This is a genomic window from Metabacillus idriensis, from assembly GCF_009674765.1.
Lineage (GTDB): Bacteria > Bacillota > Bacilli > Bacillales > Bacillaceae > Bacillus_P > Bacillus_P idriensis.
Map to the genome: position 1 here is coordinate 57,672 of NZ_WKKF01000007.1, position 57,671 is coordinate 115,342.

The window sequence follows — 57,671 nt, forward strand, 5'->3', positions numbered from 1 at the left end:
TGGGCTTGATCTGCAAAAGGAGAAAACACAGCGTGAGATTGCGAAGGAGCTTGGAATCTCAAGGAGCTATGTTTCAAGAATTGAAAAAAGGGCCTTAATGAAGATGTTTCATGAATTTTACCGGGCAGAAAAAGAAAAGAAAAACCAGCAAAAAAGCAAAGGATAAAAAAGCGAAGAACCTGTGAGGTTTCTTCGCTTTTTTCTTTTGAAAATGAAAGATGCGGCAGCCGTATGGATGGTTCGCCTATGCAGTATCCTTCTCCACATTGAGGTGCATTCTTAAAACCATTTGAATCATCATTTTAACTCTCTCCTTTCTAATTATGGTTGTGGTGAAAAAATAGATTAGTTGCCGTTGTACATTTGAAAGCATTTGTTCATCATGGCTTCATAAGATTGGTAAACTTGTTCTTCATGCAGCACTTGATCGATTGATTTTTGCTTTCGTTTGATGGTTAAAGTAACAAACAATAAGTGGATGGTCATACTATCACCTCCTTTAACTGATTTCCATAAAAAAACGCCACAGGACATACCTGTGGCGTGAAACGTTCTTATGAAAATGAGCATAAAAACGCCACAGGCAGATACTACTCAACCTGTGGCGGTATGGACAATACTAAATTAAGATTGTACACCAGTTCGGCCGAATAGAGACATATTTAATTGATTCATTTTTAATTGATTGATCAACATTTGATTCGACCTCCCTTTTCATAAATTTGATTACAATGGTAATTATATCCACGATAGATGATATTGTAAACCCTTTTTTCACAAATTAGGCACATTTTTTTCAAAAAAAGGTAATTGTACATATTAACAACCCGGATGGCCGGCACCTGCCTATACAAAGGAGGTGCGTGACACATATTTTATCAGTACAGTCAGATAAAGGAGGTCTCTCAAAATGCGATCGTGTGCACCGTTTTATGGACCGCCTGCTCCATATCCGTACCCATACCCTTATGCACCATACGCCGGCTTTGGCTACTGGTATGCCTTTATTGTAGTTCTGCTCATTCTTCTCCTTGTTCTTGGAGGAGGCTATTACTACAATAATTACTGCAAGTAGCCATAAAAAAACACCTCATTCCATGAGGTGTTTTTTACATTTTTCGTATTTTGAATGATGCGATCATACAGAATGATAAAATCATCATCAAAAAAATGTAATTATATGCAGGCATAAAATCTTTCCAAAGATAGCTTAAAGTCAGAATACAGCCAGCTGCAGTAATTGGAAGACCATTAAAGAAACCGCAGTTGTCAGAGATATTAAACCTTGCCAGTCTGAAAGCGCCGCATCCAATATATAAAACCGTGAAAAATGCGCCCGGGGCACCTAATTCAAAAAGAATTCCTTTATAAAGAAGTAGTGCAGGGGCTACTCCAAATGATATAATATCACTCATTGAATCCAATTGTTTTCCTAGTTCTGATTCAATATTAAACTTCCTGGCAACCATTCCATCGAACCTGTCAGCAAGGGCTGCGAGAAATATAAGCAATAGGCTTAGTTTTAAGACATCATTTATTGTATATAGAATTGCAAAACCGCCCAGGCCGAGATTAACGAGCGTCAGCAGGTTAGCTGTATTTGCTTTTATTTTTTTTACTGTTGCATCTACGTAACTTATTAAAAACATAATTGCACTTCCTTATAATTGCATAAATGACCAAATAGGCCTACTTTCATTCTATGCATGAAAATCAATGTAGTAAAGTAATTTTTTTTGGAGGATCAAATTGAGAAAAAAACTGTACCAAAATCTAATTGAACTAACAAATTCTCTTCCTGTTTCAAAGTATATCATGAAATTTGCCAAATCTTCACGAAGCCGTTTTATTATTCCGTCCTATGCGAAGATTTATCAAGTCAACGTTAATGAAACAGAAAAGCAGATCGATGCCTATCCGTCTCTGCATGATTTTTTTATTCGCGAATTAAAAAAAGATGCCAGAACGTTTGATGGTAACCCAAATCATATTATAAGTCCAGTTGATGCTGTCATAGAACAATTTGGCACTATTTCTTCAGGTGATGCCATTATTGTCAAAAATCAGCCTTATTCCATTAATGATATGCTTGGAGATTCTGCTTTAGCAGAGAAATATATAAATGGTTCGTTTATTGTTCTGTATTTAAGTCCAAGTCATTACCACCGCATCCACAGCCCGGCTTCAGGAACGGTTGCCAGACAGTATGAGCTTGGGAACACATCCTATCCTGTTAACAGCTGGGGCTTAATGTACGGAAAATCACCGCTGTCAAAGAATTTCCGGACGATAACAGAAATTAAAGAAGAAGATCAAAATCATATTGCAGTTGTAAAAGTTGGTGCGATGTTTATAAATACCATCCAATTAACTCATGCTAATGAAAAGGTTCGAAAAGGGGAAGAACTGGCTTATTTTTCTTTTGGGTCTACAGTTGTTCTGCTGTTTGAGAAACAAAAGACTGATTTTGCAGATTCAGTCGTTCTGCAGAAGGAAGTGAAAGCAGGAGAGGTATTGACAGTGAAAAAATGAAAAGAGAGGACATCACGCTTTAAAAGCTAACTGGATGCTTTTAAAACGTGAGTCAGAGATCGGCGTTTAATTTCCTTTTCGATCAATTCAATAAAATCTTCGCTTAAATTCATCTCTGTTGCTTTAAAATACGATTCAATCAATAGTTCATCAGATAGTTTTCGCATCTCTTTTCGCCGAAATTTCCGGCTTGCACCTCCAATTATGGATAAGGTAAAGGTTCTATATATCAACACCATGCATATACTAATATGTTATTTTCTGCTAGTAAATTAAATCTAACACGAATTAAAAAATAGAACAATCGTTCTCTTATCCACAGAAGATGGTGGATAAGCTGTTAATATCTTGTTTATAATTTCTAAATCAGAGGAATTTATATGAGTGTATAATGTGCATAAGCTTATCCACAGGTGTTGATTTTTTACAAATTTTGTCGAAAAATATATTGAATACTTGCAGTTGCTTTCCGCAGATGTCAAGTTTCTTTTGAAAGAACGTGCAAAATCAGATATGATGTAATTTGGCCAAAAAATGTTCGATGAGGTGTTTATATATGTTAAATCTATTTCTGCCCGGTGAATATGTAAAAAATATCTTTGAAATTTCTCCTATGGTTCTCAAAGAGCGGGGAGTAAAGGGGATTATTACTGACCTGGATAATACCCTTGTAGAGTGGGACCGTCCAAGCGCTACACCAAAGCTGATTGAATGGTTTAAAGATGTAAAAGATCATGGAATCGCCGTGACCATTGTTTCTAATAATGTAGAAAAACGGGTGAAATCATTTTCAGATCCGCTTAACATTCCATTTATCTATAAAGCAAGAAAGCCTATGGGAAAAGCATTCAGACGGGCTGTAAAGAATATGAACCTTGAAAAAAAGGACGTAGTTGTCATTGGTGATCAGCTTTTAACAGACGTACTCGGAGGAAACCGCAATGGTTTTCATACCATTTTAGTTGTGCCTGTTGCTTCTACAGACGGTCTTGTAACAAGACTGAACCGTAAAATTGAACGCAGAATTTTAGCTGCTCTTAAAAGAAAAGGCTTAATTCAATGGGAGGATTAATCTAGTGATAGAAGAACAATTTGTCTGCATTGGCTGCGGCGTAAAGATTCAAACGGAAAATCCGGACGAGCTTGGTTATGCGCCTGAGAGTGCACTGCAAAAAGAAGTGATTATTTGCCAAAGGTGCTTCCGCTTAAAAAACTACAATGAAATACAAGATGTGTCCTTAACTGATGAAGATTTCTTGAAAATCCTTCATGGGATCGGCGATACAAATGCTCTTGTTGTGAAAATCGTTGATATTTTTGATTTCAACGGAAGCTGGCTGAATGGTCTTCAGCGTTTTGTTGGAGGAAATCCGATATTGCTTGTCGGAAATAAAGCGGATATACTGCCAAAATCCGTTAAGAAACAAAAATTAATCAACTGGATGAAGCGTGAAGCGAAGGAATTTGGATTGAATCCTGTTGATGTTTTTCTGATCAGTTCTGCAAGAGGTCAGGGCATTCCTGAAGTAACGGATGCGATTGAGCAATACCGCGATGGTCAGGATGTTTATGTAGTGGGCTGCACGAATGTTGGAAAGTCTACTTTTATTAACCGGATTATTAAAGAGGTATCGGGAGAAAAAGACGTTATTACGACTTCCCACTTCCCTGGTACGACTCTTGATCTAATTGAGATTCCCCTTGATGACGGATCATCATTGTATGATACACCAGGAATCATTAATCATCATCAAATGGCCCATTTCGTAGATAAAAACGACCTCAAGCTCTTGTCTCCAAAGAAGGAAGTCAAGCCAAAGGTTTTTCAATTAAATGAAATGCAGACCTTATTCTTCGGCGGCCTTGCGCGCCTGGATTATTTAAGCGGCGGAAGAACTTCTCTGACTTGCTACGTTCCTTCCGAACTGAATATCCACCGGACAAAACAGGAAAACGCAGATGAACTGTACAAAAGACACGCAGGTGATATGCTTACGCCTCCGCGCATGGAGCAATTGGAAGAATTCCCTGAACTTACTGCGCATGAATTTACAATCAAAGAAGATAAAACAGATATTGTTTTCTCAGGACTTGGATGGGTTACTGTAAACGAAGGAAATAAGAAAGTAACAGCATATGCCCCAAAAGGTGTAAATGTTACATTGAGACCATCATTAATCTGATTGGGAGAGACTTTCATGAATAGAGTATATGGACTGATTGGCTGTCCTGTCGGGCATTCCATGTCACCGCTTATACACAATGATGCTTTTTTGCAAAAAGAGCTAAAAGCTTCCTATCATGCATTTCATGTTGAAAAAGATGATTTGCAGACTGCGATAGCAGGAATGAAGGCTTTAGGAATAGCCGGCTTTAATGTGACCATTCCGCATAAGGTTTCCATAATCCCGTATTTAGACAAGCTTGATAAAAGTGCTGAATTGCTGGGAGCGGTTAATACGGTCCTTAATAAAGATGGCTGTCTTATTGGGTATAATACAGATGGGCAGGGTTATCTGCAGTCTTTAAAACATCTTTTGAACAAACCTCTGCACGAGCAGAGGTATTTAATTATTGGCGCCGGAGGGGCTGCAAGAGCGATTTATTTCACTCTTGCTGCAGAAGGCTGCGAAAGAATCGATCTTGCCAATAGGACACTTGCCAAAGCAGAACAGCTTATGAATGTATGTCCTGCACCAAGTGCCGGTAGGGTTCTCTCACTGAGCGAGTCAGAACAGAGACTTTCAGACTATGATGTCATCATTCAGACAACTGCGATCGGGATGCACCCGAATACTGAACAGAAGCCATTTGAGCTGACAAATCTAAAAAAAGGCTCGATTGTGAGTGACATCGTCTACAATCCGGTGAAGACAGCTCTATTAAAGGAAGCGGAAATGGCCGGAGCCCAAACCTTGAATGGAGTTGGAATGTTTGTCCATCAGGCAGCTCTTTCCTTTGAAATATGGACCGGTGAAAAGCCGAATACAGCAAGAATGAGTAAATTAGTTTACGAACAATTAGGAGGATTTACATGTTAACTGGTAAACAAAAACGTTTTTTACGTTCAGAAGCACATCATTTAAACCCGATTTTCCAAGTGGGCAAAGGCGGGGTAAATGAAAATATGATCCAGCAGATTGCTGATGTACTTGAAGTCAGAGAATTGATCAAGGTCAGTATTCTTCAGAACTGTGAAGAGGATCGCGATTCAGTAGCAGCAGCACTGTCAAAAGGAGCAAAAGCCGAGCTTGTTCAAGTAATCGGCAACACGATCGTGTTATATAAAGAATCAAAAGAAAATAAACAGCTTAAACTGCCTAGATAAATGGAGAGGTTGCGAAGATGAGGAAAATCGGAATATTTGGAGGCACATTTGATCCTCCTCATTTTGGACATTTATTAATGGCAAGTGAAGTATTGCATTCTCTTCATCTTCATGAAATTTGGTTTATGCCAAACCAAAATCCGCCCCATAAGGACAGCGATGACACAACGGACAGCATACACAGGCTACACATGCTTCAGCTATGTACAGAAAAGCGGCCAGGATTTAAGGTTCAGAGCATTGAATTTGAGAGAAATGGCCCTTCGTACACCTACGATACAATTATTTTGCTGAAAAACCAATTTCCAGACTGCACGTTTTACTTTATTATTGGAGCAGACATGATTGAATTTCTGCCTAAATGGCATAAAATTGATCAGCTGATTGAACTAGTTCAATTTGTAGGCGTTAAACGTGCAGGCTTTGAATCAGATACAGAATATCCAGTCATTGAAGTCGATGCGCCACTTTTTGAAGTATCTTCTACTATGCTTAGAGAACGGATAAGACTTGGCCGTTCAACAGATTATTTACTGCCGGATGAAGTGAGAGGCTATATTGAGGAGAATCACTTATATGGAACGTGAAAAAGCATTAGCTTTAGTGAAGGATCATTTAACAGATCACAGATATGAGCATACAATCGGGGTAATGGAAACGGCAATTGCACTTGCAAAACAATATGGAGCAGATGTGAAAAAAGCTGAGACAGCAGCCATTTTTCACGATTATGCAAAGTTCCGCAGCAACGATGAGATGAAACAAATCATTATCGAGCAGAATATGACTAAGGAATTGTTAATTCACAGTCCGGAATTATGGCATGCTCCAGTAGGTGCTTATCTTGTTGAAAAAGAAGCAGGCATAAATGATGCAGAGGTTTTGGATGCAATCCGGTACCATACATCTGGAAGAGAAAATATGACTTTGCTTGATAAAGTTATTTATGTTGCAGATTATATTGAACCTGGAAGAATCTTTCCGGGTGCAGATGAAGTAAGAGAGCTTGCAAAGAATGATTTAAATAAAGCACTGATTGTGTCGATGAAAAATACGATTTTATTTTTGCTGAAAAAAAATCAGGCAATCTATCCAGAGACTCTGCAATCTTACAATTTTTTGGTTTTTGAAGAAAAAGGAGGAACATTATATTGACTGGTAAAGAAACGTTGGCAATTGTAGCAAAAGCAGCAGATGACAAAAGAGGAGAAGATATCGTAGCTCTGAAAATGGAAGGAATCTCATTAATCGCAGATTACTTCTTAATTTGTCACGGAAATTCAGATAAACAAGTACAGGCAATTGCAAGAGAGATGAAAGATCAGGCGGGACAAAACGGCATTGAGGTAAAGCGCCTGGAAGGATTTGATGAAGCACGCTGGGTGCTGATTGACATGGGTGATGTTGTTGCACACGTCTTCCATAAAGATGAGCGAAACTATTACAAGCTTGAAAAACTTTGGGGAGATGCTCCATCTGAAAATCTGGAGAAAGTCCTTTCACAATGATTTATAAAGGGTTTGCCGAGATTTATGATGAACTGATGAAAGAGGCTCCTTATACCCTCTGGACAGAGTTCCTTCATGAAAGGATGGCCAAGTTTGGAAATGGCGGAACCAATGTCCTTGATTTAGGCTGCGGCACTGGAGAAATTTCCATCAGGCTGAAACAAAAAGGATATCAAGTTACAGGGATGGACATCAGCGAAGAAATGCTGTCTATTGCCTTTCAGAAAACGGCAGCCGAAGGATTAAGCATTCCATTTTTTCAGCATGATATGAGATTGCCGAGTGAGCTTGGCCAATTGTTTGACGGCATTTTTATCTGCTGTGATTCTCTTAATTACCTGGACACAGAAGAAGATGTTCATGCGGCATTAAATGCTGCATTTGACCAGCTTGCTCCGGGGGGGATCCTTGTTTTTGATGTGCATTCCTTATATAAAATACATGAAATATTCAATGAAGCTACATTTGCAGATAATAACGATGAAGTTAGTTATATTTGGAACAGCTTTATTGGAGATGCACCGGACAGCATTGAACACGATTTGTCCTTCTTTGTAAAGCGGGGTTCAATGTATGAGAGATTTGATGAATATCATACCCAAAGAACTTACTCTGTAAATCAATATGAAGAGATGATTAAACAAGCAGGTTTTTCTTTACTCGAGATAACGGCAGATTTTAAAAATCAGCCTCCTGAATCTCATTCTGAGAGAATCTTTTTTGTCGCTGCAAAGAAATAAAAACCATCGAATATATTTTTCGATGGTTTTTTTTTATAGGCCGGAAGGAAAATAGAAATGGATGGAGAAATCCTACTATATCACTCATATCTTTCGAATTGTTCTTTTACCTCTCTTAGGTCCTCATTGTATTTCCTGTGAGTTCTCTGAAATAAGTGCTCAAACACCTCCCCGATTTCTGCTTCCATTACACTTATGCCTTCGCCAGTTACGCCGCCTTTTACGCACACCTTCTCCTGCAATGTTGGAAGTGTATACAGTTCGCTCTCCAGCAGCTTTCCAAGACCGATGACCATTTCACTCGTCAATTGAACCGCCTGATGTTTTGTAATTTCTGTCTCTCTGACTGCGGCATCAATAAATCTTTGAAGAAGATAGCTGAAAAATGCCGGACCGCAGCTCACGATATCGGATGAAACTCTTGTGATGTGATCGTCGATTGTAAAAGGATTTGAAATGGCCTGAAATAATTCTTCAATTGACTTCCGCATAGATGGGCTGCAGTTTCCATAAGTAAGCAGCGACACACCTGATAGGGCCCGGTTTGTTATGCTTGGAATGGCACGGGCGACCTGGCAATTAACTATAGATTGAAGCTGCTCAACATTAATTGGGCTTGTTATAGAGATGATGCACTGATCTTTTCGTAAATAGGGTGATAATTTTACTAAAAGGGGGTGAATGTCAAGCGGCTTCACACATATAAAAATAAGCTCAGTTTGCCGAGCGATTTCTTCAGGTGTTAAATACAAGTTTATTTTTGGATACTCTTTTTTAAGATTTGCCGCTTTCTCAAACGTTCGATTTGTAATATGAATGGCTGAGGGCTTAAGTGCATTCGATTCAATAAACGCTTCAATTAATATTTTCCCCATATTCCCTGTTCCAATAAAGCCTGCGTTCAATGTTTCATCCCCTCCTTTAACATACTTTCTCCTACACTTTATGAAAAAAGATGAAAAAATATGAATCACATGAAGGAGCAATGCATGGAATTTCTAAAAAAATATAAATATTTAGTTGGTGTGATTGGAATTGCGGCAGCTATTTTTCTGCATCAAACGTACCAAAATTCAATACCGGCAGAACAAAACCCTCAAATGAACGAAGATGAAGCTGCTTTATTAACCGGAGAGCAGGTTTTAAAAGAAGAGCGTGATTCAGAAGTGATTGAAGCAGAACAGACAGTCATTGTTGATGTGAAAGGCGAAGTTCAAAAGCCTGGTGTATATGAAATGAAGACCGGAGAAAGGTTACATCATGTGATAGAAAAAGCAGGAGGCTTAACGAATGCCGCGGATGCCATTCAAATCAATCTTGCAGCGCTCCTTGAGGATGGAATGGTTGTCTATATTCCAAAACAGGGTGAGACCGCAGAAGATCTAGTTCAGCAGCCTGCAGCAGCAGCTGATGCTGGAGAGCAGAAAGTCAATCTTAATAAAGCAACAGCAGAGGATCTTCAGACGCTTACAGGGATAGGCCCTGCAAAGGCAGAAGCAATTCTTTCATACCGGGAAGAAGCGGGCGGTTTCAAAACGATAGAGGATCTTATGAACGTTTCAGGAATTGGGGAAAAATCGTTCGAAAAATTAAAAGACAGTATTTCAGTAAAATGAATTGACGGGCTTTTCCTACTATCGATACACTAAAGGAAGAGCTACAGCTACTTCAACAAATGGGGGATAACATGAACAGAATTTCCTGGAATCAGTATTTTATGGCGCAAAGTCATCTGCTTGCTTTAAGAAGCACATGTACTCGCCTTGCAGTAGGAGCTACAATTGTCAGGGACAAGCGCATTATTGCCGGAGGATATAACGGTTCAATTGCAGGAGGCGTTCATTGCATTGATGAGGGATGCTATGTCATCGATAATCACTGTGTCAGGACCATTCATGCAGAAATGAATGCTCTGCTGCAATGTGCTAAATTTGGCGTGCCGACCGCAGGCGCAGAAATATATGTGACACATTTTCCTTGTCTGCAATGCTGCAAAGCCCTTATTCAAAGCGGCATCAAAAAGGTCTATTTTGCGGAAAGCTACAAAAATCATCCGTATGCAGCGGAGTTATTTGAACAAGCTGGCGTTCATGTAGAGCAGGTTGAGGCGAATGCAGACCCTTTTGCTTTTGAACAGAGAAAATTCATCGACGAACTGCTTGAAAAGATAAATGATGACGAAGAACGCAACTTGCTTTTAGAAAAAGCAAATAAGCTGTTCAAAAGCAACGTATAATTTCAGCATGTCTAAAATAAGCTATCAAGGAAAGCTCATCTATTTTGCGGCAGCAGCCGGTTTAGCCGTTGCTGCTGCAAAATTTCCATTCCATCCGATATCCTCCTTCACCTTTCTTCTTTTTTGCGCCTATCTTCTTTTTCGCAAAAAATCGACTTTGCTGATTGGCTGTATGGCCATTTTTATTCTCTTCATATTTCATTTCTATGCAGTAGAAAAAAGCAATGCATCAAGGTTTAATAAGGGCAAAATAACCATTCAGGGCGAATTCGCTGAGTTTCCTCAAATAGACGGCAATCAAATGAAGGGTGTTATAAATGTTAATCAAGAAAAAATAAGTGCCGTATACTATTTCAGTTCAGAGGAAGAGAAAAACAGGTACAGGCTATTGCAGCTCAGCACAATTTGTACTTTTAAAGGGGAATTAAAGCCTCCTAAACATGCAACCAACCCAAATGCATTTGATTACGCGGATTACCTTAAAAACAATCGGATTCATTGGATTCTTAAGGCCGATTCAATTGACCAATGCAGGAAAGAAAATCAAACGCTGTCTGAAAAACTGAAAGAATTCAGACAAGATGGCATTCTGTTTATTTCTAAGGTATTTCCGGAGGAATCCCGGGGAATTGTGCAAGCACTTCTTTACGGGGAGCGTACTAATATTTCCGAAGATATAAATAAGGCATATCAGGAGCTTGGCATCGTTCATTTACTTGCGATCTCTGGTCTTCATGTCGGTATTTTAGTTTCCGGGCTCTACTTTATCTTGATCAGGTCAGGAATGACTCATGAAAAAACGAAACTTCTTTTAATCCTCTCATTGCCGGTTTATTGCATAATTGCTGGAGGGGCGCCTTCCGTCCTCAGGGCTGCAGGGATGAGCATGCTTTATCTTGCATCAAAACAATTGAAGCTGCAGCTCTCCACAATTGATGTTATTTCCGTTGCGTTTCTTTTTTTGCTTTTTGCAGATCCATATTATTTATTTAATGTCGGCTTTCAATTATCCTTTTCAGTGAGTATGGCCCTTATTCTGTCAGCCAGGGCATTTTCAAAAATGCCTTACCGCTTTTATCAGCTGGTTGCGGTATCATCAGTTGCCCAGCTCGCATCCCTTCCGGTCATTTTGTACAATTTTTATCAAATCTCCCTGTTAAGTCTGCCGATGAATCTTCTGTTTGTGCCTTTTTACTCCGTAGTGATTCTTCCTTTATCACTTATCTCAGTGCTTGCGATGATTATTTTTCCCCCATTAGGATCATTTCTGATCGTTTTCACGGATCTTGTGCTGCAAATCAGCAATGATTTTGTGCTGTTTATTAACAGATTTCCTTCATTTATGCTTCTATTTGGCAAACCATCTTTTTTCTTTTTGTTTCTATTTACATTGTTTTTATGTCAGGCATTTATTGCATATGAGAAATCCCATCGATTGAAAGAAATGAGGCTTTTCGTTTCATTTCTGGTGCTTCTGCTTTTTTATCAGCACGAATCGGAGTATTTTGTTCAAACGGGTGAGATCGTGATGCTTGATGTTGGACAGGGTGATTCTATTTACCTCTCTGCACCGCATAATCAAGGGACATACTTAATCGATACTGGCGGTATGCTGACATTTAATCAGGAAAAATGGAAAGAAAAAAGCAGCTCTTATTCAATTGCTGAAGATACACTTATTCCTTTTTTAAAATCAAAAGGCAAAAGAACCCTGGATAAACTGATACTGACTCATGGAGATGCAGACCACGCCGGGGAGGTCATCGATCTTCTTAATGAAATACGTGTCTTAGAGCTGATCGTGCCATATGGTTTTTTAAGAGGGAAATTTGAGCAGGAAATTATCGATAAAGCGAAAAGTACAGGGACGGAGGTTTCCGTTTTGAAAAGCGGTGACGCTGTATCTGACCATTTTTTCAAATTGCACATTTTATCTCCAATCGCGTTATCAGAGAGTGAAAATGACGATTCACTAGTTATATTTGCAAAGATTGGAGGATTGAAGTGGCTGTTTACGGGTGATTTAGAACACGAAGGAGAAAAGCGTATCCTTGAAAAATATAAAGGACTAAAAACCGACGTATTAAAGGTTGGTCATCATGGAAGCAAAGGTTCTACATCCGAATCGTTTTTAAAGCAGCTTCAGCCGGAGTTTGCTTTCATTTCAGCAGGTGAGAACAACCGGTATAACCATCCTCATGATGAAGTCCTTCAGCTATTGAAGAAATATGATGTATCAGATCTTCAAACAAAAAGGGATGGTTCGATTACGTATAAATTTCACGGTGACAGTGGAACGTTTTCCGTGCAGCCTCCATACGATAGCGTATCAGATAAATGATTGATGAAAATAAAAAAGAGACTGCTCTGCAGTCTCTATGTAAGGGTTGTCATGAACCGATTAACTTAATAACTGTCGCTAATACGAAAATAGTGGCAAAAAAGCCAAATGAAACGATAAATCCTACTCCCGAGTCTACTGCATCGTTGCGTTTGCTTTGAACATTCTTTTCAAATTCATTCACAATTTACCCCTCCTATATGCCTTATAGTATAAGCCAAATCATACAAAAAATCTATCATTTTCCAATATGGGTTTTGACAACACTTTACACCTATAGAAACCCATCCGCGTGTGAAAAATAATTACAACATATCGATCGCTTACCTGCACATGTATCCTGGGGCATGGGCGGTGGCGTTTATATATAGGGGAACCGGCTTAGCCTGTTCCCTGTTCATTTTGCCCATTTACAAAATCCGTACTTGCTAAACAGGCAGGGGACCGATAGGATTAGAAAAGAATGATTGAAACTGGGTGATAAAATGATATCAAACGTCTGGAAAGATTTAAAAAATAAACAGCTGAAGCCTGCTTACCTGCTTCTTGGAAAGGAATCTTATCTTATTCAGGAAACCGTGCAGCTGATTATTGAAGCTGCTTTGGATCCGTCTGAAATGGATTTTAATCTTGCTCAGTATGACCTGTCTGAGACAGCATTGGAATCTGCCATAGAAGATGCAGAAACACTTCCTTTCTTAGGTGAAAAAAGAGTGGTTATTCTTAAGAATCCTCACTTTTTAACAAGTGAAAAGAAGAAAGAAAAGATAGAACACCGCATTGAAAAATTAGAGGAGTATTTGAAAAGTCCTGCTCCCTACACCATTTTGGTTATTGTAGCACCTTACGAAAAGCTGGATGAACGAAAAAAAATCACTAAAGCTGTAAAAAAAATGACTGAAGCTGTTGAAATGAATGGATTTTCTGAGCATGAAACAAAAAAGTGGATGAAGGAACTGGCAGATGCAAATGCCATTGCACTTCAAGACTCAGCAAGAGATCAGCTATATTTGCTGACAGCCGGAAATTTAATGGCCATTTCACAAGAAATAAAAAAGCTGAGTACATATGCGGGTGAAGGCGGAATAATAACGGAAGACATTGTTTCTTCTCTTGTTTCAAGAACACTTGAGCAAAATATTTTTGAGTTGATTGAAAAGGTTATCCGCAAAGACCGGACTCGTGCCATGCAGATTTTTTATGATCTGCTGAAAGCAAACGAGGAACCAATAAAGATTTTATCCTTGCTGATTAATCAATTCAGATTGCTTCTTCAAGTGAAAGAGCTGTCTGTTCTGGGATACGGACAGCAGCAAATGGCAGGGAATCTTAAGGTGCATCCATTCCGGGTTAAACTTGCCATGCAGCAGGCGCAGCTTTTTCAAACTCAGGAACTTACATCGATTATGAATCAGCTGGGTGACGCAGATTATGACATGAAAACCGGCAAAATGGATAAAAGACTCGCCGTTGAACTATTTTTGCTCCGATTGTTCAAATAAAGCCCATAAAAAAAATCCTCTTCTCGGGAAGAGGATTTTTTTATTATGCTGAAAGACCGTTTACAGATTTCGTTAAACGAGATTTGTAACGAGCAGCAGCATTTTTGTGGATTAGACCACTTTGAGCAGCTTTGTCAATTCTTTTAGAAGCTACAGCTAGTGCAGCTTTTGCATTGTCAGCATCGTTGTTAACAACTAGAGCTTCTACTCTTTTAATAGCAGTACGCATAGCAGATTTGATTGTTACATTGTGTGCATTGCGCTCAGCGTTAGTTTTTGTGCGTTTGATTGCAGATTTGATGTTTGGCATTCGTTTCACCTCCTAAAAAGCATTCGAGATCTATTATACTCGACATTTTCATCAATAATAAGAACAAGTGATATTTTATCAAACGGGCATATAGATTGCAATATAATTGTAAAGGAAATTATCACGGCTTATGACTGTCAAGAATGAAAGCTGGAAATTAAGGCAAAAATACAGATTAAGAAAGACTATGCAGCCAGGAGGTTATGACATTGAAAGAACCTTTAGATTTAAGTATGTATTCAGTCCGAACAGATTTAGCCATTGAAGCACGTGATTTGGCAGCTGAAACAAAAACGCCTGAGCCCGAAAAGAAATCACCCGAGATTGAAGGCGTAATTGTTAAAGAGCGGGATGATAATGGAGTGAAAATAACATCTCTTCAAATTACCGAGAAGGGAGCAGAGCTTACCGGAAAGAAGCCGGGAAATTACTTGACCCTTGAAGTACAGGGAATTCGCCAAAAAGATACAGCCTTGCAAAATCAGGTTGTTGACGTTTTCGCAAAAGAATTCAGCAGTTTTATGGATGGATTGAAGATTCCAAAGGATGCAAGCTGTCTTGTAGTGGGGCTGGGCAACTGGAATGTGACACCAGATTCGCTTGGCCCCCGCGTTGTAGAAAACCTTCTTGTTACACGTCATTTATTTCAGCTTCAGCCTGAAAATGTTCAGGAAGGCTTTAGACCAGTAAGCGCGATATCACCTGGGGTAATGGGGATTACAGGAATTGAAACAAGCGATATTATTACCGGCATTATTGAAAAAAGCAATCCGGATTTTGTCATTGCTATTGATGCTCTGGCTGCAAGATCGATTGAGCGTGTAAATACAACGATTCAAATTTCAGACACAGGAATTCATCCTGGATCTGGCGTAGGAAATAAACGCAAAGAGTTAAGCATGGACACACTAGGCATTCCTGTTATTGCACTAGGCATTCCGACAGTGGTCGATGCTGTTTCAATCACAAGCGATACGATTGATTTTATCTTAAAGCACTTCGGAAGAGAGATGAAGGAAGGAGACCGTCCTTCTAAGTCGCTCACTCCGGCAGGGATGTCATTTGGAGAAAAGAGAGTGCTCTCCGATGAAGATCTTCCTTCAGATGAACATAGACAGCAATTCCTTGGAATCATTGGAACTCTTGAAGATGAAGAAAAAAGAAGACTGATACACGAAGTCCTCTCTCCGCTTGGACATAATCTGATGGTGACTCCAAAGGAAGTTGACACCTTTATTGAAGACATGGCAACAGTTGTAGCGAATGGGCTGAACGAGGCACTTCATCAGCAGGTGGACAGCAGCAACGCGAGGTCATATACCCATTAAAAATCAGTCTACTTTCTCCGGCTTGTGCATATAGTTAAGCAGGCAAGCTTTGAAGGAGGAAGAAGATGAAGCATTCTCGAACTAATCGCGGAATAATAGTAACTTTGAATGGGACAAGCTTGAAAAAAGGATTTGCACTCGGCTTTATCGGGTTTATGCTCGTATTTTTACTTTCAGGCGCGCTGACTTCCCTAAAGCCTGAGTATAGAATCACTTCAAAATCAATTAATGAATTAACAAATAACATAACAGGCAATTCTTTTATTCATCTGCTTGGTTTTGAAAATCGTTATTTTGTTCAGGATCTGCCTGAAGAGGCTAAACCGCCAAGTGTTTCATCTCTATTTTTCAAAGCGGCAACAAGCATCAATCCGGAAGATCCCCGCAGTCTGCTGGGAAGGGAGCTCCCTGGATTTACCCTTTTTGACAGCGAAATTGTAGTTGCGGGAGAAGGAACAGATTATACAACAATGCCAATTGAATCCCCGCCGCCGACAGAGGTGCTTTTAGAGGAGCGGGAAGCATCAATCGCTGACTTGGAAGGTGCGGATGATCAGCCGGATCAGTCAAAAACACCGCCGATTGCTACAACGGGAGAACGGAAAGTGGTTTACATTTACCATACACATACAACAGAATCCTATTTGCCTATGCTAAAGAATGTAAAAAATGCAAACAGCGCTTATCATTCCGAAGCAAACGTAACACTCGTAGGAGACAGACTCGGAAAAGCACTAGAAGATAAAGGGATCGGAACAAACGTAGATAAAACCAATTTCATGAAGAAACTGAATGAAAAAGGATGGTCTTTTACAAAAGCCTATACCATGTCCCGGCCGACAGTTGAAACAGCAATGGCGGGAAATAAAGAGATTCAGTATGTGATTGATATACACCGTGATTCACAGCCTTATAAAATAACAACCGCAGATATTAACGGGAAGAAATATGCAAAGGTTGCATTTGTCATAGGGGGGAAGAATCCTCTTCATGATAAAAATAAACAACTGGCATCCGAGCTTCATAAAAAAATTGAAGCAAAATACCCGGGGCTGAGCAGAGGTGTGTTCCTTAAAGATTCTCCAGGTTCAAACAGCCTGTATAATCAGGATCTTACAGAAAATGCGATGTTGATTGAATTCGGCGGCATCGATAACAACCTTGAGGAACTTAATCGCACAGCAGATGCAGTTGCAGATATTTTCAGTGAGTATTACTGGCAGGCTGAAAAAGTAAATGCTGCAGCTCCTGAGAAAAAATAAGATAAATTCAGATTAGAGGGAAGTATGATGATGAAATTCATGCTAAAGTGCTTTGTCCTATGCTCGATATTGCTGCTTGGTGTTCTGTTTGGCATGCAGCAGGCCAATCAGGGTCTTGTAAAAATGAAAGGATACGATGACCCGAATTTGAGCAGCGCTTTTGAAGTGAAAAATGATTCATCAGGAGAACTGGAAGCTTCCGTATTAGGCGTCAGCCATAGTCTCGAAGAAAAACAGGAAAAGCTTGAGGAAATGGAGGCATTCAATTTCTTTTCACAGCTGGGAAAAAAATTTGCCTCGCTGGCAAGTGCAGTCATAACTGGCTTTATTACTTTTTTGGCAGGGCTGGTTGAAAGCCTGTTTCAATAAACCGAAGATTGAATAGGATGGAGGGAAGCGGATTGGAGGCTTTCCTCTTTTTGTTCTGCTTTGACCGTATGGAAGGCATTTTACTTACTTTGTAAACCGCCAACTATCTCAGCCAGAACGGCTCCGCTTTTCGTGATGTCCAGCTCCACCGCCTAGTCCCTCGGCCAGAACAAATTCCCCCAAAAAGGCGGGACCCGGACTTTTCGGGTGAATTCTTATCTGTCTGTCGGGCCTGAACAGTCGGTTCCGCTTTTCGGTGATGTCCAGCTCCACCGCCCAACTCTTCGGCCAGAACGGCTCATCCAGCAAAGGCAAAAAGCGCCTTTACTGGCTGATCCTTATCTGTCTGTCAGAGCTAAACGGGCAGTTCCGCTTTTCGGTGATGTCCAGCTCCACCGCCCAACTCTTCGGCCAGAACGGCTCATCCAGCAAAGGCAAAAAGCGCCTTTACTGGCTGATCCTTATCTGTCTGTCAGAGCTAAACGGCCGGTTCCGCTTTTCGGTGTTGAATGTTACTTCCCCTATTGATATAATCAAATTTAGTGCATTGGCCAGTTTAGTAGGAGTGATAGAACGATTATGAAGAATAAAGAAGATAAATTAAATAGACAATCCAAGATACGCAATTTCTCGATTATTGCCCATATTGATCATGGGAAGTCAACGCTTGCGGACAGAATTCTGGAAAAAACGTCAGCGTTAACACAAAGAGAAATGAAAAATCAGCTTCTTGACTCAATGGATCTTGAGAGAGAACGCGGAATAACGATTAAATTAAATGCCGTTCAATTAAGATATAAAGCAAAAGATGGAGAAGAATATATTTTCCATTTGATTGATACACCGGGACATGTCGATTTTACATACGAGGTTTCCCGCAGTCTGGCTGCATGTGAAGGAGCTGTACTGGTTGTTGATGCTGCTCAGGGAATTGAAGCTCAAACCCTTGCGAATGTTTACTTGGCTCTTGATAATGATCTGGAAATTCTTCCGATTATCAACAAGATAGACCTTCCAAGCGCTGATCCTGAACGTGTCCGCCAGGAAATTGAAGATGTAATCGGTCTTGATGCTTCAGAAGCTGTCCTTGCTTCAGCTAAAGCTGGCATCGGAATTGAAGAAATATTGGAACAGGTTGTTGAAAAAGTGCCTGCTCCTCAAGGTGATCCTGATGCACCGCTTAAAGCGCTTATCTTTGACTCCTTATATGACGCATACCGCGGTGTTGTAGCATACATTCGAGTGGTAGAGGGAACGGTTAAAGTCGGACAAAAAATCAAGATGATGGCAACGGGCAAGGAATTTGAAGTAACAGAGGTCGGTGTATTTACACCTAAAGCTCTATTGCTTGATGAATTAAATGTAGGTGATGTAGGATTCTTAACAGCTGCCATTAAAAATGTTGGCGATACAAGAGTAGGTGATACGATTACGGACGCTAAAAATGGTGCAACCGAGGCGCTTCCTGGCTACCGTAAATTAAATCCGATGGTGTATTGCGGCCTGTATCCAATTGATACGGCAAGATACAATGATCTGCGCGAGGCTTTAGAAAGATTGGAGCTGAATGATTCGGCGCTTCAATATGAACCGGAAACGTCTCAGGCTCTTGGCTTTGGTTTCCGCTGCGGATTCCTTGGACTTCTGCATATGGAAATTATCCAGGAACGGATTGAACGTGAATTTAAAATTGATTTAATTACAACTGCACCTAGTGTAATTTATAATGTCTTTTTGACAGATGGCAGCGAAGTCCGGATTGATAACCCATCCAATCTTCCTGACCCTCAAAAGATTGACCGGATTGAAGAGCCATATGTGAAAGCGACCGTAATGGTTCCAAACGATTATGTCGGTGCTGTCATGGAGCTTTGCCAGAATAAACGCGGCAACTTTGTCGATATGCAATATTTGGACGAAAACAGAGTCAGCATTGTTTACGAACTTCCATTATCGGAAATCGTTTATGATTTCTTTGACCAATTAAAATCAAACACAAAAGGGTATGCGTCATTTGACTACGAGCTGATCGGCTATAAAACGTCCCAGCTTGTGAAAATGGATATCCTGCTCAACAATGAGAAAATTGATGCCCTGTCATTTATCGTTCACAGAGATTCAGCCTATGACCGCGGTAAAATCATTGTAGAGAAATTAAAAGAACTGATTCCGCGCCAGCAATTCGAAGTGCCGATTCAGGCGGCAATAGGACAAAAAGTGGTTGCGCGTTCGACAATCAAAGCAATGCGCAAAAACGTCCTTGCCAAATGCTACGGAGGAGACATCTCCCGTAAACGGAAACTTCTTGAGAAGCAAAAAGAAGGTAAGAAACGAATGAAAACGGTTGGTTCTGTAGAAGTTCCTCAGGAAGCCTTCATGGCTGTTCTGAAAATGGATGATAATTAATTCCAATCATTTTCATTCAAACACAAATTATGATAACGTAAGAAAAAACATTTGCCGCAGTCAACGCACTGCGGCTTCTTTATTAGAAGGTGAGAAAAATGGTCAAAGCTGCATATCTTCACATTCCTTTTTGCGAGCAGATCTGTCATTATTGCGACTTTAACAAGGTCTTTTTAAAAAATCAGCCAGTTGATGAGTACCTTGACAGCATGCAAATGGAAATGAAAAACACTCTTATAAAATACCCGTCAGATTCTCTTGAAACAATTTTTATAGGCGGAGGCACACCCACTGCTTTAAATGAAAAACAAATGGAAAAGCTCCTGATAGCAATAAATGAGGAGTTTAAGCCATCTCCTTCTTTACATGAATTTGCAGTAGAAGCGAATCCTGGTGACCTTTCATATGAAAAGTTAAAGGTGATGAAAGACCTTGGAGTAAACCGCCTGAGTTTTGGCGTGCAGACATTTAACGATAGTCTGCTTGAAAAAATCGGGCGCACTCACCGTTCGGCTGATGTCATGAAAAGCATTGAGCTTGCCAAAAAAGCAGGCTTTGACAATATAAGCATAGACTTGATGTACGGGCTGCCCGGGCAGACAATCCATGATTTCAGAGATTCCCTGAAGATTGCGTTTGGCCTTGATGTTCAGCATTATTCTTCGTATTCTCTCATTGTTGAACCCAAAACGGTTTTTTATAATTTAATGTCTAAAGGCAGACTGATTCTTCCGCCTCAGGAAGATGAAGCCGTCATGTATGAATATCTCATGGAAGAGATGGAACAGCATGGTTTTCATCAATATGAAATCAGCAATTTTGCCCTTCCGGGTTATGAAAGCAGACATAATCTTACGTATTGGAATAATGAGGAGTACTACGGAATCGGAGCGGGAGCGCACAGTTACACAGGCAATATCCGACGGGCAAATGCAGGTCCGCTGAAAAAATATATGCAGCTGATTGAAGAAACTGGATTTCCCTATCTGAATGAGCATCAAGTAACAGAAGCTGAAAAGATGGAAGAAGAACTTTTCCTTGGTTTACGTAAATCTGCCGGAGTCAGTAAAAAGAGATTTGCCGATAAGTTCGGCGTACCTATTGCAAATGTTTTTGGATTGCAGATCCGGGAACAAACTGAAAAAGGCCTGTTAAATGATGGACAGGATTCCATTTCACTCACGCACCAGGGGAAATTGCTGGGAAATGAAGTTTTTCAGGCGTTTTTAGGTGTTGTGCCTGCTGAATAGGGTAAACATAAAAGACGGCGTTTTTGCGCGTGTCTTTTTGTTTTTCTTTTCTCAAATCATTTACCTAAAACTCATGGGGAATTTAATCTAAATAATTGACAATTAACGTTTGATTTGATACTTTTTATTATAGATTTAGCACTCACGCATACAGAGTGCTAACAGAGGTGATGATAATGTTAACAGATCGTCAGCTTTTAATACTTCAGGTCATTGTTGATGATTTTATTCAATCTGCTCAGCCGGTCGGCTCGAGAACTCTTTCTAAGAAGGAATCGATCACATTCAGTTCTGCAACAATCAGAAATGAAATGGCAGACCTTGAAGAAATGGGTTTTATTGAAAAGACCCACAGTTCATCGGGCAGAGTTCCGTCGGAGAAAGGGTACCGCTATTATGTGGATCACTTGCTTGCTCCGCAGAAACTGACTAATATGGATGTTGTTACGATTAAGTCTGTCTTTGCAGAGCGTATATTCGAACTTGAAAAAGTAGTGCAGAAATCTGCTCAGATTCTTTCGGACTTAACGAATTACACGTCAATTATTTTAGGTCCTAAAGTAAACGAAAATCGGCTGAAACGAATTCAGATTGTTCCAATCAGTGAAGATACAGCTGTTGCAATTATTGTTACAAATACGGGCCATGTTGAAAACAGAACCATTTCTTTTCCGGGAACAATTGATCCCCAGGATATTGAGAAAATGGTTAACATATTAAATGAGCGATTATTTAACGTCCCGATTGTCGAATTGCATGACAAAATATACAAAGAAATAGTAAACTTGCTGAGGAATCATATTCAAAACTATGACTCCATCATGAAAGTTCTTTCTGGAACATTCACGATGAACGCAAATGAAAAGATATACTTCGGCGGGAAAACAAATATGTTAAGCCAGCCGGAATTCAATGATATCACGCGTGTCAGAACACTTTTGACAATGATTGAGGAAGAGCAGGAATTATATAACATTCTGCAGGCCTATGATTCAGGAATTACGATTAAAATCGGCAAAGAAAATCAGAACATTGCAATGGAAAACTGCAGTCTGATTACAGCAACCTACTCTGTTGATAATAAACAAATAGGGCGGATTGCCGTTCTTGGACCGACACGCATGGAATATTCCCGAGTAATCAGTCTGCTGCAGAGAGTCACAAAAGATATGTCCAAAGCATTAACAAATCTGTATCACTCATAAAAACATTGTCCATATTGTAAGAGAGTGGAAAATTGTTTTCCGCTCCCTTTCCATGGCTTTGCACTTTAAGGGAGGTGAAAGAAATTGACTAACGACGCAAAAGAAAGCTTAAAAGAAAATGAAACAGCTTCAAAACAAGAAGAAATGTTGATAAACCAAGAGGGCGAATCAACGGATTCTGATACACAAGCTGAACAAGCGCAGGAATCTGATGAGTTAACAGCAGCCAAAGCTAAGATTGATGAACTTGAAGCCAAGCTTAGTGAAACTGAAAACCGCATGTACCGCGTACAGGCAGATCTAGATAACTTCAGAAGAAGAGCACGTCTTGATCTTGAGGCTGCCCAAAAATATCGTTCTCAAAATCTGATAACCGAAATACTGCCAGCTCTTGATAACTTTGAAAGAGCGTTAAAAATAGATACGGATGACGAAAAAACACAATCCTTACTACAGGGAATGGATATGGTTTATCGCCAGCTGGTTCAGGCGCTGCAAAATGAAGGCATTGAAGCCATTCAAGCAGAAGGGCAGCCGTTTGACCCGCATCTTCATCAGGCAGTTATGCAGGTGGAAGATGATCAATATGAATCCAATGTTGTCATTGAAGAATTCCAAAAAGGCTACAAATTGAAAGACCGCATTATCAGACCAGCAATGGTTAAAGTGAATCAATAACTTACATATTAGGAGGTTTCTACGATGGGGAAAATTATCGGCATCGATTTAGGTACAACAAACTCATGTGTTGCAGTATTAGAAGGCGGAGAACCTAAGGTTATTCCAAATGCAGAAGGCAACCGCACAACTCCTTCAGTAGTAGCATTTAAAAATGGCGAGCGCCAGGTTGGTGAAGTAGCAAAACGCCAGGCTATTACAAACCCAAACACTATTATGTCCATCAAACGACATATGGGAACGGACTATAAAGTAGAGGTAGAAGGCAAGGAGAATACTCCTCAGCAAATCTCTGCAATTATCCTTCAGCACTTAAAAGCATATGCAGAAGACTATTTAGGCGAGCCTGTTACAAAAGCTGTTATTACAGTACCGGCATACTTCAATGATGCTGAGCGTCAGGCAACTAAAGATGCAGGTAAAATTGCAGGACTTGAAGTTGAGCGTATTATCAACGAACCAACTGCAGCAGCACTTGCTTACGGTTTAGATAAAACAGACCAAGATCAGACAATTCTTGTTTACGATTTAGGCGGCGGTACATTTGACGTGTCCGTTTTAGAACTTGGAGACGGAGTATTTGAAGTTCGTTCAACAGCTGGAGACAACCGTCTTGGCGGAGATGATTTTGACCAAGTAATCATTGATTATCTTGTTTCAGAATTCAAAAAAGAAAACGGCATCGACCTTTCAAAAGACAAAATGGCTCTTCAGCGCTTGAAAGATGCTGCTGAAAAAGCTAAGAAAGATCTTTCTGGTGTATCTTCAACACAGATTTCATTGCCATTCATCACAGCTGGAGAAGCTGGACCTCTTCACTTGGAAGTAACATTGTCACGTGCTAAATTCGAAGAACTTTCTTCTGAATTAGTTGAAAGAACAATGGGTCCTGTTCGCCAGGCACTTAAAGATGCAGGTCTTACTAAAAATGAAATTGATAAAGTAATCCTTGTCGGCGGATCTACTCGTATTCCTGCTGTTGTAGAAACAATCAAAAAAGAGCTTGGCCAAGAGCCATCAAAAGGTGTTAACCCGGACGAAGTTGTAGCACTTGGTGCAGCAATTCAAGGCGGCGTTATCACTGGTGATGTGAAAGACGTTGTATTACTTGACGTAACACCACTTTCACTTGGAATTGAAACAATGGGCGGCGTATTCACAAAGTTAATCGAACGCAACACGACGATTCCAACAAGCAAATCACAAGTATTCTCAACGGCTGCTGACAGCCAAACAGCTGTAGACATTCATGTTCTTCAAGGTGAGCGTCCAATGTCTGCAGATAATAAAACATTAGGCCGTTTCCAATTAACGGATATTCCTCCGGCTCCGCGCGGAGTTCCGCAAATTGAAGTATCATTCGATATTGATAAAAACGGTATCGTAAATGTTCGTGCAAAAGATTTAGGCACAAACAAAGAACAAACAATCACAATTAAATCTTCAACAGGTTTAAGTGATGAAGAAATCGAACGCATGGTAAAAGAAGCAGAAGAAAATGCAGATGCGGATAAAGCGCGCAAAGAAGAAGTTGAACTTCGCAATGAAGCAGATCAGCTGGTTTTCACAACTGAAAAGACTCTGAAAGATCTTGAAGGTAAAGTTGACGAAGCTGACGTTGCAAAAGCGAACGAAGCAAAAGATGCTTTAAAAGCTGCTATTGAGAAAAATGAGCTTGAAGAAATCAGAACAAAAAAAGATGAGCTTCAAGAAATCGTTCAGCAATTATCAATGAAATTGTATGAAGAAGCTGCAAAACAGCAGCAAGGTGCTGAAGGTGCAGCAGGCGCGAAACAAGATGACAACGTAGTTGATGCTGAATATGAAGAAGTAAACGACGACAAAAAATAATACTGAGCGGTAATGAGTGACTTCATCCCGCATAAGGAAAGTCAAAGTCAGGCTTGTCTTGACTTTGACTTTTTTTCATGAAGAAAGAAAAGACTTTTCAGAAAAGAATGAATAGATTATGGGTATGAAAACACCTTCTATACGTAAACAATATCTTGCAATCAGGTTAAAACGAGTGATACAATTTACTTTATGTGAGAATTCGGGAGTGAGAAATTATGAGCAAGCGTGATTACTATGAAGTGCTTGGAGTAAGTAAGAGCGCGACAAAGGATGAAATGAAAAAAGCGTACCGCAAGCTTTCTAAACAATATCATCCTGATATCAACAAAGATGCGGATGCAACCGATAAATTCAAAGAAATTTCAGAGGCTTATGAGGTTCTGACTGATGATCAGAAGCGTGCGCAATATGACCAATTTGGACATACTGATCCTAACCAGGGCTTCGGAGGATCTGACTTTGGCGGAGGATTCGGATTTGACGATATTTTCAGTTCAATCTTTGGCGGCGGAAGAAGACGTGACCCAAATGCGCCAAGACAAGGTGCTGACCTTCAGTATACAATGACTCTGTCCTTTGAAGATGCCGTATTCGGCAAGGATACAACCATTGAAATTCCGCGTGAAGAAACATGTGATACATGTGACGGTTCTGGAGCAAAGCCTGGAACTAAACCGGAAACATGTAAACATTGTAACGGATCAGGACAACTGAATGTTGAGCAGAACACGCCATTCGGCAGAATTGTCAACCGCCGCGTATGTCATCATTGCAGCGGAACAGGCAAAATGATCAAGCATAAATGTTCAACGTGCGGAGGAGCAGGCAAAGTTCAAAAACGCAAAAAGATTTCCGTTAAAATTCCAGCTGGAGTCGATGATGGCCAGCAGCTTAGAGTTTCCGGACAAGGGGAGCCAGGATTTAATGGAGGGCCAAGCGGTGATTTATATGTAGTATTCCAAGTTAGATCTCATGAGTTCTTTGAGAGAGACGGAGACGATATCTACTGTGAAATGCCGCTTACATTTGCACAGGCCGCTTTAGGCGATGAAATTGAAGTGCCTACTCTGCACGGCAAAGTGAAGCTGAAGGTACCGGCCGGAACACAAACGGGCACAAAATTCCGCATGAAGGGAAAAGGTGTCGCCAATGTGAGAGGGTACGGACAGGGCGATCAGCACATTATCGTTCGTGTATTAACGCCTACTAATGTTACAGAAAAACAAAAAGAGCTTCTTCGCGAATTCGCTGAAATGAGCGGGGGAAGACCAGATGAGCACGAAGAAAGCTTTTTTGATAAAGTGAAGCGTGCATTCAAGGGTGAATAAACAGAAGTGGAGCTGGTAGAATGAAATGGTCCGAGTTAAGTATTCATACAACACAAGAAGCGGTAGAACCAATTTCGAATATATTGCATGAGGCCGGAGCGAGCGGTGTCGTCATAGAAGATCAAATGGATCTATTAAAAGAGCGCGAAAGTGTTTATGGAGAAATCTACCACCTCAATTCTGATGATTATCCTGATGAAGGTGTTATTATTAAGGCATACCTGCCGGTAAACAGTTTCCTTGGCGAAACCGTAGAGGAGATTAAAGAAGCTGTAAATAACCTGATTATTCATGATATCGATTTAGGGAAAAATGATATCTCAATAAGTGAAGTAAATGATGAAGAGTGGGCAACTGCGTGGAAGAAATATTATCATCCCGTAAAGATTTCTGAGCGATTTACGATTGTGCCGACATGGGAAACTTATACACCGGTCCATTCTGATGAACTCATTATTGAGCTTGATCCTGGGATGGCTTTTGGCACAGGGACTCATCCTACAACGGTTCTTTGTATTCAGGCGCTTGAACGGTCTGTAAAAGAACACGATTTAGTAGTAGATGTCGGCACAGGATCGGGAGTTTTAAGCATTGCTTCTGCAATGCTTGGTGCAAAGCAGGTTCAGGCACTGGACTTAGATCCTGTTGCTGTTGAAAGCGCACGTTTAAATACGAAATTAAATAAAGTGCACCAGGCCGTCACAGTATCTCAAAATAATTTGCTGAACGGTATTCAAGGTCCTGTAGACGTAGTCGTTGCAAATATTTTGGCTGAAGTCATTCTGCGATTTGTCCACGATGCAAATCAGTTACTGAAACAAGGCGGTTTGTTCATCACTTCTGGAATCATTCTCAATAAAAAGGCAGAGGTTAAAAACGGTTTAATCGAGGCTGGATTTGAGATTGAAGAAACAGTTGTTATGGAAGACTGGGTGGCCTTTATCGCAAGAAAGAAATAAGAGGTGCTCATCTGTGCAGCGTTATTTTATAAGTGAGAAAAAAGAAAATTTAACGACCGGAATTACAATCACGGGAGACGATGTTCATCACATCTCCCGTGTTATGCGTATGAAACCCGGCAGCAAACTGATTTGCTGTACGTCAGATGGACAGGCAGCGCTTTGTGAGATTGAAGAGGTAAATGATGAGACAGCAGTATGCATGATCATCGAATGGCAGACTGCTGATCATGAACTCCCTGTATCAGTCACGATAGCGAGCGGGCTGCCTAAAGGGGATAAGCTGGAATGGATTCTTCAAAAGGGCACAGAACTTGGTGCCGCTTCGTTTATCCCTTTTAATGCTGCTCGTTCCGTTGTAAAGCTTGATGCAAAAAAAGCAGTCAAAAAAGTGGAGCGCTGGAGAAAGATTGTAAAAGAAGCATCTGAACAATCCTATCGCAACAGAATTCCTGAGGTTGCTGAACCATACAGCTGGAAGGAACTCATTAATACTTCTGCTTCATATGATGTGAAAATCGTTGCATATGAAGAATCCGCTAAAAATGGGGAACTCGCAAATCTTGCAAAAGCATTAAATGAAAGTCATTCAGGTCAGTCCATTCTTGTAGTTTTTGGACCAGAAGGCGGACTAACGGAAGAAGAAATAAAACAGCTGACGAGTGCAGGTTTTATAGCCTGCGGGCTCGGGCCGAGAATTTTACGGACGGAAACGGCTCCGCTGTATGTTTTATCTGCTGTTTCTTATTATTTTGAATTATCGAGGTGATTACCATGCCAACCGTGGCATTTCATACACTTGGCTGTAAAGTAAACCATTATGAAACAGAAGCTATCTGGCAGTTATTCAAGGATGCAGGCTATGGCCGATCTGAATTTGAAAGCAAAGCTGATGTTTATGTCATAAATACATGTACAGTAACGAATACTGGCGATAAAAAAAGCCGGCAGGTCATTCGCCGTGCAATCAGAAAAAATCCGGATGGCGTTATTTGTGTTACCGGCTGTTATGCTCAAACGTCTCCTGCTGAAATTATGGCGATTCCGGGTGTAGATATCGTAGTAGGCACATCTGACCGTGTTAAAATGCTTGACTATATTGAGCAATTTAAGAATGAAAGACAGCCTATTAACGGCGTCAGCAACATTATGAAGGCTCGGGTATATGAGGAACTTGATGTACCTGCTTTTACAGACCGCACTCGTGCATCATTGAAGATCCAGGAAGGCTGCAACAACTTCTGTACATTCTGTATTATTCCATGGGCACGCGGCTTAATGCGCTCCCGTGATCCTAAAGAAGTGATTAAACAGGCTCAGCAGTTAGTTGACGCAGGCTACAAAGAAATCGTATTAACAGGTATTCATACTGGAGGATACGGCGAAGACATGAAGGATTACAACTTCGCTATGCTGCTTCGTGATCTGGACACTCAGGTTCACGGCTTAAAGCGCATCAGAATCTCATCTATTGAGGCAAGTCAAATTACAGATGAAGTCATAGAAGTGCTTGATCAGTCAGATAAAATTGTCCGCCATTTGCATATTCCTATTCAATCAGCCTCAAATACTGTATTAAAAAGAATGCGTCGCAAATACACAATGGAATTCTTTGCTGAACGTTTAATGCGCCTGAAACAAGCTTTGCCGGGACTTGCTGTAACTTCTGACGTAATCGTCGGATTCCCTGGTGAAACGGATGAAGAATTTATGGAAACATATAACTTTATTAAAGAACATAAATTCTCAGAGCTTCATGTTTTCCCTTATTCAAAACGGACTGGCACGCCTGCTGCAAGAATGGAAGATCAAGTAGATGAGGACGTCAAAAATGAACGTGTTCATCAGCTGATCGCCCTTTCTGATCAGCTTGCGAAAGAATACGCATCTGTATATGAAGATGAAGTTCTGGAGGTTATTCCAGAAGAACTCTACAAAGAAGATCCTGAAAGCGGACTTTATGTCGGTTATACGGATAATTACCTGAAAGTTGTTTTCCCTGCAACAGAAGAAATGGTCGGGAAAATTGTGAAAGTGAAAATTACTAAAGCTGGCTATCCATATTCAGAAGGACAGTTTGTACGTGTGATGGAAGAAGAACCTGCAGCAGAAAGCATGCGAAACATCTCTTAACCTGGTCGATCAGACCGGGTTTTTTATTTTTCTTAAAAAATCAGGAACCTCCCTTTCTTTAAAAAAGATGTTTAAAATTATTTTGCTTGCGTAAATTAAGTTTATACTCGTATTTTTTTTGAAAAAATGTTAAGATGTAAGAGGTCAGACGACTAATTAAATGGAAAAGGGGTACTTACATATGTCAGTAAATATTGGCAGTATGATTGACCATACAGCATTAAAGCCTGAAACAACAAAGGCTCAAATCGAAACATTATGTGCAGAAGCAAAAGAATATAAATTCGCATCTGTCTGTGTAAATCCAACTTGGATTGAAACAGCGGCTGCTTTACTAAAAGGAACAGATGTGAAAGTTTGTACTGTAATCGGTTTCCCTCTTGGTGCGACTACAGTTGAAACAAAAGCATTTGAAACAAAAGATGCAATCGCAAAAGGTGCAACAGAAGTTGATATGGTAATCAACATCGCCGCATTAAAAGATAAAAATGATGAGCTTGTTGAGCGCGATATCCGTGCTGTTGTAGATGCAGCTAAAGGAAAAGCGCTTACTAAAGTAATCATTGAATCATGTCTTTTAACTGATGAAGAAAAAGTAAGAGCCTGCGAATTATCAGTTAAAGCTGGAGCGGATTTTGTTAAAACTTCTACTGGTTTTTCAACTGGGGGAGCAACTGTAGAGGATATCGCTCTTATGCGCAAAACAGTAGGACCTGATGTTGGAGTGAAAGCTTCAGGCGGTGTCCGTGACCGCGCAGGAGCGCTCGCAATGGTTGAAGCTGGTGCAACACGCATCGGTGCAAGTGCTGGAATTTCAATCGTCAAAGGTGAAGTTTCAAACTCTGATTATTAATACCAGACTATAAAGACTGCTGAAATTTTTTCGGCAGTCTTTTTTTAAAGATAAGAAAGTATAAAATTTTGCGCTTCGATGGCGAGCGGAATCGCCAAACTCCTCGGCCAGAACGGATCCGCCATTAAAGGCAAAAAGCGCCTTTAGTGGCGGATCCTTATCTGTCTGCCTGCGCTAAACTGGTGCTTTTCTTATTTCCCGCTAAAAAATGTTGAAAATGAAACAACGAAACTGCCGAATGCATTTGCAAAGGGAAGCAATGCAAGTGAACTGATGACATTAAAAATCAAACTGAAATGAGCAAGCTGCAAGTCCGGCTGCGAAGATAGATTTTGAACAGCTGCACTGCAGACTGAAATGAAAGGGTAAAATGCGGCTGCACCTATAACATTTACCCATATATGTGCATAGGCTGTCAGCTTTGCTTCTTGATTTGCGGCGGCGGCTGCCATCCATCCTGTAATACATGTGCCGATATTTGCTCCAAGAACATAAGCAATGCCTGCACTGAGCGTAAGGATATCTGCATTTAAAAAACTCATAATGATGCCTACAGTCGCTGCACTCGAATGAATAATTGCCGTTAGAAGCGTCCCGCTGATGACTCCTGCAAAAGAGTGTTCATTTGTATACAGCAATAACTCGTTTACAAGCCCCAATTGGGATAGAGGATAAGCAAGCCGGCCAAACCCAGACATCGCTGAAAAAAGTGCCCCGAGTCCCATAAAAGCTGCACACATTCGAATCAGCGCTTCCTTTTTTAACACAACTCCCATAAAAAAACATAGAAACCCAATAATGAAAAGCGGAAGAATCAATGATCCAATATCCAATGTGATTAGCTGGGTCGTAAAAGTAGATCCGATATTCGTTCCAAGAATAATTCCAATCGTTTGTTTAAACGAGATGACTCCTGCTGAAACTAGACCAATAACGATGACCATCACAGCTGAACTGCTTTGCAGGATCCCCGTAAAAATGATTCCCGCCATAAAAGCTTTGACGGGATGATTAATACAAGCATAAATCCAGTTTCTCATCGCATGTCCGGATAGAATAGACAGGCCTTTTTTCAGTAAATGCATACCCGCTAAAAAGACAATCAAGTAAAGCAAGAAAAAGCCTGCAGCACCCATCAAATCACCTCTTATTTTAAAAATATATGGACAAGCGCACGGCAGCATGACAAAAATCTACCGGTCAAATGAACGAATTTAAGAACTTTTTCTTATATAAGTTGACCTCTGAGAAACGTTATATTATAATTGCAAAGTACATGTTTACTTTAAACATGTTTATTAAACAGATGATGTCGATTGGTTGTATTCGGAGGGAGGGAATAAGAATGTCAAAAACGGTCGTTCGTAAAAACGAGTCGCTTGAGGACGCTCTTCGTCGCTTCAAACGTACAGTATCAAAAAGCGGTACTATACAAGAAGCTAGAAAGCGCGAATTCTATGAAAAACCTAGCGTAAAACGTAAGAAAAAGTCTGAAGCTGCTAGAAAACGCAAATTCTAAAGAGGGTGGATTTATGAGTCTTCTTGAGCGTTTGAATCAAGATATGAAACAAGCGATGAAGAACAAAGAGAAGGACAAACTGGCTGTTATCCGCATGGTGAAAGCCTCATTACAAAATGAAGGCATCAAGCTGGGTAAACAGGAGTTGTCTGCTGAAGAGGAACTGACTGTGTTTTCTCGCGAATTAAAGCAACGTAAAGACTCCCTCCAGGAATTCAGTAAAGCTGATCGCTTAGATTTAGTTGAAAAGACACAGGCTGAACTTGATATTTTAACTGTATACATGCCAAAACAGCTTTCAGAAGAAGAACTTCAAGCTATTGTGAAAGAAACAATCGCAGAAGTAAACGCAACTTCTAAAGCAGACATGGGTAAAGTTATGGCTGCGATCATGCCTAAAGTTAAAGGTAAGGCTGATGGCGCGCTTGTCAATAAAACTGTAGCTGGACAGCTATCATAAAAAGACGGAAAACACCTTGTTCATTTGAACAAGGTGTTTTTTAATGTCTTAATGGAAAAATCATAAGTTAGCTTTAACAATTATTTTGGAGTGAATTCTTATCTATTATGTCAGATCTGGCTGGTATTCTGCTTCACACATTGTCCAGCTACACCTCCTAACTCCTCGGTCAGAACGTCTCAGCCTGAAAAGTCAAACCCGGACTTTCCAGTCTGAGCCTTTTCTGCCTGTCGGAGCTAAACGGGCGGTTCCGCTTTTCTTTTAAGAATTTTTCATAAAAACGAAACCTATACTTAAGTTGAAACGTATTACTGTTAAAGCTTACGATTGAAAGGGGGCTTGCGATTCAATTGATGGGAAATCATAACCGGTTATTTCACATATTATTTGGGTGTGTTTTGTTTCTTTCTTTGTTCGGCAGCGCGTATATGCCCGCTGCAGATAATCATTCTGAAAAGGTGGCGGTCATCCCAATTGAAGAAACCGTTGAAAAAGGATTGTCACAATTTATTAAAAGATCTTTTAAGGAAGCAAGAGCTGAAAATGCTGACCACATTATTCTCGATATAAATACTCCGGGCGGAGCGGTTGATGCAGCACTTGAAATCGCGGACACAATAAGAGCATCAGAAATCCCTGTAACCGCTTTTATTGACAGACGGGCATTATCGGCTGGAGCTTATATTGCCTTAAATGCTGACCAGATTTACATGGTCCCTGGAGCCAAGATGGGTTCTGCGGCAATTATTGATCTCGAGGGCAATACGGCTGATAAAAAAGCGGAATCTCTCTGGCTGGCTGAAATGAAAGAATCAGCGGAACAGAATAACAGAGATTCAAAATATGCACTTGCGATGGCTGACCCTGATGTTGACCTTCCTGAGTTTGGGGCAGGCAAGGGTGATTTATTGACATTGACTGCAGAGCAGGCAGTTGAGGTAAACTATGCAGAAGGTATTGCCGAAAATCTGGACAGTTTGTTAAAAGAACTGAACTTAAGTTCTGCTGAAGTGATTGATATTGAAGTAAGCTTCGCTGAAAAAGTAGCAAGATTTGTGACAAATCCTATTGTGATTCCGATTCTGCTTTCGATTGGAAGTCTGGGACTTATCGTTGAATTATACAGTCCTGGCTTTGGGCTGCCGGGCTTCATGGGCCTATCCGCGCTGTTCCTGTTCTTTTACGGGCATTATATTGCGGGGCTGGCTGGGCTTGAAACTGTGATTTTGTTCATAGTTGGATTAATTCTGGTGGCCGCTGAGTTTTTTGTTCCCGGCGGAATAATAGGCTTTATTGGGTTTGGAGCGATCCTATTAAGCTTTTTCATCGCAACTGATGATATTGCATATATGGCATTTTCATTAGGTGTGGCACTACTCGTTGCCGTAACGGCAGCCATCATATTTGTAAAGGTGTTTGGAAAACGTATGAATATATTTAAAAAACTGATCTTGCGTGATTCTACAAATACTGAAAGCGGGTATGTTTCAAACCGGAACCGTCTTGAGCTGATCGGAAAAACTGGCATTGCCCTCACGTCAATGAGGCCATCTGGAACAGCACTCATCGACGATGAACGAATCGATGTTGTGACAGAAGGCACGTATATTACTAAAGATCAAAAAATAAAAGTTGTTAAAGTTGAAGGCTCTCGTGTTGTTGTGAGAGAAATCCTTTAATACAAGGAGGAGTACAATGGATCCGTCATTGCTATTAACATTGGGCTTAATTGTTATTGGAGTTATATTAATAGGTGTTTTATTTACATTTGTACCGATTACGCTGTGGATCTCAGCACTTGCTGCAGGTGTTCGAATCAGCATCTTCACCCTTATTGGAATGAGGCTTCGACGCGTAAGCCCAAACCGAATCATTAATCCATTAATTAAAGCGCATAAAGCTGGACTTGGTGTAACGATTAATCAGCTTGAGAGTCATTATTTAGCAGGAGGAAATGTTGACCGCGTAGTTAATGCCTTAATTGCTGCAGAACGCGCGAATATCGAGCTGTCTTTTGAACGATGCGCAGCCATTGACCTTGCTGGCCGGGATGTTTTAGAGGCCGTTCAAATGAGTGTAAATCCTAAGGTTATTGAAACGCCATTTATCGCCGGTGTAGCGATGGACGGAATTGAAGTGAAGGCTAAAGCCCGCATCACGGTCCGTGCAAATATCGAACGGTTAGTCGGTGGCGCAGGTGAAGAAACGATTATTGCCCGTGTAGGTGAAGGAATCGTCAGTACAATCGGTTCTTCCGGCAATCACAAAAAAGTCCTTGAGAATCCTGATATGATTTCTCAAACGGTGTTAAATAAAGGGTTAGATTCTGGAACTGCTTTTGAAATTCTGTCGATTGACATAGCGGACGTTGATATCGGCAAAAATATCGGAGCCATCTTACAGACCGATCAGGCTGAGGCAGATAAGAAGATTGCCCAGGCTAAAGCTGAAGAACGCCGTGCCATGGCGGTCGCTCTTGAGCAGGAAATGAATGCAAAAACGCAGGAAATGAGAGCGAAAGTAGTGGAAGCGGAAGCAACGGTTCCGCTTGCAATGGCTGAAGCATTGCGAAATGGAAAAATTGGTGTAATGGACTACATGAATTTTGAGAATATAAATGCCGATACAGATATGAGAGATTCAATCGGAAAGTTATCAAAAGATCAGCCGGATCATGATAATAAATAGTAAAAGCTCGAAAAGGAGGTGCTGAAGAATGGAATTTGTAGATTTTATTCTTAGCAATCCATTAGTCATTGCGGGCCTGATCTTTGTATTATCATCCTTATTCGGCAAAAAAAAGAAGGAAAGACAAAAACAGCGGAGGCAAAAAGAAAAACCTGCACCCGCTGCGCCTGTCCCTTCAATTGATCAGACCGCAGATCAGCAGCCGGCTAAAGAACGCATGAAGGAAGCGATTCAAACAATTGAATCCAGATACCAGGCAGCAAAAACGGATTCGAGCGAGCTTGGAAATGAAATTGGCTCAGCATCTGATGAAATTAAATCGGAAATTGTGACTGTTTCTAAAATCAGTCAGCCAGAGCGCACGAAAGCAAACCATGTCATCAATAAGGATAATGTCGTTCAAGGTTTTATCTGGAGTGAAATTCTTGGTTCGCCCAGATCTAAAAAGCCTCATCCTTCTACAAAAAAGCCGAGTTTAAAAAAGAAGTGTTAGAACCCCCTTTCTGCTCATACATATGAGATGAGAGGGGGTTCTTTTTTATGGCGAAAAAATGGCGACAGCAAGTAGCGAAATGGATCTCACGAACAGTAGAAATACCCCAGGATGTCATGATGGATCTTCCCCGTATCACGATGATCGGCCAAATACATATTTATATTGAAAATCATAGAGGGCTGCTCACTTTTACAGATAATGAACTGCGGCTTCTGCTTAAACAGGGACAGCTTCAGATTAAAGGCGAGGCCTTTGTTATAAAAGCGATTTTGCCCGAAGAAATCCTTCTGCAGGGGAAAATCGATCAAGTTAATTACTTAGAGCAATCATGAATATAGGAGGATCACAATGAAAAACCAATGGATGCATTTCTTTTACGGTGTCATAAAAGTCACAATAACAGGGAGAGGAACGGAAAGGTTTATTAATGACTGCATCAGGAAGGACGTCCCTGTGTGGAATGTAAGAAGAGAAGGAGAGGCGGTCTCTTTTTTTATTCGGCTGAAAGATGTACATGCCATCCGGGCAGCAGCTCGCAAAAATGAATGCAAATGCTCTTTGAAGAAAGTGTCGGGCCTGCCTTTTCTAGTTCAGAAATCCTTAAAAAACAGCGGTTTTGTCATTGGATTCGCATTGTTTTTTACCGTTATTCTCCTTTTATCCAACATGATCTGGGGAATCGATATTAAGGGAGCTAAGCCCAGCACGGAGCATCTTATTAGAAAAGAGCTTGATGCTATGGGCGTGAAGACAGGGAAATTGCAGTTCCTTACGTTAGATCCGGACTCCATTCAAAAAAATCTGACAAACAATATTAAAGAGCTCACTTGGGTTGGAGTTGAACTGAAGGGCACAAATTATCATTTTGAAGTCGTAGAGAAAAATGAACCGGAAAAAATAACGTATTCAAGTCCTCAGCATATCGTTGCAAAGAAAAAAGCGATCATTACTAAAATGTATGTTGAAAAAGGACAGCCTGCGGTCACTATAAACGAGCATGTAAAAAAAGGACAGATGCTTGTTTCCGGATTAATTGGCAATGAGAACAATCAGCAGAAGGTGGCAGCGAAAGCGGAGATACTGGGAGAAACCTGGTATCAAGCTGAAGTGGATGTACCTATTAACACAACGTTTAATGTTTTCTCCGGTGATGAAAAACGGAAGTATTATTTGGAACTTGGTTCATGGCAGGTTCAGGTATGGGGGTTTAAACAGGACATGTTTAAAGACTCTGAAGTGGAGGAAGACATTAGATCCATTAAATTTCTGAAGTGGAATCTGCCAATTGGATACGGCAAAAAAATATACCGTGAAAAAGAAATTGTTACACGCAGTTACAATAAAGAAGAAGCGCGAAAAGCCGGGCTTGAGCTGGGCAAGAAAAAATTAATGAATGATTTGGGAGAAGAAGCAGAAATAAAGGGTCAAAAAGTTTTGCACGAGACGAACGACAATGGTAAAGTAAAACTAACAGTGCTCTACCAAGTTATAGAAAATATCGTAAAAACAACACCAATTGTTCAGGGAGATTAAATCATGCCAGAAGAACTAGTTACGATAAATCAGCAATTAGAAAATCCAAATGAAGCGGTTGCGCTGTTTGGAAATAATGATGCACATTTAAAGCGTATGGAAGAGGAGCTAAACGTCTCTATTGTTACAAGAGGCGAAGCAGTGTATGTATCCGGGGACCCTGACAGTGTTCAGACAGTGAATGATGTTTTAAAATCGCTGCTGGTCCTGATCCGAAAAGGAATCAATATTAGTGAACGCGACGTTCTATACGGAATTGAAATGGCAAAACGATTAAAACTTGATGAATTTGAAGCATTATATGTAGATGAGATCAGCAAAGATGCTCGGGGTAAATCAATCAGAGTTAAAACTCTTGGACAAAGACATTATATTTCTTCTATCAGAAATAAAGATCTTGTCTTTGGCATTGGACCTGCAGGAACAGGGAAAACCTATCTGGCCGTTGTCATGGCAGTCAGCGCCTTAAAAAATAACGGGGTAAAAAAAATTATTTTAACAAGACCTGCAGTAGAAGCCGGTGAAAGCCTTGGCTTCCTTCCAGGGGATCTTAAGGAAAAAGTTGATCCTTATCTTCGTCCTCTTTATGATGCTTTGCATGATGTTCTTGGAATGGAGCACACACAAAGATTAATTGAAAGAGGAACGATTGAAATTGCCCCTCTTGCTTACATGAGGGGCAGAACGCTTGATGATGCCTTTGTCATTTTAGATGAAGCCCAGAATACGACACCTGCTCAAATGAAGATGTTTTTGACGCGCCTTGGTTTTGGTTCGAAAATGGTCATTACCGGGGATATTACACAGGTAGACTTGCCAAAAGGCGTAAAATCAGGACTTGCTGCCGCTAAAGAAACATTAAGTGCTGTCAGCGGCATTGCTTTTAACGAACTGCAGCAATCAGATGTTGTTCGCCACCCGCTGGTTGCGAAAATCATCGAAGCATATGATCAGACAAAGTGACCCGACAGCCCGTTTTCGGGTCACTTTTTTCACGATTGCAAAGGGGAGCAGGGGGTGATGTTATGAAATTGAAGCAAAAGCCAAAACTTAATCAGCTGATCGATAAAATAAAGAATTATAAATTTATACATATTTCGATGTACATTATGCTTGCCGCGGTAATTTTTGTTTCTCTTTACAGCAATGTAAAGCCTGAAACGATTGATGTTGAACTTTTCACTTATTCAGATCAAACGATCATTGCTCCTACGCAGGCTGATGATACTTATGAAACGGAAAACAAGCGCCAGGAAGCCTATGATGCAGTGGAAGATGAATATGTTCTAAGAAAAGACTATGTCGTAAATAGAGTAGAAGTCATAACATCCATTTTTGATTTTGCAAAAGAAACAAATAAAGAGGCAGCAGACGAAATAAAAATGCAGAATGAAAATGTTACTGAAGGGGAAGAAGTGTATTCTATTTCTGCAGATGAAAAGCTTAAACGTTTAAAGGACAAGCTAACAGTGGACATTAGAGAAAAAATTCCTGATGAAGCTTTTAGAGCGTTGCTGGACTCTTCAGACAATGAATTGGCTATTGCAAGAGATGCCATCATAACTGCCGTTAATCGCGTAATGAGCGATGAAATTCCCCTTCAGAAACAGGATGAAGCAAAGGACCTGGTAGAAGAGGATCTTAAGTCTTCTACACTTCGGGCTGAATTATCAAATGCAGCTGTACAGCTTGGAAGATATGCTGTAATAGCAAACTATGTTTTTGATCTCGATGCAACGGAAGAGAAAAAGCAGCAGGCATATGATGATGTGAAAGAAGTACAGATAAAACAAGGCCAGATTCTTGTTGAAGAAGGCGGTTACATCAGCCGGGACATCTACCGAAAGCTTGATCTTGTCGGGCTTCTCGATAATCAGCTTGCACTAAAGCCATTTGCAGGCCTTATGCTGATTATTCTTCTAATTATTGCCACACTCATATACTATTTTGAAGCACCTGATAAGCCATCGGAGAGAAAGAATCATTCTCTTATTCTTTACGTGTTAATTTTCAGCATTACAATTCTGGTCATAAAAATCATCAGCTTCTTTCAGGAGATTGATTATTCTAATGTAGGATATTTGGTCCCGGTTGCAATGGGTGCGATGCTTATTAAACTTCTTCTGCACGAAAGGCTCGCTATTTTAACGAGCATTATTTTTGCCGTCTGCGGGAGCATTATCTTTAATGAAGGTGTCACGGGCACTTTCAATTTTACTATCGGTGTGTATTTCTTATTTGGAAGTATTGCAGGAGTCTTATTTCTGAATGAACAAAATGTCCGTTCAAGAATTCTTCAGACAGGATTATTTGTAGCCTTGATCAATATCCTGATCATAACTTCTATTCTGTTAATGCAGAATGGAAGCTACTCAAACATTGAACTCGGTTCTTACTTTATCATGGCGCTTGCTTCGGGTCTTGTATCGTCCGTTTTGACGATCGGATTTATGCCGTTTTTTGAAACGGGATTTGGTATTCTGTCTACAATGAAATTAATTGAATTATCGAATCCAAATCATCCGCTGCTCCGCAAAATATTAACGGAAACACCGGGGACATACCATCACAGTGTAATGGTGGCAAACTTGTCTGAGGCAGCTTGTGAAGCAATTGGAGCGAATGGTCTTCTTGCGCGTGTGGGAGCCTATTACCATGATATTGGCAAAACAAAACGGCCTCAATATTTTATCGAAAATCAAATGAATATTGAAAATCCGCATGATAAATTGTCGCCGCAATTAAGCAAAAATGTGATTATTTCTCATGCTTCAGATGGTGCAGAACTGCTCCGCAGGCACAAAATGCCAAAGGAATTTGTAGATATAGCAGAACAGCATCATGGAACAACTTTATTGAAGTTTTTCTATCATAAAGCAAAACAAAATCATCCTGATATTTATGAAGAGGAGTTTCGTTATCCGGGACCAAAACCTCAAACTAAAGAAATAGCTATTATTTCTATTGCTGACAGTGTTGAAGCCGCAGTTAGATCCATGTCAAGTCCAACTCCGGACAAAATCGAAAAGCTTATTCGGGGCATCATAACAGAAAGGCTTCAGGATCATCAGCTGAACGAATGCGATTTAACGCTCAGAGAGCTTGATATTATTGCAAAATCATTCAGCGAAACATTAAAAGGGATTTTCCATTCCAGAATTGAATATCCGGAAATTTCAAAACAGAAGGTGAAACAAGCATGAATAAAATGATCATCGATATGGCAGATGAAACAGAATTGCTGACAGAAGAGCAGCTGGAAATGGTTGAAACGCTGCTTCAGTTTGCAGCGGATGCAGAAAGCATTGCACAGGATGCCGAGCTGTCTGTTACATTTGTAGACAATGAAAAAATAAAAGAAATCAATCGGGATTACCGAAGCAAAGACCAGGTTACAGATGTAATTTCTTTTGCCATGGAAGAGCAGGGGGAAGGGGAAGTTTCAATTGTAGGGGTGGACATGCCTCCGGTTTTAGGAGATATTATAATATCTGTCCCGCGTGCAGCAGAACAGGCAGAGGAATATGGTCATTCCTTTACAAGAGAGCTTGGCTTTCTGGCTGTTCACGGCCTGCTCCATCTGCTTGGCTATGATCATATGACAGAGGAAGATGAGAAAAAAATGTTTGGAAAACAAAAAGAAATCCTGGATGCATATGGGCTTAAAAGAGAGATCTGAGCGGGAACGATTTATTAGAAGTTTTTCATATGCGTGGGATGGGATAAAGAGCACGTTTGGAGCAGAACGGAATTTTCAAATACATACCGTGATTTGTATTCTTGTTACCGCCGCAGCCTTCTTCTTTCATATCAGTCTAACTGAATGGCTGATTGTTCTTTTTTTAATGGGGGGAATGCTTTCGCTTGAGCTGATGAACACCGCGGTAGAAAGGCTTGTGGATCTTGTCACGGCAGAATATCATCCGCTTGCAAAGGCCGCTAAGGATGCAGCAGCAGGAGCGGTTTTGATTTATGCGGTGCTAGCAGTTATTATAGGGTTAATCATCTTTATCCCTAAAATTTTATAATTTATGAGAAAATTCTTACAATTAAATTACATTTGCGGCATCTGCGTGAAATTTCACCTTATTTTAGGTAAAATAGAAATACATGATGTCGCCATACAGAAAGGAAGTAGAGCTTTGAACTCAGAACAACTCATCAAAGAAGCAAAAGCAGCACGCGAAATGGCATATGTTCCTTATTCCAAGTTCCAGGTTGGAGCTGCTCTATTAACGAAAGACGGAAAAGTATACAGAGGATGCAACATTGAAAACGCCTCATACGGCATGACAAATTGTGCTGAAAGGACAGCATTGTTTAAAGCTGTTTCAGAAGGCGACAAAGAGTTCGCTGCCATCGCAATTGTTGCTGATACAGAAGGTCCGGTTTCACCGTGCGGAGCCTGCAGACAGGTTATTTCTGAGCTTTGTCCAAAGGATATGAAGGTTATCCTGACAAACTTGAATGGTAATGTAAAAGAATGGACAGTGGCGGATTTATTGCCTGGGGCATTTTCATCGGAGGATCTTCATGAATAAAAAAGAAACTGAATACAAATCCGGCTTTGTCTCCATCATTGGTAGACCAAATGTAGGGAAATCAACATTCCTTAATCGGGTGATTGGTCAAAAGATTGCCATTATGAGCGACAAACCTCAGACTACACGCAATAAAATACAAGGTGTCTATACGACAAATGAATCTCAAATTGTTTTCATAGATACACCAGGAATTCACAAACCAAAGCATAAACTCGGTGACTTCATGATGAAAGTAGCGCAAAACACGCTGAAAGAAGTAGATGTTGTTTTGTTCATGATCAATGCTGAAGAAGGATACGGCCGCGGAGATGAATTTATCATCGAAAAACTGCAGCATACAAATACACCGGTCTTTCTGATCATTAATAAAATTGATCAGATTCACCCCGATCAATTGCTCCCGTTAATTGATCAGTATCGCGCTTATTATCCATTTAAAGAAATCATTCCTATTTCTGCGCTGCAGGGAAACAATGTCGATACGCTTCTTGAGCAGATTGAATCCTATTTGCCTGCAGGTCCACAATACTATCCTGCAGATCAAGTAACGGATCATCCTGAGAGATTTATTATTTCGGAATTGATCCGTGAGAAGGTTCTGCATTTAACCCGGGAAGAAATTCCGCACTCTGTTGCGGTTGTTATTGATGCTATTGAGAGACGTGATAACAATCAGTCTATATATGTCAGCGCAACAGTCATTGTTGAACGTGATTCCCAAAAAGGAATTGTCATTGGCAAGCAGGGGAAAATGCTGAAAGAAGTAGGCCAGCGGGCCCGCGTTGATATCGAAGCATTGCTTGGCACTAAAGTCTTCCTTGAACTGTGGGTAAAAGTTCAAAAGGATTGGCGCAATAAAATGACTCAGCTTCGCGACTTCGGATTTAGAGAAGATGAGTACTGATTTTAGAATTTGCTTTTAGCAAACCGCTTGATTTAACAAAATTTGTTTAACATGAAACGAAGGATCTCAGGTCAAGATAACGATATAGAAATTGGATTATAGCTTGCTTGTCTTAACGACAGAAAGGTGGGGGTTTACATGTTGGATTTTACCTGGAAAGTCTTTATTCAAACAGGTAATATTGATACCTATCTTCTTTTTAAGGAACTGGAAAAAGATACTGGTGACGGACCCGATTCACAAGATCATGAGCTGGCTGAAGCTGACTTTCCAATTTCGTGATCTGACCGAATCCTTCTGGATGGTGAGGAAGATTGCTTCAAAAGTGTGAAGGCATTGTCATTAGAACAAATGATTATGGTGAAACAAATAAAATTGTGACAATTTATACCCGTGAACTTGGTAAAGTGGGGGTAATGGCTAGAGGGGCAAAAAAGCCTAATAGCAGGCTTTCCTCATCAACTCAGTTATTCACATACGGGTATTTCTTATTTCAGAAGTCTTCCGGTCTCGGAGGGCTGCAGCAGGGCGAGACGATTTCTTCTATGCGGGGGATTAGGGAAGACATCTTTCTGACGGCATATGCTTCGTATGCCGCAGAATTGCTTGATAAAAGCACAGAGCAAAATGAACCTAATCCTTTTCTGTTTGAATTGTTCAGTCAGACTCTTCAGCGCCTTAATGAAGGCGTCGATCCCGATGTCCTGCTTTATATTTTTGAAATGAAAATAGTAAATGTTCTGGGGATGTACCCGCAGCTTGATTCGTGCGTAAACTGCAGCAGCAAGGATGGAACCTTTCATTTCTCGATAAGAGAAAACGGTTTTATCTGTCACAGATGTTTTGAGGCCGATCCGTACAGACTGCAGATTTCTCAGGCAACCGCTAAATTATTGCGTTTATTTTATTATTTTGACTTAGAAAGGCTGGGCAAGGTAACTGTAAAGCCTGAAACAAAAGCAGAGCTTAAAATGGTGATTGATTCTTATTACAGTGAATACTCCGGGATATTTCTAAAGTCAAAGAAGTTTTTAGATCAGATTGAATCGTTAAAAGGAAAGCTGACATGATGTATACATATTGACTTTGTCTTCTGTTTCTATTATGATGCTTGTAAATTAATATGTTGCTGTGAAAGAAAAAGAGTATTTGCAGAGCGTTATGAAAAGCGACCTTAGGATGGTGTGAGCTAAGGGATAACCGGCAAAGAAAGGCGTTTCTTGAGCGACTTTACCGGAAAGAGGCTGATGCATATAAAATGCATTGGCAATTAGGGTGGAACCGCGGGTTAACTCTCGTCCCTATGCTGAATAACACAGCATAGAGACGGGAGTTTTTTGTTTTATATATTTATTAGATATTTGGAGGTGCTTGGTTTGAATATTCAAGACATGATAGTAACATTGCAAAAGCATTGGTCAGATCAAGGCTGTATTTTAATGCAAGCCTATGATACTGAAAAAGGAGCAGGAACGATGAGCCCTTATACGTTCCTAAAGGCAATAGGCCCTGAGCCATGGAAAGTGGCTTATGTAGAGCCATCCCGCCGTCCTGCTGATGGCCGCTACGGGGAAAACCCGAACCGCCTTTATCAGCATCATCAATTTCAGGTTATCATTAAGCCCTCTCCGGACAATATACAGGAATTGTACTTGGATTCCTTAAAGGCTTTGGGCATTGATCCGCTGAAACATGATATTCGTTTCGTTGAAGATAATTGGGAGAACCCTTCACTTGGCTGTGCTGGACTTGGCTGGGAGGTCTGGCTTGATGGAATGGAAATTACTCAGTTTACCTATTTCCAGCAAGTGGGCGGTATCGAGTGCAAGCCTGTATCTGTAGAGATCACATATGGCATTGAACGCCTTGCTTCCTATATCCAGGATAAAGAAAATGTATTTGACTTAGACTGGACAGATGGCTTTACCGTTCGCGATATTTTCTTGATGCCTGAATTTGAACATTCAAAGTATACGTTTGAAACTTCGGACGCAGAGATGCTGTTTAATCTGTTTTCCATTTATGAAAAAGAAGCACATCGACAAATGGATGAAGGGCTCGTTCATCCTGCATATGACTATGTTTTAAAATGTTCTCACACGTTTAACCTGCTTGATGCAAGAGGAGCCATTTCTGTAACAGAGAGAACAGGATACATTGGACGTGTAAGAAACCTAGCCAGAAAAGTGGCAAAAACGTTCTATGAGGAAAGAGAAAAATTAGGATTTCCAATGCTGAAAAAAGAGGAGGCTAAAACAGATGAGTAAACATGATTTGCTGCTTGAACTCGGACTTGAGGAATTGCCTGCAAGATTTGTAACGGATGCAATGAATCAGCTTTCTCTAAAAACAACGAACTGGCTGAAGGAGAAAAATATCTCTTTTGGAGAGGTAAATGTTTTTTCAACACCAAGAAGACTTGCGGTGCAAATAGAGGGTGTTGCTGCAAAACAGGAGGATATCGAGGAAGAAGCTAAGGGACCTGCTAAGAAAATTGCGCTTGACGGGGACGGAAACTGGTCAAAGGCAGCTGTTGGATTTTCAAGAGGCCAGGGAGCAAGTGTTGATGATATCTTCTTTAAAGAAATTGGCGGCATTGAATATGCACATGTTCAAAAGTTCATTAAAGGGAAAGAAACAAAAGAACTTTTAACAGATTTAAGAGAGATCATTACTGGTCTTACGTTTCCTAAAAATATGCGCTGGGGATCTCAGGAACTGAGATTTGCAAGGCCTATAAAATGGATGATCGCCCTATACGGCCAGGAAGTGATTCCTTTTAGCATTACTGGCGTCCAAACAGGAAAAGAAACGAGAGGACACCGCTTTTTGGGCTCAGATCAAGTAATCAATCATTCATCTGAATATGAAAAGTCGCTTCTTTCACAGTTTGTCATTGCTTCCCCTGTAAAAAGAAAAGAAGCTATTCTCACACAGCTGCATCATATTGAAGAAGAAAATAAGTGGAATATTCCAATTGATAAAGATTTATTAGAAGAAGTGACCAATCTTGTTGAGTATCCGACTGCATTGTTTGGGAAATTTGAAGAAGAGTATCTGTCGCTTCCTGAAGAAGTGCTTGTAACAACAATGAAAGAACATCAGCGCTATTTTCCGGTGAAAAATGCGGAGGGTGAATTGCTGCCTTATTTTGTAACAGTCAGAAATGGCGACCACAATCATATTGAAAACGTGGCAAGAGGAAATGAAAAAGTTTTGCGCGCACGTCTGTCAGACGCAGCTTTCTTTTACAATGAAGACCAAAAGCTTGTGATTTCGGACAATGTGAAAAAACTTGATAAAATTGTTTTCCATGAAGAGCTTGGATCTACAGGAGATAAAGTCAGAAGAATGACTTCTCTTTCACAAATTCTTGCTGAACGATTTAGCGTATCCTCCGAAGAAAAAACGCATGTACTGCGCGCAGCTGAGATTTGCAAGTTCGACCTTGTTACTCACATGGTATATGAATTTCCTGAATTGCAGGGGATCATTGGCGAAAAGTATGCCAGAGCATTTGGAGAAGCAGAAGAAGTGGCAGCTGCAGTAAACGAGCACTACATGCCGCGTCATGCTGAAGATTCAGCCCCAGCCTCAACTGCAGGCGCGATTGTGGCGCTTGCAGATAAACTTGATACCATTGCGGGCTTCTTCTCAATCGGTGTCATCCCGACTGGCTCACAGGACCCATATGCCCTCAGACGCCAGGCGAGCGGCATTGTTCAAATTCTGTTAGCGAAAAAGTGGACAATTTCTTTAGACGAATTATTTGACCTTGCTCTTGCACCATTTAATGAAATTGATCAAAATAAAGTGAAAAATGAAATGCTCGCATTTTTCAAAATGAGAGTAAAACACGTTCTTGATGAGAAAAAAATCAGATACGATATCATTGATGCCGTGCTTGGATCAGGCCAAATGGAACTGACTGCAATCATGGAAAAAGCTGCAGTGCTGGAAGATGCTGCTAAAGAGGAAAGCTTTAAGGGAATAATGGAAGCTTTTGCGCGAGTTCAAAATATCTCGAAAAAAGGTACTGGAGCAGCTGTTAATCCCGAACTCTTCAAAAATAAAGAGGAGCAGGAGCTGTATGATCAATACATGCAGGTGAAAGATGATTATGAAGCAAATACAGCTGCCGGTGAATACCATGCTGCATTTGCAGCCCTTCGTTCATTGCAGCCATTTATTCAATCTTATTTTAACGAAACGATGGTCATGGCGGAAGATGAGGTATTGAAAAACAATCGCCTAGGACAAATGAAACAGCTTGCTGCATTGATAGAATCTTTTGCTAATATGGATGCTGTCATTGTAAAATAATAAAGTCAGACGATTGCCTGGAATAGGGCAATCGTCTGCTTGTTTTTAAATAATAGGGAATTGATTAATGTCTTTTTTTAATTATATATAGAGCGTCTCTCGGGTCTAAACGGTCGGTTCCACATTTCTTTTTTCCAAAGGTTCTTTTCAATCCGTCCAAATAGTATATAATATTTTTATATAGTATAACCTATTTAACCATCGGAAATTAGAACGCTTGATACATATGTATTGGAACCTTAAGGCGGTGAGTATAATCGAACTTAATAAAAGGCAGGAGCACATTCTGCAGATTGTAAAAGATAACGGACCAATTACCGGTGAACATATTGCCGATCAGCTGAATTTAACAAGAGCGACTCTTCGGCCTGATCTCGCAATACTGACAATGGCCGGATATCTTGAAGCAAGACCTAGGGTTGGCTATTTTTACACAGGCAAAACAGGCGCAGGTCTTCTTTCAGATAAACTGAAAAAATTGCAGGTGAAAGATTTTCAGTCCATTCCGGTTGTAGTGAATGAGAATGTATCTGTATATGATGCTATCGTTACTATGTTCCTTGAAGATGTCGGCACATTGTTTGTTGTAGATCAAGGGTCTATCCTAGTTGGTGTATTGTCCCGGAAAGATTTGCTCAGAGCAAGCATCGGAAAGCAGGAGCTTGCATCCATCCCTGTGAATATAATCATGACACGAATGCCGAATATTACTATGTGCAGGCGCGAGGATTACATCATGGATGTTGCGAAATTTTTAATAAACAAGCAAATTGACGCGATTCCAGTCATTAAAGAGACGGAAAAAGGCTTTGAAGTAACTGGAAGAATCACTAAAACAAATATGACGAAGATATTGGTCGGATTAGCTGAGAATGAAATCATCTAACAAGGGGAGTGAGGAATAGTATGAACAATCGCCATGTCTATGTTGTATCAGATTCTGTAGGCGAAACAGCTGAACTTGTTATAAAAGCAGCTATCAGCCAATTTAATGGAAATGCTGCGGACACAAAAATCAAACGAATTCCTTACGTTGAAGATTTAGGCACAATAAAAGAAGTGGTGGCACTCGCTAAACTTGAGCAGGCAATTGTGTGCTTTACACTAGTCGTTCCTGAGCTTAGACAGGGACTGATAGAAGAAGCGAATTCACAAGGAGTTGTCTATTATGATATTATCGGGCCATTAATAGACAAAATGGAATCTGCTTATGGGATTAATGCAAAATATGAACCTGGCAGAGTCCGTAAACTTGATGAAGATTACTTCAAAAAGGTAGAGGCCATTGAGTTTGCAGTTAAATACGATGACGGCCGTGATCCTCGCGGCATCATGAAAGCAGACATTATTCTCGTTGGTGTATCACGAACATCAAAAACACCGCTGTCCCAATATTTGGCCCACAAGCGGTTTAAAGTTGCGAATGTGCCGATTGTTCCTGAAGTCGAACCTCCTGAGGAGCTATTTAAAGTTTCTCCTAAAAAATGCATCGGACTTAAAATCAGCCCTGATAAATTAAATGACATAAGAAAAGAACGATTAATCTCTCTGGGCCTTAATGATAAAGCTATTTATGCGAATATCGACAGAATCAAAGTGGAGCTTGAATACTTTGAAAAGGTTATTGATAAGATCGGCTGTCAGGTAATCGATGTTTCCAATAAAGCAGTTGAGGAAACGGCAAACATGATCCAAAATATCATGAATGGGTATAACTGAAGATCAGCGCAAAAATATTGAACTCAGAGAAGCAGAAGCTCTGAGTTTTATATATGTCCTTGGCCCTGTTCTTGCTAAAGCAAAAATAAAGTACTATGTCCTGAAATTAACAAATTAAGTTCGTGAAAAAGAATGGAAAATTTAAAGACTTTGTATTATAATAAAAAATTGTGATAAAATTACTTATTTTAGGTTTAGACTTGACCAAGAACGAATAAACTATTTATTGTGATCTGTCAAGTGAAGCAATAAAAAATAATTCGACAAATCCAGTCTCGTTTTCCATGTAATCTTTTCTAAAAGGTTAAGAAGGAATCTATCGGAGTGATGTAGAATAGTGAAAGATGACGAAAAAAAGATGCAGATAATTGTCGATGCAGATGCATGCCCTGTAAAGCAGGAGATTGCTGACCTTGCTGCCCATTACCAGATCAATGTCCTGTTTGTTGCTTCTTACAATCACAAAACATCAAATACATACGGATATGACTGGGTCTATGTGGACACCGGCAAAGAATCTGCTGATTTATACATCGTTAATCACTCTTACCGTGATGATCTCGTTGTGACGCAGGATATTGGTCTTGCGGGTCTTTTGCTGAAAAAAGGGGTTATAGTTATGACACCCCGGGGTAAACAGTATACAGAAGAAAATATTGAACTGGCGCTTGAGTTCAGGTATCTTTCTGCGAAAGAACGCAGAGGCGGAAAGCATACAAAAGGCCCTAAAAAGTTTACCCAGTCAGACAGAGACAGTTTTATTTTCACACTGGAAAAGATTTTGTCGAAAGATGCAGGAATTAGTGGTTAAATCGCGAATATTTGTATCACGGAGTTGTTGGTATGGGAAATCGAATTCCCGATGAAATAATCGATAAAATTCAGCAATCGGCAGACATCGTGGATGTTGTCAGTGAATATGTTCAATTAAAGAAGCAGGGAAGAAATCATTTTGGGCTATGTCCATTTCATGGCGAAAAATCACCATCGTTCTCCGTTTCACATGATAAGCAGATCTATCATTGCTTTGGATGTGGCGCCGGCGGGAACGTCTTTTCATTCTTAATGCAAATTGAAGGCTATTCATTTGTTGAAGCAGCTTCGGCACTTGCTGACAAACTGCATATTGATCTTCCGGATCAGCTTAATGCCGTTCAGCAAAAAGATGCAAACAGCGATGATGAAAAAATGATTGAAGCACATGAACTGCTGAAGAAGTTTTATCATCATTTGCTTGTAAACACTAAAGAAGGGCAAGCTGCCTTCGATTATTTAACAGCAAGAGGGTTTGCCAAAGAAACAATTGAACAGTTTGAAATTGGCTATGCGCTTGATTCCTGGGATTTCGTTGCCAAGTTTTTAACAAAACGGGGCTACGATCAGCAAATGATGGAAAAAGCCGGTCTGCTTGTTAAGAAAAGTTCCTCTGATGGGTATCTGGACCGTTTTCGCAATCGGATCATGTTTCCTATCCTGGATCATACAGGCCGTACCATTGCCTTTTCAGGAAGGGTGCTCGGAAAAGAACAGCCCAAATTTCTCAACAGCCCTGAAACACCTATCTTTAACAAAAGCAAAATTCTTTATAATTTTCATCAAGCAAGAGTACATATACGCAAAAATCAGCAAGTTGTTTTATTTGAAGGTTTTGCCGATGTTATTTCCGCTGTCCGTTCAGATGTGCAGCATTCGATTGCAACGATGGGCACATCACTGACAGAGGCTCAGGCAAAAATCATCAAAAGAAACGCAGGAGATGTTATAATCTGTTTTGACTCTGATTCTGCAGGACTTGAAGCGACATTAAGAGCATCTAAAACACTTGCTGCTGCCGGCTGCAAAATGAGAGTTGCCGCGCTGCCTGATGGAACAGACCCTGATGACTACATCCGGACATTTGGTGCAGAAAAGTTCAAAAAAGATGTAATAGGGGCAAGCATTACGTTAATGGCATTTAAAATGCAGGTTTTCCGCAAAGGAAAAAATCTTCAGGATGAAGGACAACGGCTGCAGTATATAGAAGACATACTGAAAGAACTCAGCCTGCTTGAGAATCCAGTAGAAATCGAAATGTATTTAAAACAGCTGTCTGGAGAATTTTCATTATCAATGGATGTTTTAAAGAGTCAAATGCAGGACAAAAGATCCGGCCAAAAGCCTGAACGAAAAAAGGAGCAGCAGAAGAGTGCCCCTGTCCAGCATGCGATGAAGCCAAAGCAAAAACGTCTTTTGCCGGCATTTCATAATGCTGAAAGACTCCTTATAGCGCATATGCTGCGAAATAAGGACATTGCACAAAAAGTGCTTGACCGTCTTGGACTTCAGTTCAATATAGAAGAGCACAGAGCGATTATAACTTACTTATATGCTTATTACGAAGAAGGAAATGAGGCAAGTGTCAGCTCGTTCCTGAGAAAACTGCCGGACAATCAGCTTCACCAGTTTGTTTCAGATATAGCCATGCTCTCGGTAAATGAAGAAATATCCGAGCGGGAGCTGTCAGATTATATCAAACAGGTGTTGAATCACCAAAATTGGTTAATGATAAAAGAAAAAGAAGCTGAAAAGCATGAAGCAGAGCGCCAGAAGGATTTTGTCAAAGCTGCCAATATCGCTATGGAAGTCATAAGACTTAAGCGCGATCTTAAATGAAGGCAGATGTTTGACTTGCGCAAAACACAGAGATTCATTGCGGCTAATCGGTTTCAACTATCAATTAGCACATTCACATAAAGCATTAATTGCAAGAGTTTGGAAGGAGGGGATCCAATGGCTGATAAACAAACCCATGATTCTGAATTGACATTGGAACAAGCAAAAGACCAATTAACAGAAATCGGAAAAAAACGTGGAGTTTTAACATACGAAGAGATTGCTGAGCGCATGTCGGGCTTCGAAATTGAATCAGACCAAATGGATGAGTATTATGAGTACCTTGGCGAGCAGGGCGTTGAATTAGTAGGTGATAATGAATCGACCGATGATCCTAATATACAGCAGCTTGCAAAGGAAGAAGAATTTGATTTAAATGACCTAAGTGTGCCTCCAGGTGTTAAGATTAATGATCCTGTGCGTATGTATCTGAAAGAAATAGGCCGGGTTGATCTTTTAACTGCAGATGAAGAAATTAAGCTTGCAAACCGCATTGAAGAAGGCGATGAAGAAGCGAAGAGAAGACTTGCAGAGGCCAACCTTCGTCTTGTTGTAAGTATCGCGAAAAGATATGTAGGACGCGGAATGCTGTTTTTAGATCTTATCCAGGAAGGCAATATGGGCCTAATGAAAGCTGTAGAGAAGTTCGACTACCGCAAAGGCTTTAAATTCAGTACCTATGCTACATGGTGGATTCGTCAGGCTATTACAAGAGCAATAGCTGATCAGGCCAGAACCATTCGTATACCTGTACACATGGTTGAGACAATCAATAAATTGATTCGTGTGCAGCGTCAGCTTCTTCAAGATTTAGGCAGAGAACCATCTCCTGAAGAAATTGCAGAAGATATGGACCTGACTCCTGATAAAGTAAGAGAGATATTAAAAATCGCACAAGAACCTGTGTCTCTTGAAACACCGATTGGTGAAGAAGATGATTCACATCTTGGAGATTTTATTGAGGATCAAGATGCAACTTCTCCTTCCGAACATGCGGCTTATGAGCTGTTAAAAGAACAGCTTGAAGATGTGCTGGATACACTGACAGACCGCGAGGAAAACGTGCTTCGTCTTCGTTTTGGGCTGGATGACGGCCGTACAAGAACACTTGAAGAAGTAGGTAAAGTGTTTGGCGTTACAAGAGAGCGCATCCGTCAAATTGAAGCAAAGGCACTCCGCAAGCTTCGTCACCCAAGCAGAAGCAAACGATTAAAAGATTTCTTAGAATAGAAAGCGGACTTTAGTTCGCTTTTTTTTTTTCGTTTTTTTATAAATTTTTTTTGACAGCGGTAACAATAAATTTCATTATTACATCTTCTTTTCATTTATTTTACTTAATTGTTATTTAATTTGCAAATCACCCTCAGAAAATTTTACGCCTTCATAAGCGCTTTTTACCTCTGGAATTTGACAGATCATTCCTTTATCCTGAAGGAAAAATCCTTGTAATTACTGGCAAATTCATCAAAATGTCATTTTCATGAAGCAGCCATTTTAAAATGAAGCAGTACAGAAAAATATTTTTTAATTAAATATAAAATTTAAAAAGTTGTGAAAACAGAGTGTTACACTTTATAATTTAAAATGTAAGCGTATTCAAAACGGAGGGATAAAATGAATTTTGAACTATCACAAGAACAGCGCATGATTCAGAAAACCATCAAAGAGTTTGCAGAAGAAGTTGTTGAACCAGGGGCATATGAAAGAGACAAAACTAAGCAATTTCCAGCAGAAATCTTTCAGCAGCTCGGTGAAATGGGAATGCTTGGACTGCCGTTTTCAGAAGAATACGGAGGAAGCGGCGCAGATACAATCAGTTTCGCAATTGTAACGGAAGAACTCAGCAAAGCGTGCGGTTCAACCGGAATTACATACTCCGCCCATATTTCATTAGGCGGAGCTCCTATTAATATGTTTGGAACAGAAGAGCAAAAAAGAAAGTATCTTTCAAGAATCTGCTCAGGTGAGTCTATGGGTGCCTTTGGACTGACTGAACCAAATGCAGGATCAGATGCAGGAGGCACTCAGACCGAAGCTGTGCTGCAAGATGGCCAGTTTACGATAAATGGAAATAAGTGCTACATTACAAATGCCTCCTACGCAAAGTTTCTGGCTTTGACGGCCATCACGGATCGCAAAGAAGGAAAAAAAGAGATAAGCGCATTAATTGTTCCTACTGATGCACCGGGGTTCAAGGTGATTGATAATTATGAAAAAATGGGATTGAATGCATCGAATACGACAGAATTGATACTTGAAGATGTTGTTGTTCCTGAAGAAAATCTTCTTGGTAAAAGAGGGCATGGCTTCAGGCAGTTTCTCATGACTTTAGACGGAGGAAGAATTGGAATTGGCGCTATGGCAGTCGGAATCGCACAGGCAGCTTTTGAAAGAGCGTTAGCTTATTCAAAAGAAAGAAAGCAATTCGGAAAAACATTAAGTGAATTCCAGGCGATCCAATTTAAACTTGCCGACATGGCCATGAAAATTGATTTAGCACGTACAATGGTTTATAAAGCAGCCTGGTTAAAGGATCAGGGAAAACCATTTACGAAGGAAGCTTCTTTTTGCAAGCTGTTTGCATCCGAAATGTGTACAGAAGTGACAAATCAGGCCATTCAAATTCACGGCGGCTATGGCTACATGAAAGAATATCATGTTGAACGATATCTGCGAGATGCTAAATTGCTTGAAATCGGCGAAGGCACAAGCGAAGTTCAGCGGATGGTTATTGCAAGACTTATTGGCTGCTGACGAATAAGAAAAGCGCAAGCGCCCGTTTAGCGCAGGCAGACAGATAAGGATCCAAAAGTATTGGCGCTTTTTGCCAATACTTTCGGATCCGTTCTGGCCGAGGAGCCTGAGCGATTCCGCTCGCCATCGAAGCGCAAAATTTTATACCTTCTTATCACTTGAAAACAGGAACTTCATCTTAATTGATGAAGTTTTTTTGACTAATTTTTGAAAAATAGCCCAACTTATACAATAAGTCTTTTACTTCCACAAATTTTAAAGTAAAATAGAGATTGTTTAAATCTATCGTTTACCTGCATTTCAAGATTTTTACATAGGGGAGGTTACATAATGAATCGCAATCCACTAATTCCATTTGCTTTAGTTGCCGTAATCGGAATCGGCCTTATGTTTTTCTTATCTATTAAAGGGCTCGGCGATATGAAAGAAATGGCTGGAGAAGGAAAAGAGGAAGATAAATCGGGAGAAGTTGCAAACGCTTCACCAGAGGAAATCTACAAGCAAAGCTGTGTTTCTTGTCATGGCGAGAATTACGAAGGCGGTGCCGGTCCTGCTCTTAAAGGGGCTGGGGACAGGCTCGGCGTTGACGGAATTAAAGAAACGATTAAAAATGGCCGCGGAAACATGCCGGCTGGGTTAGTTCCTGATGAAAAACTGGACGAGATGGCAGAATGGGTTTCTAAAATCAAATAGTTTTTCACGAAAGAAACTTAAATATGAATCGTTTTATTAAACGAAAAGAAAAGTCCTTTGCATCTGCGGAGGACTTTTCTTATTATATAGAGAGATCGAATTAAAAGTACATAAGAATGTGGTGGTTTAGAATGAATGAAGTTAATTTATCAAATAGGCTAAAAACTGTGGCTGATTATATACCAAAGAATGCTGTGCTGGCAGACATCGGCTCTGATCATGCTTACTTGCCCTGCTACGCCCTTTTAAACGGCTTGGCAGCATCGGCTGTTGCTGGGGAAGTCGTTCAGGGGCCGTTTCAGTCTGCCAAGAAGCAAGTCCAAAAAAGCGGACTTGAGGATGTCATATCGGTTCGTTTAGGAAGCGGGCTTGATGTCATTGATCCTAATGAAGTAACGTGCATCACAATTGCGGGAATGGGCGGAGCATTAATAGAAAAAATCCTTGAAGCTGGAAAAGAAAAATTATCTGGTGTTCAGAGGCTGATTCTTCAGCCCAACATTCATGCACATCATGTAAGAAGATGGCTGCTTGACAACGGCTGGGAACTGATAAATGAAGAAATATTGGAAGAAGACGGAAAGATCTATGAGATTCTTATTGCAGAAAAGGGTGAACCAAAAGCTCCATATCAGCATATTTCCCTGCAAAAAGGCTTGCTTGTCGGTCCTTTTTTGATGAAGGAGAAAACAGAACCGTTCATTAAGAAATGGACGCAGGAAATTGAGCATAACAGACGGATTTTAACTAGTATAGAAAGTGCGGCACTTAGCCCAGGGAATGAAGCAAAGAAGAAAGAGCTGAATGATTTGATTGAAATGCTTGAGGAGGTTACAAGGAAATGAGCAAAATACCTAACGGCTTTGAAATCATCCAATTGTTCGAATCGTTTTCGAAAAAAGAATATGCCATGGAAGGCGATAAGATTGGCCTGCAAATAGGAACTTTGAATAAACCTATTCATGGCGTGTTAATCGCCCTCGATGTTCTGGGTGAAGTAGTTGATGAAGCAATCGAAAAAAATGCGAATTTAATTATCGCTCATCATCCGCCAATATTCCGTCCTCTTAAAAACCTGGCGACAGATCAGCCGGGGGGCGCACTGCTTGAAAAATGCATTAAACATGACATCGCTGTTTACGCAGCACATACCAATTTAGATGTTGCTGCAGGCGGTGTGAATGATTTACTTGCAGAAGCTCTCCAGCTAACAGACACAGAGGTCCTTGTTGACACCTATCAGGAGGAAATGAAGAAGCTGGCCGTCTATGTACCAAAAGATCACGCGGACGATCTCAGGGCTGTTCTGGGGCAATCAGGTGCAGGCCATATTGGCATGTACAGTCATTGTACATTCTCATCAAATGGAACTGGAAGCTTTCTTCCTCTTGATGGAACAGATCCTTATATAGGCCAATCAGGAAAAATTGAGTTTGTAGAAGAAGAGAGAATTGAAACAATCATTCCGGCAAGTAAGCAGCGGAAGATTGTTTCCGCTATGCTGAAAGCTCACCCTTACGAGGAACCTGCATTTGATCTTTTTCCAGTTGAAGGGCAGAACAAACCTTTAGGTTTAGGACGCTTAGGCTTGCTTGAGAACGACATGACATTGTCTGAATTTGCAGAGCATGTGAAAGAGAAGCTTGATGTTCCATGTGTAAGAATGGTAGGGAATAAGGATGCAAAGATACGAAAAGTTGCTGTGCTCGGAGGGGACGGAAATAAATACATCCACCAGGCAAAACGCAAGGGAGCCGATGTCTATGTTACCGGGGACCTTTATTATCATGTAGCTCATGATGCCATGATGATGGGCTTAAATGTGATTGATCCGGGTCACAATGTAGAGAAAGTCATGAAAAAAGGGGTAACAGATCTGCTGCTTTCTATGTGTGAAGAAAAGAAATTTGAGGTCAGTATCTTCCCTTCGGAAATTCATACAGATCCATTTACATTTGTTTAACATAAAAAACCGCTGGAGTTGATTACCAGCGGTTTTGTTTGAGCTTTATTTGACTGCTTTAACTTTCGGCAGTATTTTTTGAAGAGGAACATTATGCTGGATGTTCCATGTCAGCGTATTTTCCGGATCGTACTTTTCAAGGAATTGAATGACTTCTTTTGTAATAGGAGTAGGAGTTGAGGCGCCGGCAGTGATTGCAACTCTTTTAACTCCTTCAAACCATTCAAGCTTCAGTTCGCTTATATCTGATACTCTGTAGGCTTTTGTTCCTGCTATTTCTTCAGAAACCTGTGCAAGCCGATTTGAGTTGTTGCTCTTTGGATCCCCAACGACAATCGTAAGGTCAGCATCTTTTGCCTGCTCTGCAACAGCTTCCTGCCGAACTTGGGTAGCCAGGCAAATCTCCTGATGATATTCTACATGCGGATATTTTTCTTTCACGCGCTCCATTATGTCATAAACATCCCATTGACTCATGGTCGTCTGATTGGTGACGACAATTTTATCGTTTTGGAAAGTAAGAGCATCAACATCTTCTTCTGTTTCCACTAAATGGACAATGTCAGGTGCTACCCCGACAGCTCCTTCAGGCTCAGGATGCGACTTTTTCCCAATGTAGATAACATGATATCCTAAAGCTTTTTTTTCACGAATTAAATCATGTGTTTTTGTCACATCAGGGCATGTGGCATCAAGCGTAATGAGACCTTTCTCTGAAGCGATTTTTCTGACTTCCGGAGAAACACCGTGGGCTGTAAAAATAACGGTGCCGCTTTCTACTTGTTCAAGTATTTCCATGCGGTTGCTGCCATCCAATGTAATAATGCCTTCTTCTTCAAAAGCGTCAGTAACGTGTTTATTGTGAACAATCATGCCCAAAATATAAATAGGCCTTGGCAAAGTTTTATCTAAAGCGGCATTCTTTGCAATAACCATGGCATCAACGACACCATAGCAATATCCCCGCGGTGCAATCTTAATAACTTCCATTAAAGGATCCTCCTAGAGAGAAGTTCGAGAGAGAATAGAAAAAAGCCAAAGAAAGGCTTTTGGCTCTCGTAATCTCTTATTATTATAGCGGAGACTGCAGAAGAATACAAAGAAGAATGTCAGATATACAGCTTTGGAGCAGATGCGCCTTTTACAGCTGGTGCTTTCACCTGTTCTTCATTTACGGCCTTCTTAGGCGAGCTGCTGACAGCTGTGTCTGCATCAGACGGTGCAGCACTTGAAACTTCAGCAGAGGTATTTTCTTCATTTGATTCTGTGCTTTCCTCGTCGCCCGAACCTCCGCCTTTTAA

64 protein-coding genes (2 of these 64 cut by a window edge) are annotated in these 57,671 nt (G+C 40.5%); 55 read left to right on the forward strand and 9 right to left on the reverse strand.

Annotated features, from left to right (window positions below; genetic code table 11):
- Positions 1–166, forward strand: partial view of an RNA polymerase sporulation sigma factor SigK gene (gene sigK, locus GJU41_RS18310; RefSeq protein ID WP_070874405.1) — the final stretch only. The gene continues 563 nt to the left of window position 1, outside the view; only the last 166 of its 729 coding nucleotides appear in the window; the start codon falls outside the window, past its left edge; the stop codon is at positions 164–166.
- 179 nt (positions 167–345) lie between these two features.
- Here sigK and GJU41_RS18315 read toward each other — a convergent pair whose 3' ends face one another.
- Positions 346–486 carry a YrzI family small protein gene (locus GJU41_RS18315; RefSeq protein ID WP_133310034.1) on the reverse strand — a complete coding sequence of 47 codons (141 nt, stop codon included), beginning with the start codon at positions 484–486 and terminating at the stop codon, positions 346–348.
- A gap of 424 nt (positions 487–910) precedes the next feature.
- Here GJU41_RS18315 and GJU41_RS24735 point away from each other — a divergent pair, with 424 nt between their 5' ends.
- Positions 911–1,075: a hypothetical protein gene (locus GJU41_RS24735; protein WP_170292836.1), complete on the forward strand. Its 165-nt coding sequence runs from the start codon at positions 911–913 to the stop codon at positions 1,073–1,075.
- A gap of 34 nt (positions 1,076–1,109) precedes the next feature.
- Here GJU41_RS24735 and pssA read toward each other — a convergent pair whose 3' ends face one another.
- Positions 1,110–1,649, reverse strand: a complete 540-nt coding sequence (gene pssA, locus GJU41_RS18320; protein ID WP_070874404.1) for a CDP-diacylglycerol--serine O-phosphatidyltransferase — start codon at positions 1,647–1,649, stop codon at positions 1,110–1,112.
- Between the two features lie 100 nt (positions 1,650–1,749).
- Between pssA and GJU41_RS18325 the strand changes: the two genes are divergently transcribed.
- The gene (locus GJU41_RS18325; protein WP_154319237.1) at positions 1,750–2,532 is read left to right on the forward strand and encodes a phosphatidylserine decarboxylase; all 783 of its coding nucleotides are present in this window, start codon (positions 1,750–1,752) and stop codon (positions 2,530–2,532) included.
- Between the two features lie 26 nt (positions 2,533–2,558).
- Here GJU41_RS18325 and sda read toward each other — a convergent pair whose 3' ends face one another.
- Positions 2,559–2,699, reverse strand: coding sequence for a sporulation histidine kinase inhibitor Sda (gene sda / locus GJU41_RS18330; protein WP_070874402.1), 141 nt, complete (start codon positions 2,697–2,699; stop codon positions 2,559–2,561).
- Between the two features lie 374 nt (positions 2,700–3,073).
- Between sda and GJU41_RS18335 the strand changes: the two genes are divergently transcribed.
- The 8 genes from GJU41_RS18335 to GJU41_RS18370 are packed head-to-tail and all read left to right on the forward strand — an operon-like array spanning position 3,074 to position 8,108.
- Positions 3,074–3,604 carry a YqeG family HAD IIIA-type phosphatase gene (locus GJU41_RS18335; protein WP_083328033.1) on the forward strand — a complete coding sequence of 177 codons (531 nt, stop codon included), beginning with the start codon at positions 3,074–3,076 and terminating at the stop codon, positions 3,602–3,604.
- Between the two features lie 7 nt (positions 3,605–3,611).
- Complete coding sequence (gene yqeH / locus GJU41_RS18340) at positions 3,612–4,715, forward strand: ribosome biogenesis GTPase YqeH (protein ID WP_375142541.1); 1,104 nt, start codon at positions 3,612–3,614, stop codon at positions 4,713–4,715.
- Between the two features lie 15 nt (positions 4,716–4,730).
- Positions 4,731–5,573 (forward strand): shikimate dehydrogenase, encoded by an 843-nt coding sequence (gene aroE, locus GJU41_RS18345; protein ID WP_070874399.1) that lies wholly within the window; start codon positions 4,731–4,733, stop codon positions 5,571–5,573.
- The gene (yhbY, locus tag GJU41_RS18350; RefSeq protein WP_070874398.1) at positions 5,567–5,860 is read left to right on the forward strand and encodes a ribosome assembly RNA-binding protein YhbY; all 294 of its coding nucleotides are present in this window, start codon (positions 5,567–5,569) and stop codon (positions 5,858–5,860) included. Before aroE ends, yhbY begins: the two co-directional genes overlap by 7 nt.
- A gap of 17 nt (positions 5,861–5,877) precedes the next feature.
- Positions 5,878–6,447, forward strand: a complete 570-nt coding sequence (locus tag GJU41_RS18355; protein ID WP_154319238.1) for a nicotinate-nucleotide adenylyltransferase — start codon at positions 5,878–5,880, stop codon at positions 6,445–6,447.
- Complete coding sequence (yqeK, locus tag GJU41_RS18360) at positions 6,437–7,015, forward strand: bis(5'-nucleosyl)-tetraphosphatase (symmetrical) YqeK (RefSeq protein ID WP_154319239.1); 579 nt, start codon at positions 6,437–6,439, stop codon at positions 7,013–7,015. The genes GJU41_RS18355 and yqeK overlap by 11 nt, the downstream gene beginning before the upstream one ends.
- Positions 7,012–7,368, forward strand: coding sequence for a ribosome silencing factor (gene rsfS, locus GJU41_RS18365; protein ID WP_070874395.1), 357 nt, complete (start codon positions 7,012–7,014; stop codon positions 7,366–7,368). Before yqeK ends, rsfS begins: the two co-directional genes overlap by 4 nt.
- The gene (locus GJU41_RS18370) at positions 7,365–8,108 is read left to right on the forward strand and encodes a class I SAM-dependent DNA methyltransferase (RefSeq protein WP_070874394.1); all 744 of its coding nucleotides are present in this window, start codon (positions 7,365–7,367) and stop codon (positions 8,106–8,108) included. Before rsfS ends, GJU41_RS18370 begins: the two co-directional genes overlap by 4 nt.
- Before the next feature lie 80 nt (positions 8,109–8,188).
- On the opposite strand, the gene comER is transcribed toward GJU41_RS18370, so the two are convergent.
- Positions 8,189–9,013, reverse strand: coding sequence for a late competence protein ComER (gene comER, locus GJU41_RS18375; RefSeq protein WP_070874393.1), 825 nt, complete (start codon positions 9,011–9,013; stop codon positions 8,189–8,191).
- Positions 9,014–9,097: 84 nt separating this feature from the next.
- Between comER and GJU41_RS18380 the strand changes: the two genes are divergently transcribed.
- The 3 genes from GJU41_RS18380 (at position 9,098) to GJU41_RS18390 (ending at position 12,685) form a co-directional block, all read left to right on the forward strand.
- Positions 9,098–9,724, forward strand: a complete 627-nt coding sequence (locus tag GJU41_RS18380) for a helix-hairpin-helix domain-containing protein (protein WP_070874392.1) — start codon at positions 9,098–9,100, stop codon at positions 9,722–9,724.
- A 71-nt stretch (positions 9,725–9,795) separates the two neighbouring features.
- Complete coding sequence (locus tag GJU41_RS18385; RefSeq protein ID WP_070874391.1) at positions 9,796–10,344, forward strand: ComE operon protein 2; 549 nt, start codon at positions 9,796–9,798, stop codon at positions 10,342–10,344.
- 7 nt (positions 10,345–10,351) lie between these two features.
- Positions 10,352–12,685, forward strand: a complete 2,334-nt coding sequence (locus tag GJU41_RS18390; RefSeq protein ID WP_083328029.1) for a DNA internalization-related competence protein ComEC/Rec2 — start codon at positions 10,352–10,354, stop codon at positions 12,683–12,685.
- A gap of 49 nt (positions 12,686–12,734) precedes the next feature.
- On the opposite strand, the gene GJU41_RS18395 is transcribed toward GJU41_RS18390, so the two are convergent.
- Positions 12,735–12,869 carry a YqzM family protein gene (locus tag GJU41_RS18395; protein WP_070874390.1) on the reverse strand — a complete coding sequence of 45 codons (135 nt, stop codon included), beginning with the start codon at positions 12,867–12,869 and terminating at the stop codon, positions 12,735–12,737.
- A gap of 301 nt (positions 12,870–13,170) precedes the next feature.
- Here GJU41_RS18395 and holA point away from each other — a divergent pair, with 301 nt between their 5' ends.
- Entirely contained in the window at positions 13,171–14,187 is a 1,017-nt protein-coding gene (gene holA, locus GJU41_RS18400; RefSeq protein ID WP_070874413.1) for a DNA polymerase III subunit delta, read from the forward strand.
- 43 nt (positions 14,188–14,230) lie between these two features.
- Here holA and rpsT read toward each other — a convergent pair whose 3' ends face one another.
- Complete coding sequence (rpsT, locus tag GJU41_RS18405; protein WP_070874389.1) at positions 14,231–14,497, reverse strand: 30S ribosomal protein S20; 267 nt, start codon at positions 14,495–14,497, stop codon at positions 14,231–14,233.
- 209 nt (positions 14,498–14,706) lie between these two features.
- Between rpsT and gpr the strand changes: the two genes are divergently transcribed.
- The 14 genes from gpr to deoC all read left to right on the forward strand — a co-directional run bounded on the left by gpr (position 14,707) and on the right by deoC (position 30,122).
- On the forward strand, positions 14,707–15,825 hold the full coding sequence (gene gpr / locus GJU41_RS18410; protein WP_070874388.1) for a GPR endopeptidase: 1,119 nt from the start codon (positions 14,707–14,709) through the stop codon (positions 15,823–15,825).
- A gap of 65 nt (positions 15,826–15,890) precedes the next feature.
- On the forward strand, positions 15,891–17,087 hold the full coding sequence (gene spoIIP / locus GJU41_RS18415; RefSeq protein ID WP_070874387.1) for a stage II sporulation protein P: 1,197 nt from the start codon (positions 15,891–15,893) through the stop codon (positions 17,085–17,087).
- A gap of 24 nt (positions 17,088–17,111) precedes the next feature.
- On the forward strand, positions 17,112–17,456 hold the full coding sequence (locus GJU41_RS18420) for a YqxA family protein (protein WP_224771472.1): 345 nt from the start codon (positions 17,112–17,114) through the stop codon (positions 17,454–17,456).
- Between the two features lie 207 nt (positions 17,457–17,663).
- A complete protein-coding gene (locus GJU41_RS18425; protein WP_154319241.1) occupies positions 17,664–17,984 on the forward strand; it encodes a hypothetical protein in 321 nt (106 codons plus the stop codon).
- Between the two features lie 51 nt (positions 17,985–18,035).
- Positions 18,036–19,862 carry a translation elongation factor 4 gene (gene lepA / locus GJU41_RS18430; RefSeq protein WP_070875418.1) on the forward strand — a complete coding sequence of 609 codons (1,827 nt, stop codon included), beginning with the start codon at positions 18,036–18,038 and terminating at the stop codon, positions 19,860–19,862.
- A 98-nt stretch (positions 19,863–19,960) separates the two neighbouring features.
- Positions 19,961–21,112 (forward strand): radical SAM family heme chaperone HemW, encoded by a 1,152-nt coding sequence (hemW, locus tag GJU41_RS18435; protein WP_070875419.1) that lies wholly within the window; start codon positions 19,961–19,963, stop codon positions 21,110–21,112.
- 176 nt (positions 21,113–21,288) lie between these two features.
- On the forward strand, positions 21,289–22,317 hold the full coding sequence (gene hrcA, locus GJU41_RS18440; RefSeq protein ID WP_070875420.1) for a heat-inducible transcriptional repressor HrcA: 1,029 nt from the start codon (positions 21,289–21,291) through the stop codon (positions 22,315–22,317).
- Between the two features lie 84 nt (positions 22,318–22,401).
- Positions 22,402–22,995 carry a nucleotide exchange factor GrpE gene (gene grpE / locus GJU41_RS18445; protein ID WP_263596935.1) on the forward strand — a complete coding sequence of 198 codons (594 nt, stop codon included), beginning with the start codon at positions 22,402–22,404 and terminating at the stop codon, positions 22,993–22,995.
- Positions 22,996–23,019: 24 nt separating this feature from the next.
- Positions 23,020–24,846 (forward strand): molecular chaperone DnaK, encoded by a 1,827-nt coding sequence (gene dnaK, locus GJU41_RS18450; RefSeq protein WP_070875421.1) that lies wholly within the window; start codon positions 23,020–23,022, stop codon positions 24,844–24,846.
- A gap of 218 nt (positions 24,847–25,064) precedes the next feature.
- Positions 25,065–26,177: a molecular chaperone DnaJ gene (gene dnaJ / locus GJU41_RS18455; RefSeq protein WP_070875422.1), complete on the forward strand. Its 1,113-nt coding sequence runs from the start codon at positions 25,065–25,067 to the stop codon at positions 26,175–26,177.
- A 20-nt stretch (positions 26,178–26,197) separates the two neighbouring features.
- Positions 26,198–27,136 (forward strand): 50S ribosomal protein L11 methyltransferase, encoded by a 939-nt coding sequence (gene prmA / locus GJU41_RS18460; RefSeq protein WP_070875423.1) that lies wholly within the window; start codon positions 26,198–26,200, stop codon positions 27,134–27,136.
- 13 nt (positions 27,137–27,149) lie between these two features.
- Positions 27,150–27,905 carry a 16S rRNA (uracil(1498)-N(3))-methyltransferase gene (locus tag GJU41_RS18465; protein ID WP_070875424.1) on the forward strand — a complete coding sequence of 252 codons (756 nt, stop codon included), beginning with the start codon at positions 27,150–27,152 and terminating at the stop codon, positions 27,903–27,905.
- A 5-nt stretch (positions 27,906–27,910) separates the two neighbouring features.
- Positions 27,911–29,269 (forward strand): tRNA (N(6)-L-threonylcarbamoyladenosine(37)-C(2))-methylthiotransferase MtaB, encoded by a 1,359-nt coding sequence (gene mtaB / locus GJU41_RS18470; RefSeq protein WP_154319242.1) that lies wholly within the window; start codon positions 27,911–27,913, stop codon positions 29,267–29,269.
- 181 nt (positions 29,270–29,450) lie between these two features.
- A complete protein-coding gene (gene deoC, locus GJU41_RS18475) occupies positions 29,451–30,122 on the forward strand; it encodes a deoxyribose-phosphate aldolase (RefSeq protein WP_070875426.1) in 672 nt (223 codons plus the stop codon).
- Between the two features lie 191 nt (positions 30,123–30,313).
- On the opposite strand, the gene GJU41_RS18480 is transcribed toward deoC, so the two are convergent.
- Positions 30,314–31,258 (reverse strand): Na/Pi symporter, encoded by a 945-nt coding sequence (locus tag GJU41_RS18480; RefSeq protein ID WP_154319243.1) that lies wholly within the window; start codon positions 31,256–31,258, stop codon positions 30,314–30,316.
- Positions 31,259–31,467: 209 nt separating this feature from the next.
- On the opposite strand from GJU41_RS18480, the gene rpsU reads away from it, so the two are divergent.
- From rpsU to GJU41_RS18610, 26 genes are all read left to right on the forward strand, one after another.
- Positions 31,468–31,641: a 30S ribosomal protein S21 gene (gene rpsU, locus GJU41_RS18485; RefSeq protein WP_015595024.1), complete on the forward strand. Its 174-nt coding sequence runs from the start codon at positions 31,468–31,470 to the stop codon at positions 31,639–31,641.
- Between the two features lie 13 nt (positions 31,642–31,654).
- Positions 31,655–32,101, forward strand: a complete 447-nt coding sequence (locus tag GJU41_RS18490; RefSeq protein ID WP_070875428.1) for a GatB/YqeY domain-containing protein — start codon at positions 31,655–31,657, stop codon at positions 32,099–32,101.
- A gap of 353 nt (positions 32,102–32,454) precedes the next feature.
- Positions 32,455–33,780: an NfeD family protein gene (locus tag GJU41_RS18495; RefSeq protein ID WP_070875429.1), complete on the forward strand. Its 1,326-nt coding sequence runs from the start codon at positions 32,455–32,457 to the stop codon at positions 33,778–33,780.
- A gap of 16 nt (positions 33,781–33,796) precedes the next feature.
- A complete protein-coding gene (gene floA, locus GJU41_RS18500) occupies positions 33,797–34,789 on the forward strand; it encodes a flotillin-like protein FloA (RefSeq protein WP_070875430.1) in 993 nt (330 codons plus the stop codon).
- A gap of 28 nt (positions 34,790–34,817) precedes the next feature.
- Positions 34,818–35,282, forward strand: coding sequence for a hypothetical protein (locus GJU41_RS18505; RefSeq protein WP_154319244.1), 465 nt, complete (start codon positions 34,818–34,820; stop codon positions 35,280–35,282).
- A 47-nt stretch (positions 35,283–35,329) separates the two neighbouring features.
- Positions 35,330–35,617, forward strand: coding sequence for a sporulation protein YqfC (gene yqfC, locus GJU41_RS18510; RefSeq protein ID WP_070875432.1), 288 nt, complete (start codon positions 35,330–35,332; stop codon positions 35,615–35,617).
- Positions 35,618–35,633: 16 nt separating this feature from the next.
- Positions 35,634–36,818, forward strand: coding sequence for a sporulation protein YqfD (gene yqfD / locus GJU41_RS18515; protein WP_070875433.1), 1,185 nt, complete (start codon positions 35,634–35,636; stop codon positions 36,816–36,818).
- 3 nt (positions 36,819–36,821) lie between these two features.
- A complete protein-coding gene (locus GJU41_RS18520) occupies positions 36,822–37,781 on the forward strand; it encodes a PhoH family protein (RefSeq protein WP_070875434.1) in 960 nt (319 codons plus the stop codon).
- A 62-nt stretch (positions 37,782–37,843) separates the two neighbouring features.
- The gene (locus GJU41_RS18525) at positions 37,844–40,021 is read left to right on the forward strand and encodes an HD family phosphohydrolase (RefSeq protein ID WP_070875435.1); all 2,178 of its coding nucleotides are present in this window, start codon (positions 37,844–37,846) and stop codon (positions 40,019–40,021) included.
- Positions 40,022–40,026: 5 nt separating this feature from the next.
- Positions 40,027–40,497: an rRNA maturation RNase YbeY gene (gene ybeY, locus GJU41_RS18530; protein ID WP_070875542.1), complete on the forward strand. Its 471-nt coding sequence runs from the start codon at positions 40,027–40,029 to the stop codon at positions 40,495–40,497.
- A complete protein-coding gene (locus GJU41_RS18535) occupies positions 40,469–40,846 on the forward strand; it encodes a diacylglycerol kinase family protein (protein WP_070875436.1) in 378 nt (125 codons plus the stop codon). The genes ybeY and GJU41_RS18535 overlap by 29 nt, the downstream gene beginning before the upstream one ends.
- A gap of 114 nt (positions 40,847–40,960) precedes the next feature.
- Positions 40,961–41,359, forward strand: a complete 399-nt coding sequence (locus GJU41_RS18540; protein ID WP_070875437.1) for a cytidine deaminase — start codon at positions 40,961–40,963, stop codon at positions 41,357–41,359.
- Complete coding sequence (gene era / locus GJU41_RS18545) at positions 41,352–42,266, forward strand: GTPase Era (protein ID WP_070875438.1); 915 nt, start codon at positions 41,352–41,354, stop codon at positions 42,264–42,266. The genes GJU41_RS18540 and era overlap by 8 nt, the downstream gene beginning before the upstream one ends.
- A 138-nt stretch (positions 42,267–42,404) precedes the next feature.
- Complete coding sequence (locus tag GJU41_RS18550; protein WP_070875439.1) at positions 42,405–42,548, forward strand: YqzL family protein; 144 nt, start codon at positions 42,405–42,407, stop codon at positions 42,546–42,548.
- Between the two features lie 32 nt (positions 42,549–42,580).
- Positions 42,581–43,336: a DNA repair protein RecO gene (gene recO / locus GJU41_RS18555; protein WP_070875440.1), complete on the forward strand. Its 756-nt coding sequence runs from the start codon at positions 42,581–42,583 to the stop codon at positions 43,334–43,336.
- 306 nt (positions 43,337–43,642) lie between these two features.
- Positions 43,643–44,533, forward strand: a complete 891-nt coding sequence (gene glyQ, locus GJU41_RS18560) for a glycine--tRNA ligase subunit alpha (RefSeq protein ID WP_070875441.1) — start codon at positions 43,643–43,645, stop codon at positions 44,531–44,533.
- Entirely contained in the window at positions 44,526–46,589 is a 2,064-nt protein-coding gene (gene glyS / locus GJU41_RS18565; protein WP_070875442.1) for a glycine--tRNA ligase subunit beta, read from the forward strand. The genes glyQ and glyS overlap by 8 nt, the downstream gene beginning before the upstream one ends.
- A gap of 247 nt (positions 46,590–46,836) precedes the next feature.
- Positions 46,837–47,475, forward strand: coding sequence for a transcriptional regulator CcpN (gene ccpN / locus GJU41_RS18570; RefSeq protein WP_133310070.1), 639 nt, complete (start codon positions 46,837–46,839; stop codon positions 47,473–47,475).
- A gap of 20 nt (positions 47,476–47,495) precedes the next feature.
- A complete protein-coding gene (locus tag GJU41_RS18575) occupies positions 47,496–48,308 on the forward strand; it encodes a pyruvate, water dikinase regulatory protein (RefSeq protein ID WP_070875444.1) in 813 nt (270 codons plus the stop codon).
- Positions 48,309–48,666: 358 nt separating this feature from the next.
- Positions 48,667–49,119 carry a YaiI/YqxD family protein gene (locus GJU41_RS18580; RefSeq protein WP_070875543.1) on the forward strand — a complete coding sequence of 151 codons (453 nt, stop codon included), beginning with the start codon at positions 48,667–48,669 and terminating at the stop codon, positions 49,117–49,119.
- Positions 49,120–49,151: 32 nt separating this feature from the next.
- Complete coding sequence (gene dnaG, locus GJU41_RS18585) at positions 49,152–50,960, forward strand: DNA primase (RefSeq protein ID WP_070875445.1); 1,809 nt, start codon at positions 49,152–49,154, stop codon at positions 50,958–50,960.
- 117 nt (positions 50,961–51,077) lie between these two features.
- On the forward strand, positions 51,078–52,190 hold the full coding sequence (gene rpoD / locus GJU41_RS18590; protein ID WP_070875446.1) for an RNA polymerase sigma factor RpoD: 1,113 nt from the start codon (positions 51,078–51,080) through the stop codon (positions 52,188–52,190).
- A 384-nt stretch (positions 52,191–52,574) separates the two neighbouring features.
- Positions 52,575–53,714 carry an acyl-CoA dehydrogenase family protein gene (locus tag GJU41_RS18595; protein ID WP_070875447.1) on the forward strand — a complete coding sequence of 380 codons (1,140 nt, stop codon included), beginning with the start codon at positions 52,575–52,577 and terminating at the stop codon, positions 53,712–53,714.
- A gap of 330 nt (positions 53,715–54,044) precedes the next feature.
- Entirely contained in the window at positions 54,045–54,407 is a 363-nt protein-coding gene (gene cccA, locus GJU41_RS18600; RefSeq protein ID WP_070875448.1) for a cytochrome c550, read from the forward strand.
- Positions 54,408–54,538: 131 nt separating this feature from the next.
- The gene (locus GJU41_RS18605) at positions 54,539–55,252 is read left to right on the forward strand and encodes a tRNA (adenine(22)-N(1))-methyltransferase (protein WP_070875449.1); all 714 of its coding nucleotides are present in this window, start codon (positions 54,539–54,541) and stop codon (positions 55,250–55,252) included.
- Complete coding sequence (locus tag GJU41_RS18610; RefSeq protein ID WP_070875450.1) at positions 55,249–56,370, forward strand: Nif3-like dinuclear metal center hexameric protein; 1,122 nt, start codon at positions 55,249–55,251, stop codon at positions 56,368–56,370. The genes GJU41_RS18605 and GJU41_RS18610 overlap by 4 nt, the downstream gene beginning before the upstream one ends.
- Before the next feature lie 45 nt (positions 56,371–56,415).
- Here GJU41_RS18610 and GJU41_RS18615 read toward each other — a convergent pair whose 3' ends face one another.
- The gene (locus tag GJU41_RS18615) at positions 56,416–57,360 is read right to left on the reverse strand and encodes a 4-hydroxy-3-methylbut-2-enyl diphosphate reductase (RefSeq protein ID WP_070875451.1); all 945 of its coding nucleotides are present in this window, start codon (positions 57,358–57,360) and stop codon (positions 56,416–56,418) included.
- 119 nt (positions 57,361–57,479) lie between these two features.
- Positions 57,480–57,671, reverse strand: partial view of a VrrA/YqfQ family protein gene (gene vrrA / locus GJU41_RS18620; RefSeq protein ID WP_070875452.1) — the 3' end only. It continues 492 nt past the right edge of the window; the window shows 192 of its 684 coding nt (coding positions 493–684); its start codon lies off the right edge, out of view — the gene reads right to left on this strand; its stop codon occupies positions 57,480–57,482.

Bases quoted from the DNA above. Each gene is read 5' to 3' on its own strand.
- spoIIP (WP_070874387.1), top strand. From the start codon at position 15,891: ATGAAGCATTCTCGAACTAATCGCGGAATAATAGTAACTTTGAATGGG.
- hrcA (WP_070875420.1), top strand. From the start codon at position 21,289: ATGTTAACAGATCGTCAGCTTTTAATACTTCAGGTCATTGTTGATGAT.
- lepA (WP_070875418.1), top strand. From the start codon at position 18,036: ATGAAGAATAAAGAAGATAAATTAAATAGACAATCCAAGATACGCAAT.
- aroE (WP_070874399.1), top strand. From the start codon at position 4,731: ATGAATAGAGTATATGGACTGATTGGCTGTCCTGTCGGGCATTCCATG.
- GJU41_RS18355 (WP_154319238.1), top strand. From the start codon at position 5,878: ATGAGGAAAATCGGAATATTTGGAGGCACATTTGATCCTCCTCATTTT.
- GJU41_RS18495 (WP_070875429.1), top strand. From the start codon at position 32,455: ATGGGAAATCATAACCGGTTATTTCACATATTATTTGGGTGTGTTTTG.
- GJU41_RS18480 (WP_154319243.1), bottom strand. From the start codon at position 31,258: ATGGGTGCTGCAGGCTTTTTCTTGCTTTACTTGATTGTCTTTTTAGCG.
- yqfD (WP_070875433.1), top strand. From the start codon at position 35,634: ATGAAAAACCAATGGATGCATTTCTTTTACGGTGTCATAAAAGTCACA.
- era (WP_070875438.1), top strand. From the start codon at position 41,352: ATGAATAAAAAAGAAACTGAATACAAATCCGGCTTTGTCTCCATCATT.
- GJU41_RS18605 (WP_070875449.1), top strand. From the start codon at position 54,539: ATGAATGAAGTTAATTTATCAAATAGGCTAAAAACTGTGGCTGATTAT.
- dnaG (WP_070875445.1), top strand. From the start codon at position 49,152: ATGGGAAATCGAATTCCCGATGAAATAATCGATAAAATTCAGCAATCG.
- rpsU (WP_015595024.1), top strand. From the start codon at position 31,468: ATGTCAAAAACGGTCGTTCGTAAAAACGAGTCGCTTGAGGACGCTCTT.
- ybeY (WP_070875542.1), top strand. From the start codon at position 40,027: ATGATCATCGATATGGCAGATGAAACAGAATTGCTGACAGAAGAGCAG.
- GJU41_RS18580 (WP_070875543.1), top strand. From the start codon at position 48,667: ATGCAGATAATTGTCGATGCAGATGCATGCCCTGTAAAGCAGGAGATT.
- deoC (WP_070875426.1), top strand. From the start codon at position 29,451: ATGTCAGTAAATATTGGCAGTATGATTGACCATACAGCATTAAAGCCT.
- pssA (WP_070874404.1), bottom strand. From the start codon at position 1,649: ATGTTTTTAATAAGTTACGTAGATGCAACAGTAAAAAAAATAAAAGCA.
- GJU41_RS18420 (WP_224771472.1), top strand. From the start codon at position 17,112: ATGATGATGAAATTCATGCTAAAGTGCTTTGTCCTATGCTCGATATTG.
- GJU41_RS18505 (WP_154319244.1), top strand. From the start codon at position 34,818: ATGGAATTTGTAGATTTTATTCTTAGCAATCCATTAGTCATTGCGGGC.
- yqfC (WP_070875432.1), top strand. From the start codon at position 35,330: ATGGCGAAAAAATGGCGACAGCAAGTAGCGAAATGGATCTCACGAACA.
- prmA (WP_070875423.1), top strand. From the start codon at position 26,198: ATGAAATGGTCCGAGTTAAGTATTCATACAACACAAGAAGCGGTAGAA.
- GJU41_RS18535 (WP_070875436.1), top strand. From the start codon at position 40,469: ATGCATATGGGCTTAAAAGAGAGATCTGAGCGGGAACGATTTATTAGA.
- GJU41_RS18390 (WP_083328029.1), top strand. From the start codon at position 10,352: ATGTCTAAAATAAGCTATCAAGGAAAGCTCATCTATTTTGCGGCAGCA.
- GJU41_RS18520 (WP_070875434.1), top strand. From the start codon at position 36,822: ATGCCAGAAGAACTAGTTACGATAAATCAGCAATTAGAAAATCCAAAT.
- dnaK (WP_070875421.1), top strand. From the start codon at position 23,020: ATGGGGAAAATTATCGGCATCGATTTAGGTACAACAAACTCATGTGTT.
- GJU41_RS24735 (WP_170292836.1), top strand. From the start codon at position 911: ATGCGATCGTGTGCACCGTTTTATGGACCGCCTGCTCCATATCCGTAC.
- GJU41_RS18575 (WP_070875444.1), top strand. From the start codon at position 47,496: ATGAACAATCGCCATGTCTATGTTGTATCAGATTCTGTAGGCGAAACA.
- GJU41_RS18315 (WP_133310034.1), bottom strand. From the start codon at position 486: ATGACCATCCACTTATTGTTTGTTACTTTAACCATCAAACGAAAGCAA.
- sda (WP_070874402.1), bottom strand. From the start codon at position 2,699: ATGCGAAAACTATCTGATGAACTATTGATTGAATCGTATTTTAAAGCA.
- mtaB (WP_154319242.1), top strand. From the start codon at position 27,911: ATGCCAACCGTGGCATTTCATACACTTGGCTGTAAAGTAAACCATTAT.
- GJU41_RS18615 (WP_070875451.1), bottom strand. From the start codon at position 57,360: ATGGAAGTTATTAAGATTGCACCGCGGGGATATTGCTATGGTGTCGTT.
- GJU41_RS18380 (WP_070874392.1), top strand. From the start codon at position 9,098: ATGGAATTTCTAAAAAAATATAAATATTTAGTTGGTGTGATTGGAATT.
- yqeK (WP_154319239.1), top strand. From the start codon at position 6,437: ATGGAACGTGAAAAAGCATTAGCTTTAGTGAAGGATCATTTAACAGAT.
- hemW (WP_070875419.1), top strand. From the start codon at position 19,961: ATGGTCAAAGCTGCATATCTTCACATTCCTTTTTGCGAGCAGATCTGT.
- glyS (WP_070875442.1), top strand. From the start codon at position 44,526: ATGAGTAAACATGATTTGCTGCTTGAACTCGGACTTGAGGAATTGCCT.
- cccA (WP_070875448.1), top strand. From the start codon at position 54,045: ATGAATCGCAATCCACTAATTCCATTTGCTTTAGTTGCCGTAATCGGA.
- yhbY (WP_070874398.1), top strand. From the start codon at position 5,567: ATGTTAACTGGTAAACAAAAACGTTTTTTACGTTCAGAAGCACATCAT.
- GJU41_RS18610 (WP_070875450.1), top strand. From the start codon at position 55,249: ATGAGCAAAATACCTAACGGCTTTGAAATCATCCAATTGTTCGAATCG.
- GJU41_RS18385 (WP_070874391.1), top strand. From the start codon at position 9,796: ATGAACAGAATTTCCTGGAATCAGTATTTTATGGCGCAAAGTCATCTG.
- dnaJ (WP_070875422.1), top strand. From the start codon at position 25,065: ATGAGCAAGCGTGATTACTATGAAGTGCTTGGAGTAAGTAAGAGCGCG.
- holA (WP_070874413.1), top strand. From the start codon at position 13,171: ATGATATCAAACGTCTGGAAAGATTTAAAAAATAAACAGCTGAAGCCT.
- rpsT (WP_070874389.1), bottom strand. From the start codon at position 14,497: ATGCCAAACATCAAATCTGCAATCAAACGCACAAAAACTAACGCTGAG.
- GJU41_RS18550 (WP_070875439.1), top strand. From the start codon at position 42,405: ATGTTGGATTTTACCTGGAAAGTCTTTATTCAAACAGGTAATATTGAT.
- rpoD (WP_070875446.1), top strand. From the start codon at position 51,078: ATGGCTGATAAACAAACCCATGATTCTGAATTGACATTGGAACAAGCA.
- floA (WP_070875430.1), top strand. From the start codon at position 33,797: ATGGATCCGTCATTGCTATTAACATTGGGCTTAATTGTTATTGGAGTT.
- GJU41_RS18335 (WP_083328033.1), top strand. From the start codon at position 3,074: ATGAGGTGTTTATATATGTTAAATCTATTTCTGCCCGGTGAATATGTA.
- GJU41_RS18525 (WP_070875435.1), top strand. From the start codon at position 37,844: ATGAAATTGAAGCAAAAGCCAAAACTTAATCAGCTGATCGATAAAATA.
- GJU41_RS18490 (WP_070875428.1), top strand. From the start codon at position 31,655: ATGAGTCTTCTTGAGCGTTTGAATCAAGATATGAAACAAGCGATGAAG.
- GJU41_RS18595 (WP_070875447.1), top strand. From the start codon at position 52,575: ATGAATTTTGAACTATCACAAGAACAGCGCATGATTCAGAAAACCATC.
- GJU41_RS18370 (WP_070874394.1), top strand. From the start codon at position 7,365: ATGATTTATAAAGGGTTTGCCGAGATTTATGATGAACTGATGAAAGAG.